The sequence below is a fragment of the Bradyrhizobium sp. Tv2a-2 genome, from assembly GCF_000472425.1.
Lineage (GTDB): Bacteria > Pseudomonadota > Alphaproteobacteria > Rhizobiales > Xanthobacteraceae > Bradyrhizobium.
Window position 1 is genome coordinate 1 of sequence record NZ_AXAI01000037.1, and the last position, 44,960, is coordinate 44,960.

General features: G+C 59.4%; 34 protein-coding genes, 6 pseudogenes and 2 riboswitches. Of the genes and pseudogenes, 8 read left to right on the forward strand and 32 right to left on the reverse strand.

The features are described 5' to 3' along the window. The 3 genes and pseudogenes from A3AI_RS44410 to A3AI_RS0138415 all read right to left on the reverse strand — a co-directional run. Nucleotides 1-426: pseudogene (locus A3AI_RS44410) on the reverse strand (Fe-S cluster assembly protein SufB); the annotation flags it as partial. Nucleotides 427-622: 196 nt separating this feature from the next. Continuing rightward, a pseudogene (locus A3AI_RS49660) lies at nt 623-817 on the reverse strand (4Fe-4S dicluster domain-containing protein). A 1,074-nt stretch (nt 818-1,891) separates the two neighbouring features. Then, on the reverse strand, nt 1,892-2,539 hold the full coding sequence (locus A3AI_RS0138415) for a CoA transferase subunit A (RefSeq protein WP_024520593.1): 648 nt from the start codon (nt 2,537-2,539) through the stop codon (nt 1,892-1,894). A gap of 2,249 nt (nt 2,540-4,788) precedes the next feature. Between A3AI_RS0138415 and A3AI_RS0138420 the strand changes: the two genes are divergently transcribed. The 3 genes from A3AI_RS0138420 to A3AI_RS0138430 all read left to right on the forward strand — a co-directional run bounded on the left by A3AI_RS0138420 (nt 4,789) and on the right by A3AI_RS0138430 (nt 9,574). Next, entirely contained in the window at nt 4,789-5,148 is a 360-nt protein-coding gene (locus tag A3AI_RS0138420; protein WP_036051299.1) for a hypothetical protein, read from the forward strand. A 29-nt stretch (nt 5,149-5,177) separates the two neighbouring features. Continuing rightward, nucleotides 5,178-5,397: riboswitch (cobalamin riboswitch) on the forward strand. A 115-nt stretch (nt 5,398-5,512) separates the two neighbouring features. Then, a complete protein-coding gene (locus A3AI_RS0138425; protein WP_024520595.1) occupies nt 5,513-8,416 on the forward strand; it encodes a ribonucleoside-diphosphate reductase subunit alpha in 2,904 nt (967 codons plus the stop codon). A gap of 12 nt (nt 8,417-8,428) precedes the next feature. After that, on the forward strand, nt 8,429-9,574 hold the full coding sequence (locus tag A3AI_RS0138430) for a ribonucleotide-diphosphate reductase subunit beta (RefSeq protein ID WP_024520596.1): 1,146 nt from the start codon (nt 8,429-8,431) through the stop codon (nt 9,572-9,574). A gap of 252 nt (nt 9,575-9,826) precedes the next feature. On the opposite strand, the gene metE is transcribed toward A3AI_RS0138430, so the two are convergent. Then, nucleotides 9,827-12,160 carry a 5-methyltetrahydropteroyltriglutamate--homocysteine S-methyltransferase gene (gene metE / locus A3AI_RS0138435; protein WP_024520597.1) on the reverse strand — a complete coding sequence of 778 codons (2,334 nt, stop codon included), beginning with the start codon at nt 12,158-12,160 and terminating at the stop codon, nt 9,827-9,829. Between the two features lie 100 nt (nt 12,161-12,260). Continuing rightward, nucleotides 12,261-12,462: riboswitch (cobalamin riboswitch) on the reverse strand. Nucleotides 12,463-12,844: 382 nt separating this feature from the next. Between metE and A3AI_RS46850 the strand changes: the two are divergent. Continuing rightward, nucleotides 12,845-13,058: pseudogene (locus A3AI_RS46850) on the forward strand (hypothetical protein). Between the two features lie 1,113 nt (nt 13,059-14,171). Here A3AI_RS46850 and A3AI_RS0138450 read toward each other — a convergent pair. Next, a complete protein-coding gene (locus A3AI_RS0138450) occupies nt 14,172-14,372 on the reverse strand; it encodes a hypothetical protein (RefSeq protein ID WP_024520599.1) in 201 nt (66 codons plus the stop codon). Nucleotides 14,373-15,378: 1,006 nt separating this feature from the next. Between A3AI_RS0138450 and cysD the strand changes: the two genes are divergently transcribed. From cysD to A3AI_RS0138465, 3 genes are all read left to right on the forward strand, one after another. Then, nucleotides 15,379-16,314, forward strand: coding sequence for a sulfate adenylyltransferase subunit CysD (gene cysD / locus A3AI_RS0138455; RefSeq protein ID WP_051382721.1), 936 nt, complete (start codon nt 15,379-15,381; stop codon nt 16,312-16,314). Further along, nucleotides 16,314-18,203 (forward strand): sulfate adenylyltransferase subunit CysN, encoded by a 1,890-nt coding sequence (gene cysN / locus A3AI_RS0138460; protein ID WP_024520601.1) that lies wholly within the window; start codon nt 16,314-16,316, stop codon nt 18,201-18,203. Before cysD ends, cysN begins: the two co-directional genes overlap by 1 nt. A 967-nt stretch (nt 18,204-19,170) precedes the next feature. After that, nucleotides 19,171-20,109: a LysR family transcriptional regulator gene (locus A3AI_RS0138465; RefSeq protein WP_036051303.1), complete on the forward strand. Its 939-nt coding sequence runs from the start codon at nt 19,171-19,173 to the stop codon at nt 20,107-20,109. Here the strand turns inward: A3AI_RS0138465 and A3AI_RS44420 are convergent. From A3AI_RS44420 to A3AI_RS49670, 21 genes and pseudogenes are all read right to left on the reverse strand, one after another. Next, complete coding sequence (locus A3AI_RS44420; protein ID WP_036051306.1) at nt 20,091-20,324, reverse strand: DUF2274 domain-containing protein; 234 nt, start codon at nt 20,322-20,324, stop codon at nt 20,091-20,093. The two genes, A3AI_RS0138465 and A3AI_RS44420, sit on opposite strands and share 19 nt — an antisense overlap. Nucleotides 20,325-20,333: 9 nt before the next feature. After that, nucleotides 20,334-21,518 carry a TraB/TrbI/VirB10 family type IV secretion system protein gene (locus tag A3AI_RS44425; protein ID WP_036051316.1) on the reverse strand — a complete coding sequence of 395 codons (1,185 nt, stop codon included), beginning with the start codon at nt 21,516-21,518 and terminating at the stop codon, nt 20,334-20,336. Between the two features lie 20 nt (nt 21,519-21,538). Next, nucleotides 21,539-22,522: a P-type conjugative transfer protein TrbG gene (gene trbG / locus A3AI_RS0138475; protein ID WP_051382723.1), complete on the reverse strand. Its 984-nt coding sequence runs from the start codon at nt 22,520-22,522 to the stop codon at nt 21,539-21,541. Continuing rightward, a complete protein-coding gene (trbF, locus tag A3AI_RS0138480; protein WP_024520605.1) occupies nt 22,522-23,202 on the reverse strand; it encodes a conjugal transfer protein TrbF in 681 nt (226 codons plus the stop codon). The genes trbG and trbF overlap by 1 nt, the downstream gene beginning before the upstream one ends. Then, nucleotides 23,202-24,395: a P-type conjugative transfer protein TrbL gene (trbL, locus tag A3AI_RS0138485; protein WP_024520606.1), complete on the reverse strand. Its 1,194-nt coding sequence runs from the start codon at nt 24,393-24,395 to the stop codon at nt 23,202-23,204. The genes trbF and trbL overlap by 1 nt, the downstream gene beginning before the upstream one ends. A gap of 15 nt (nt 24,396-24,410) precedes the next feature. Next, nucleotides 24,411-24,755, reverse strand: a complete 345-nt coding sequence (gene trbK-alt / locus A3AI_RS0138490; protein WP_024520607.1) for a putative entry exclusion protein TrbK-alt — start codon at nt 24,753-24,755, stop codon at nt 24,411-24,413. Beyond that, on the reverse strand, nt 24,755-25,489 hold the full coding sequence (gene trbJ / locus A3AI_RS0138495) for a P-type conjugative transfer protein TrbJ (RefSeq protein WP_024520608.1): 735 nt from the start codon (nt 25,487-25,489) through the stop codon (nt 24,755-24,757). The genes trbK-alt and trbJ overlap by 1 nt, the downstream gene beginning before the upstream one ends. Further along, nucleotides 25,486-27,927 (reverse strand): conjugal transfer protein TrbE, encoded by a 2,442-nt coding sequence (gene trbE, locus A3AI_RS0138500; RefSeq protein WP_024520609.1) that lies wholly within the window; start codon nt 27,925-27,927, stop codon nt 25,486-25,488. The genes trbJ and trbE overlap by 4 nt, the downstream gene beginning before the upstream one ends. A gap of 7 nt (nt 27,928-27,934) precedes the next feature. Continuing rightward, on the reverse strand, nt 27,935-28,198 hold the full coding sequence (locus A3AI_RS0138505; RefSeq protein ID WP_024520610.1) for a VirB3 family type IV secretion system protein: 264 nt from the start codon (nt 28,196-28,198) through the stop codon (nt 27,935-27,937). Further along, complete coding sequence (locus A3AI_RS0138510) at nt 28,198-28,521, reverse strand: TrbC/VirB2 family type IV secretion system protein (protein ID WP_024520611.1); 324 nt, start codon at nt 28,519-28,521, stop codon at nt 28,198-28,200. Before A3AI_RS0138510 ends, A3AI_RS0138505 begins: the two co-directional genes overlap by 1 nt. After that, nucleotides 28,518-29,439, reverse strand: a pseudogene (gene trbB, locus A3AI_RS44430) (P-type conjugative transfer ATPase TrbB). The gene A3AI_RS0138510 and the pseudogene trbB (A3AI_RS44430) overlap by 4 nt, the downstream one beginning before the upstream one ends. A gap of 442 nt (nt 29,440-29,881) precedes the next feature. After that, nucleotides 29,882-31,969, reverse strand: coding sequence for an MFS transporter (locus A3AI_RS45640; protein ID WP_024520612.1), 2,088 nt, complete (start codon nt 31,967-31,969; stop codon nt 29,882-29,884). A 184-nt stretch (nt 31,970-32,153) separates the two neighbouring features. Beyond that, nucleotides 32,154-32,630 (reverse strand): CopG family transcriptional regulator, encoded by a 477-nt coding sequence (locus tag A3AI_RS0138525; protein WP_245287049.1) that lies wholly within the window; start codon nt 32,628-32,630, stop codon nt 32,154-32,156. After that, nucleotides 32,614-34,590 carry a conjugal transfer protein TraG gene (locus A3AI_RS0138530; RefSeq protein ID WP_024520614.1) on the reverse strand — a complete coding sequence of 659 codons (1,977 nt, stop codon included), beginning with the start codon at nt 34,588-34,590 and terminating at the stop codon, nt 32,614-32,616. Before A3AI_RS0138530 ends, A3AI_RS0138525 begins: the two co-directional genes overlap by 17 nt. Nucleotides 34,591-34,679: 89 nt before the next feature. Then, nucleotides 34,680-36,407, reverse strand: coding sequence for a relaxase/mobilization nuclease domain-containing protein (locus A3AI_RS0138535; RefSeq protein WP_024520615.1), 1,728 nt, complete (start codon nt 36,405-36,407; stop codon nt 34,680-34,682). A 268-nt stretch (nt 36,408-36,675) separates the two neighbouring features. Beyond that, nucleotides 36,676-37,356 (reverse strand): lytic transglycosylase domain-containing protein, encoded by a 681-nt coding sequence (locus A3AI_RS0138540; RefSeq protein ID WP_024520616.1) that lies wholly within the window; start codon nt 37,354-37,356, stop codon nt 36,676-36,678. Between the two features lie 183 nt (nt 37,357-37,539). After that, nucleotides 37,540-38,049: a S26 family signal peptidase gene (locus A3AI_RS0138550; protein WP_024520617.1), complete on the reverse strand. Its 510-nt coding sequence runs from the start codon at nt 38,047-38,049 to the stop codon at nt 37,540-37,542. Further along, on the reverse strand, nt 38,046-38,510 hold the full coding sequence (locus A3AI_RS0138555) for a DUF2840 domain-containing protein (RefSeq protein ID WP_024520618.1): 465 nt from the start codon (nt 38,508-38,510) through the stop codon (nt 38,046-38,048). The genes A3AI_RS0138550 and A3AI_RS0138555 overlap by 4 nt, the downstream gene beginning before the upstream one ends. A 159-nt stretch (nt 38,511-38,669) precedes the next feature. Further along, complete coding sequence (locus tag A3AI_RS0138560) at nt 38,670-38,948, reverse strand: helix-turn-helix transcriptional regulator (protein ID WP_024520619.1); 279 nt, start codon at nt 38,946-38,948, stop codon at nt 38,670-38,672. Nucleotides 38,949-39,071: 123 nt separating this feature from the next. After that, nucleotides 39,072-39,593 (reverse strand): DUF2285 domain-containing protein, encoded by a 522-nt coding sequence (locus tag A3AI_RS0138565; RefSeq protein WP_024520620.1) that lies wholly within the window; start codon nt 39,591-39,593, stop codon nt 39,072-39,074. A gap of 105 nt (nt 39,594-39,698) precedes the next feature. Beyond that, nucleotides 39,699-39,874 (reverse strand): annotated as a pseudogene (locus tag A3AI_RS49670) (IS256 family transposase); the annotation flags it as partial. Between the two features lie 102 nt (nt 39,875-39,976). On the opposite strand from A3AI_RS49670, the pseudogene A3AI_RS44440 reads away from it, so the two are divergent. After that, nucleotides 39,977-40,438: pseudogene (locus A3AI_RS44440) on the forward strand (LysR family substrate-binding domain-containing protein); the annotation flags it as partial. Between the two features lie 28 nt (nt 40,439-40,466). On the opposite strand, the gene A3AI_RS44445 reads toward A3AI_RS44440, so the two are convergent. The 6 genes from A3AI_RS44445 to A3AI_RS0138600 form a co-directional block, all read right to left on the reverse strand. Further along, nucleotides 40,467-40,664, reverse strand: a complete 198-nt coding sequence (locus A3AI_RS44445; RefSeq protein WP_502685789.1) for a DUF2274 domain-containing protein — start codon at nt 40,662-40,664, stop codon at nt 40,467-40,469. Between the two features lie 221 nt (nt 40,665-40,885). Continuing rightward, nucleotides 40,886-41,812, reverse strand: a complete 927-nt coding sequence (trbB, locus tag A3AI_RS0138580; protein WP_051382727.1) for a P-type conjugative transfer ATPase TrbB — start codon at nt 41,810-41,812, stop codon at nt 40,886-40,888. A 1,381-nt stretch (nt 41,813-43,193) separates the two neighbouring features. Next, nucleotides 43,194-43,472 carry a helix-turn-helix transcriptional regulator gene (locus tag A3AI_RS0138590; protein WP_024520619.1) on the reverse strand — a complete coding sequence of 93 codons (279 nt, stop codon included), beginning with the start codon at nt 43,470-43,472 and terminating at the stop codon, nt 43,194-43,196. A 125-nt stretch (nt 43,473-43,597) separates the two neighbouring features. After that, nucleotides 43,598-44,119 (reverse strand): DUF2285 domain-containing protein, encoded by a 522-nt coding sequence (locus A3AI_RS44450; RefSeq protein ID WP_156928136.1) that lies wholly within the window; start codon nt 44,117-44,119, stop codon nt 43,598-43,600. 58 nt (nt 44,120-44,177) lie between these two features. Then, nucleotides 44,178-44,369, reverse strand: a complete 192-nt coding sequence (locus A3AI_RS49675; protein ID WP_084801189.1) for a transcriptional regulator domain-containing protein — start codon at nt 44,367-44,369, stop codon at nt 44,178-44,180. A 157-nt stretch (nt 44,370-44,526) separates the two neighbouring features. Next, on the reverse strand, nt 44,527-44,805 hold the full coding sequence (locus A3AI_RS0138600) for a hypothetical protein (protein WP_024520624.1): 279 nt from the start codon (nt 44,803-44,805) through the stop codon (nt 44,527-44,529). Nucleotides 44,806-44,960: the final 155 nt, after the last annotated feature.

The window sequence follows — 44,960 nt, forward strand, 5'->3', positions numbered from 1 at the left end:
GATCTTGTGCTTGACCTCGTCGGTCTCGCCGACCTTCGGCTCGACGCCTTCGAGCATCGCGACTTCCCGCAAGGGAATGCCGAGCTTCTCATAGGTCTTGAGGATCTCCGGATCGATCTCGTCGAGCGAGTTGACCTGCTTCTTCGGCTTCGGCGCCGCGTAATAATAGAGGTCCTGGTAGTCGATCTTGGGATAGTCGACACGCGCCCAGGTGGGTTCGGTCATAGTCAGCCAGCGGCGATACGCCTCCAGCCGCCACTGCAGCATCCATTCCGGCTCGTTCTTCTTGGCCGAGATAAAACGGACAATGTCCTCCGAAAGACCCTTCGGGGCCTTCTCGGATTCAATGATTGTCTCGAATCCATATCGATATTGGTCAACGTCGATCCGGCGCACCCGGTCGACCGTCTCTTGTACGGCTGGCATTGCTCACTCACTCGGAAAGGAGGGCTCCGGGAACCTCCGACAACGACCGTGTGTCCGCTTCGCCTTATGGGCTGTCGCGATCGGCGATTGGAGCGGCTCACCGGCGGCGATCAATCCAATCAGGCTACTGATCAGACAGGCGACCGGCAGAGCCTTGATATAGTTGGACGCCATCAAGCCTCTCATCAGCGTTTCTCTATGCCGGGACGCAGGTGCCGAGCACAGGGCAGACAACGGCGCATTGCGGGTGGCAAAATGACCTTCGCATTCAGTGCATTTTTTTGGGCCCATCACATATATATCGTTCCTGAGGCTCTATCGCGGCTTTTTGAACAATCAAATTCTCACGCGCCGCAACGGTGCATTGGGAGGCGATTATCTTGTGAGCAATCACTGCGGCTCCTTGGGCAAGCATGCGGGCCGGCATGTTCCCTTCAAGGCTCGTGCCAAAGTCGATGCTTGATTTATCTTATGTTTTCTGTCTCGCGGCTACCGCAGATCTGGCAGATGCCCCTCGGCCAAAAGGCCGACGCGCAGCGGGAGCATGGCCATACCAGCTTTTCAAGAACGGCCTTTGCGTTGGCGGATCCGACGGTGCCGGCCGCACATTGGCTTGTTCGCAACAAGTCGCGTGTTTGCTTCCGGACAGAGACCGTCTGCGCTGTGCAACCCATCCTCGGAAACAGCCGGGCGCTCCGGCAATTGGCCCCTCTCTTGCTTCAGTCCTCAATGAACCGCACAGCTCAAATACTTTTCTGATCCTGCCGCAGACCGCAGCTACGTGCAATGTCACTCCAATGTCTTCAGGAAGACATCACAGGAAGAACCCCTTTTGGGTTGTCATCCTCGGCACCAACGAGATTGCGCCAGCGATCGCCATATAGCTTGCGCGCGCCGGTTGTTGCGCGCTGCTTTCCCATGACTCCAGTGCATTGGCATCCGCACCAAGATGGCCTTTCACGACGCATTGTTTTCCGGCATCCGCCTAGGAATCCAGTCACCGCTAGCTCCGTTACCACCAGATCGACCCATCGGGATGACGTGAGCGGAAGCATGCATTTTTGCACGGTTTTCGATTTCTCTTTTGTGGGTATGGCATCGCCGCGTAGACAAGCTTGGCGGACTGGGTCCATCCTCCCCCGATGCCTGTTGCAACCATGCCCGCGATCATCTCGTTAGCAGGCGCCCCTCCGGGTCGACCTGCACGCTGCCAAGCACCGTGACGGTCACATGTCCGTCACGATCAATCCAATGACATCGCGCTGTGAAAGATTTATGCGCCGGAACTGTGCTGATCGTGCACGCGCCCGCAATGCCTTATTCGGCGATTGGTCCAGCGCCGTTTTCCGATTGGAAGCACACCTTTAGGCCGGACGGAACATTATCGGTCACAAGGGTTGGGGCGCCAATCCCAGATTGACCAGAACGCCCCGAGCGAAATTCGAGCCTTTTGTGCGTCGATGCTTCACCTATTCACTATGAGGTAGTCAACATGCGGCGCCGGCGTGGCGACATGGTCCGGCGCAATCACGCCAGCCGGAACAATGTGTTCAGCCGTGACAATGACGGTATTGGCCGCCATCGCCATCACAGGATTGAATTTGCGCGTGGTGAGCGCGTAGGAAAGGTTGCCAAGATGGTCGGCTTGAAAGGCGTGAATCAGCGCAAAATCCGAGCGAAGAGCGGTCTCAAGGAGGAAGTTTTTGCCGTCGAGCTGGACTTGTGGCTTCCCATCTTCAACCGCTGTCCCTATGCCGGTAGGCATGAGCACCCCGCCAAGTCCATGTCCACCTGCACGAATGCGTTCAAGGAGCGTGCCCTGCGGGACCAGGTCAACGGCGATCTTCTTCGCTGTCATCTGTTCCTGGACCTTTGGGTTCAGCCCGACGTGGCATGCAATCATGGTTGAGACAAGACCCGCGTCAAACAGCTTGCCGACGCCTCTCCCGGGTACGGCCCCATCGTTGCTAATCAGGGTCAGCGCATCTTTCTTCTGTCGCACCAGCTCGTCGAGGAGACGCTCCGGCGTTCCAATGCCCATAAACCCGCCGACCATGATTGTTGCGCGGTCCGGAATCATTGCAACGGCCTCTTGGGCAGAAACGGGTTTCATTTCGATGCTCCGATCGTCACCTAACGAACGCTGAGCGCGCCGTCTCCGGTCGGTTAACAGCCCGCGAGTTCCGGAAATGCCTCAGTTCGAGCCGAGCCTGAGCGACCGTTGCAGCATGCGGTCCGAGTCGGATGCCCCTTTGCGGCAGAACTTTGGGCTCCATCGATCACCTCAGAATCGATAGCAATATTGGTTGACGTCAGTCCGGTCCCGCCAATCGCCTCCAGAATGATATGTATGCGACGGAGCTGAAGAGTGCATTGGAGGGTTCGAACTCCCGTGCCGGACCTCGGCGCACTGAGATACAATAAGTTTGCAACCCACTGCTTGGATCCGCTGAGCTGCCATTTTGAGCAGATTCTTCCATTCAAGGCTCATGCCAATGCGGCGACCTAATTATCGCGGCCATTTTTTCGCCTCATGCGCGTCCTGGCCAACAGCGTCTCGCCTCCTGCCCAACAAATCAGCCTCAACAGGGTATTGTTGTATTCAGTCTCCGCGCAAATCCTACGCGGCCTGACGAACGTCCAGCGAACGCGGGCGCGGTGGTCGACACAAGGAGCCCGCGTCGTAACATCTCTTGGGGATAGCGATCTGCGACAGGTCGGAGCGCATCTTGGCATCGGTCGGCACTCAACAAGTGGCCGAACGATCACGCCCAACCTAGTCCCGCTGTTCGGTAACGATGCTTAGCTGGCGTTGAGCGTAGTCAGATTGAGCAAGCTCGCCTTCAAGGAAACCGGGAGAGAATGGCTTCGGCTGCACTCGGAGCGGCTCGCCGGCGGCCGTCGAGCGCGAGCCACCGTCCGAGAGCGATGGGGGTCAAAGTCCAAGCCGTTCCCCAGTGGATGGGATTTGGTGCGCGGCACTGAAAACTAAGGCGCCCGCCCATGCCAAGACGATGCAGTTGATCCCGTCCCCTTAAGAGGAGTGCGATGTCTGGAAGCGCGTAATATGAGGTGAGATCTGAAAGGCTTTGTTCACTCCGGGCGGGATCAGTCTTCCGAAGCGGCCTGCTAATTCGCTTACCGTAGGCGATGTTAGATTACGAAACAGAGCACGACAAAAATGCCCGGCCCCTTCTGGGGGCCGGGCAAGTTAGTCGGGAGGAGCGACGCTGCAGTGCATCGCACCGGCTTCCATCGGTAGAGGGAGGTCACTACCGACGGTCCATTTGCGGCAAGGGCATTCGCCGCTAACTTGTAGCCAGTAGCAGGACGACATCCGTCCGGAAGAAACGTGGCCTGGCTTACTTATGTGACATCGAAAATAGAATACAGACGGCTCGATAGTTGCCTACACCAAAGCCCACCAGGTGGACTTCATTTCGCCTTGCGGCGCCGTGGGCGCGTGATCAGAGTCAAATAAATGTCACCTCGCGCAGGAGTCTGCCGGTACGACCGATACCTCATGGGCCCATTGATCGGGATTTACGGCTCATAATCATCGAGTGTCTCGGCCAGCAGAGTTTGATGTCCCTTTCTTCTCCTGATCCTTTGTTAGCAGCCCTGCCGCTCACCAGTACAATCGATTGTTTTTATAGAATACATCCGCCCCATGGATGCCCGCAGGTTGGCCCAAATCGGCCTCGTCAATCATTTCCCCGCGCACCGATAATGGCCCACCGCAGTTTCTAGTGACTGCGAATCAGCAGCACTACAACTTCAAATTGCTGAACAGGAGTCAGTTGTCGGTTGCGATACAAATTGCCATTGGCTCAGCACATTGCAACGCGGTTCCCGCCCGCCGGCTCTCTTTTCTTCTTCATTCGCCTCGATCTGGCCGGAAACCATTCGAAGCAGACTAACCGAAGCCTGACGAACGTACCTATCTCTGGACTGCGCGCAGGGTTCTCTCCCAGAACGGAGACTATGCGCCGCCCGGCAAGACTTTTGCAGGCAGATGATCTCGTCCATTCACGAGGATCGACGTTTCAAAAAATGCGGCGTTTTCCCGCTCATTGGCATGGCCGCAACATGGCGACTGAGCGCAACGTGCCTTTCCATCGTTTGGGCGACCGCTCATGATCGATGAAAAGCCGTCTTTCTTCGCTCCCTGTGCCTCTGCGCGATGAGACATGCGTGCACAAAGGGACACCAGGGTACTCTTATTTGAATCGGTCGAACATTGCGGCCGGCCGGACCGTCGAATTTGTTCCTTCGACGCAGCTGACTTCGGGCAGCAGACAGAGGGCTCATCAAGCCATTCGGCTCTTCAAATCGGTGTTTCGGAGTGAATTGAGATGCATCGTGGTGCAACGCCAGGTCCGCGTTGCCATTACGTGCCCCGACGCAACGGAAGAGGACATTCTGCGAGTTTGCGCTATCGCCGAGCAACGGCTCATGCGGCTCCAGCAAGAACCCCTTACGGCGAAAATGGTCGAGGAAATTCTCGGCATCACAGGGGCCGAGCGACGGCGGTGGTCGAAGGACGGCAGGCTGCCCAATGCCGGCCATGCGCTCTTCAGCCAGGGCAGGAAACAGGTCGGGATTTTTCTCTATCCTCCAGATGCGATTCGTCAGTTGGCGAAGCGCCTCGATACAATCGCTGACTGGCGCTTGCGTGACAAGGATCCCGCATTCAACAGAGAAACCCCGCCGCCATCTTAGATGCTCTTGACATCCTGCCGCAAGTAATTACTACATATAGGCGTCACGGTCCGCCATATCGCAAGATTTGGTGGCTAAGAGGGAAGCCGGTGGATCGCAGCATCCTCGCGAAAATCCGGCGCTGCCCCCGCAACTGTAAGCAGTGAGTCGCTCCCGGCCTTCGAGTCACTGATGCGAAATCGCATTGGGAAGACAAGGGAGTGACGGCGACCTGCGAGCCAGGAGACCTGCCGCGACACCACAACACGTCCACGGGCGGGGTGTCCCGGCGGCTTGCATGCATATCCGGCGTCTCGCTGCCGGCTGGTCTGCAACGTCCTCCTTTGCCCCGTCCAACTGCAACACGCATCCACGGGGCTCATTGATGTCTTTGAACTTGCTCGACGCGGAAAACCTTTCCGCTCCCATCATCCAGTTGCGTCCGGAATCGCTCGCTGCCGTTCCCAGCGAGCCCGCGATGCAGATCATTCGTCGCAACGGCAAGGTATCCCCGTTCGATTCCGCCAAGATCGGCGTTGCGATGACGAAGGCGTTCCTCGCAGTGGAGGGCAACACGGCGGTTTCTTCGCGACGCGTGCATGAGATCGTCGGGCAGTTGACGACCGATGTGGTGGCCGCGCTGATGCGGCGCGCCGGCGAAGGCCGCACGTTCCACATCGAAGACGTGCAGGACCAGGTCGAACTCGCGCTGATGCGTAGCGAGAATCACAAGGTCGCGCGGGCCTATGTGCTGTATCGCGAGGATCGCGCGCACAAGCGCGCGGAGGAAACCGCCGAACAGGCAACAGCCGCCGCGGAATCGACGGTTCACGTCACATTGACCGATGGATCGCGTGTCAGGCTGGACAGCAAGCGGCTCGAACTCATCATCAATGAGGCCTGCGCCGGCCTCGATGGTGTTTCCGCCGCTCCCGTGCTGGCCGAGACCATCCGAAATCTCTACGACGGCATCAGCCAGGATGAGCTCGCGCTTGCCTCCATCATGGCGGCACGAACGCTGGTGGAGCAGGAGCCCAACTACGCCTATGTCAGTGCCCGCCTGCTGCTGGACAAGCTGCGCGGCGAGGTCCTGTCCTATGTCCAGGGCGTGCCGACAAATGCCTCGCAGGCCGACATGGCCACCAGATACGCGGAATATTTTCCGGCCTACGTCAAGACCGGCATTGCCGCGGAGCTGCTCGACCCAGAACTGGCGCGCTTCGATCTCGGCAGGATCGCCGCCGCGCTGAAACCCGAGCGCGATCTGAAATTTCAGTTCCTGGGACTGCAGACCCTCTACGATCGTTATTTCCTGCACGTCCGCGGCAAGCGGATTGAGTTGCCGCAGGCCTTTTTCATGCGGGTCGCCATGGGACTTGCGCTACGCGAGATCGATCGCGAGGCCAAGGCCATCGAGTTCTATGACCTGCTGTCGTCGTTTGATTTCATGGCCTCGACACCGACGCTGTTCAACTCGGGCACGCTCCGCCCGCAGCTTTCCTCGTGCTTCCTCACCACCGTCTCCGACGATCTCGACGGCATCTTCAAGTCGATCAAGGATAATGCGCTGCTTGCCAAATATTCCGGCGGTCTCGGCAACGACTGGACGCCGGTCCGCGGCCTCGGCTCGCACATCAAGGGCACCAATGGCGAGAGCCAGGGCATCATCCCGTTCCTGAAGGTCGCCAACGACACGGCCATCGCCGTGAACCAGGGCGGCAAGCGCAAGGGCGCCGTCTGCGCCTATCTCGAGACATGGCATGTCGATATCGAGGAATTCCTGGACCTGCGCAAGAACACCGGCGACGATCGTCGCCGAACCCACGACATGAATACCGCCAATTGGGTGCCGGATCTGTTCATGCAGCGCGTCGCGCAGGATGCCGAATGGACTCTGTTCTCCCCAGACGAGGCATGCGATCTGCACGATCTGACCGGCAACGCCTTCGCCGACCGTTACGCGTTCTATGAAGAGAAGGCGGCGCGCGGCGAGTTGCGCGTGTTCAAGAAGGTCCGGGCCACCGACCTGTGGCGACGCATGCTGACCATGCTGTTCGAGACCGGCCATCCCTGGATCACTTTCAAGGACCCCTGCAACCTGCGCTCGCCGCAGCAGCATGTCGGCGTGGTGCATTCCTCGAACCTGTGCACCGAGATCACCCTGAACACCTCGGCCGACGAGGTCGCCGTCTGCAACCTCGGCTCGATCAATTTGCTCAGTCACGTCGGCCCGAACGGGCTCGACCTCGACAAATTAAAGCGGACCGTGACGATCGCGGTACGGATGCTCGACAATGTCATCGACATCAATTTCTACACCATCCCCGAGGCGCGCCGCTCAAACCTGCGGCATCGCCCCGTAGGCCTCGGCCTGATGGGTTTCCAGGATGCGCTGCATGCGCAACGGATTCCGATCGCGTCGGATGCGGCCGTTGAATTCGCCGATCGCAGCATGGAAGCCGCGAGCTATCACGCCATCGCTGCCTCGTCCGAACTCGCGGCCGAGCGGGGGCGGTATCCCTCCTTCGACGGTTCGCTCTGGTCGAAGGGCATCCTGCCGATCGATTCGATCCAGATCCTGGCTGACGCTCGGGGCGGCCTCGACATGGATCGCTCGACGACGCTGGATTGGGACGGCCTGCGGAAAAAGGTGATTGCCAGCGGCATACGCAATTCCAACGTCATGGCGATCGCGCCGACCGCGACCATTTCCAACATCTGCGGTGTCGCCCAGTCGATCGAGCCGAACTACCAGAACCTCTACGTCAAATCGAACATGTCGGGCGATTTCACCGTCGTGAACGACTTCCTCGTTCGCGACCTCAAGGCGCGCGGGCTCTGGGACGAGGTCATGGTGTCGGATCTGAAATATTTCGATGGCAGCGTTGGCCAGATCGACCGCGTGCCTGACGACCTCAAGGCGCTCTATGCGACGGCCTTCGAGATCGACAGCGCGTGGCTGATCGAGGCCGCCTCACGCCGCCAGAAATGGATCGACCAGGCACAGTCGCTCAACCTGTACATCGCCAATCCCTCGGGCAAGAAGCTCGACGCGCTCTACCGCCTCGCCTGGAATCGCGGACTCAAGACCACCTATTACCTGCGGTCGCGGTCCGCGACCCATGTCGAGAAATCAACCCTGAAGGGCACCGACGGCAGGCTCAATGCCGTGTCGGCCACGTCGATGGCGTCGCATGCGCCGATCATTGTGCCGGCGGCTGCCGAGCACGAGATGGAGGGCATCAAGGCCTGCCGGATCGATGATCCCGATTGCGAAGCCTGCCAGTAAGGAGAACGAGATATGCTCGACTGGTCAGACACCGAACCCACGGCCGCGCCTGCGATCCCCGTTACGGCATTGCGCCCGGCCGTCCAACTGAAGCTTGAGCCGGTCGACCAGACCGGCCTCGGCTCTATTGATCGCTCCGGCGGCCGCGTCTCGGTCGACGAAAAGCGCATGATCAATTGCCGCGCCGACGTGAACCAGCTCCTTCCGCTCAAGTACAAATGGGCCTGGGAGAAATACCTCTCCGGCTGCAACAATCACTGGATGCCGACCGAAGTTTCGATGCAGGCCGATATCGCGCTGTGGAAATCACGCGATGGCCTCACCGAGGACGAGCGGCGCGCGATCAAGCGCAATCTCGGCTTTTTCGCCGCATCGGAATCGCTGGTCGCCAACAACATCGTGCTGGCGATCTACCGCCATCTCACCAATCCGGAATGTCGGCAATATCTGCTGCGGCAGGCTTTCGAGGAGGCGGTGCACACCCATACCTTCCAGTACATCGTTGAAAGTCTCGGCCTCGACGAGGGCGAACTGTTCAATATGTATCGCGAGGTGCCCTCGATCACCGACAAGGCGGCATGGGCGATCAAGCACACCCAGCATCTCGACGATCCCGATTTCAAGACCGGCACGCCGGCCGCGGACCAGGCTTTCCTCCGTGACCTTGTTGCCTTCTATGTCATCTTCGAGGGCATGTGGTTCTACACCGGCTTTGCGCAGATCCTCTCGCTCGGCCGCCGCAACAAGATGGTCGGGATCGCGGAGCAGTATCAGTACATCCTGCGCGATGAAAGCATTCATCTGAACTTCGGAATCGACGTGATCAATCAGATCAAGATCGAGAACCCGCATCTGTGGACGCCGGTATTCCAGGATCAGGTTCGCGGTATGATCCGCGAGGCGGCAGAGCTCGAGGCGGCCTATGGCCGCGATACGATGCCGCGCGGCTTCCTTGGGCTGAATGCCGCACTTTGCGAGCAGTACATGTGCTTCATTGCCAATCGCCGCTGCGCGCAGATCGGCCTGACGCCTGTCTTCGCGGAGGCGGAGAACCCGTTCCCATGGATGTCTGAAACGATGGATCTCAAGAAGGAAAAGAACTTCTTCGAGACCCGCGTGATCGAGTATCAGAACGGCGGGGCACTGAGATGGGATTAAGCACGATCCCGTGGAGCCCGGCTTGGGGTTTCCGCACCGGCTACGCCAATCGGTCCAGCGCGAAATTCGCGCTGGACCGGAATCCCATCACCACTTCGCCGAGGTCGGGAGTTCGGACCTCTGGGCGGCGAGCCGTGATAGGCCGGATTGGAAGACCGTGCGGAGCACAATTCTTAGCCTCGGGCACGCGGATAATAGCGCTTGCAAGGCGATACCGCTGGTCGGGAACTGCATCCGCGAGCACCATAGGCATCAGGATAGCGCTCGCAACTCGCGCGCGGCTGCAACCATGTTGACGAGGGCGGGGCGAACCTCCTCCCACCTCCTGGTTTTCAAGCCACAATCAGGATTAATCCAGAGCTGCGGATCGGATAGCCGCTGCCGGGCCAGTGTGATGAGGCCCTTCATCTCGGCCGTCTCCGGGACGCGTGGCGAATGGATGTCGTAGACACCGGGCCCGATCTGATTTGGGTATTTGTAGCTGGTGAAGGCATCGAGTAACTCCATCTTCGACCGAGACGTCTCGATCGAGATGACGTCGGCATCCATCGCAGCGATCGCATCGACAATGTCGTTGAACTCGGAATAGCACATGTGAGTGTGGATTTGCGTTGCGTCGCCGACACATGACGAGCAGATGCGGAAGCTGTCTACCGCCCAGTCGAGATAGGTCTTCCACTGCGATTTGCGCAGCGGCAGGCCCTCGCGCAACGCGGCTTCGTCGATCTGGATCATGGTCGCACCGGCTTTCTCGAGATCGAGCACCTCGTCTCGGATCGCGAGCGCTATTTGACGGCACGCCTCGCTTCGCGGAATGTCGTTGCGCACGAAAGACCAGTTCAATATCGTCACCGGCCCGGTTAGCATCGCCTTCATCGGCCTTTCCGTCAGCGATTGCGCGTAGCGCCACCAATCGAGAGTCATCGGCCTTGGTCGGGAGACATCCCCGAACAGAATCGGTGGCCGTACGTAGCGCGAGCCGTACGACTGAACCCAGCCGTGTTTGGTGAAAGCAAAGCCAGAGATTTGCTCGCCGAAATATTGCACCATGTCATTGCGCTCGAACTCGCCGTGCACCAGCACGTCCAGCCCAATGTCCTCCTGCCAGCGCACCGCGCGCGCCGTCTCCTCTTTCAGGAACTGCTCGTACTTCGCATCACTCAGCGTGCCGTTTGTATGGGCAGCGCGAGCGCTACGAACTTCCGCTGTCTGCGGGAACGACCCGATTGTGGTGGTCGGAAATACCGGTAGTGCGAACCGGGCCCTCTGGACTTCTGCTCGCTTGGTGAACGCGTTGTTGCGACGACGCATGCCATCGTCCATCGCTGCCATTCGCCGGGCGACATCCGCATTGTGAATTTTGGGTGAGGTTTCGCGAGCAACCGCTGCTGCCTCCGAAACCGCGAGCGCATCATGCACGCCGGCGTAATCCCCGCCGAGCGCTCGGCCCAGTGTCACCAACTCCTTGATCTTCTGCACCGAGAAAGCCAGCCAGCTCTTAACGTCGGAATCAAGATCGGTCTCGAGCTCAAGATCAATGGGAACATGAAGGAGCGAGCACGATGGCGCAATCTGAACCCGGTCGCTGCCCAGTTTTGCAACCGCGGGAGCCAACCGCTCGAGCAGCGCCGAAAGATTCGAGCGCCATACATTGCGACCATCAACGACGCCGAGGGAGAGTACGAGTTCCTTGGGAGCCCTCATCAGGATCGCGTTCAGCTGATCTGAACCGCAAACCAGGTCAACGTGAAGCCCTGCAACCGGCAGTGCCAGGACGGTCTCCAGATTGTCGCCGATTGCACCAAAATAGGTCGTCAACATGATCTTCAAGGCAGGGATGTCCTTGGACAATCGGGCATAAGTCCGACGAAGCGCATCCCGGGAGGCATGATCGAGGTCCTGAACCAGGCAAGGCTCATCGAGCTGAACCCACTCAGCGCCCAGCGTGGAAAGTTCGCGAAGAATATCGGTATAAACCGGCAACAGCCGATCAAGCAGCGACAGCGGATTGAATGCCGGATCGGCGCTCTTCCCGAGCTTCAGGAATGTGACCGGCCCAACCAGCACCGGCCGCGTGTGGTAACCCAGGCTTTTCGCCTCTTGATATTCGTCGATCGGCTTGCGAGAGGACAGCCGGAACGTCTGATCCTTGTGGAATTCAGGTACCATGTAGTGATAGTTCGTGTCGAACCACTTGGTCATCTCCTGGGCTGGCGCACCAGCTCCCTGTTGGGCGTGACCGCTCCTCCCGTCATGGCACTTGCCTTGCTCGCCACGAGCCATGGCGAAATACGTCTTGAGCGATACCGGACCTGCGGTCCAGTCGTAAGTGTCTGGAACGGCACCAACCATCACACTGGTATCGAGCACTTGGTCGTAGAGCGAGAAATCATTCGACGGAATGATTGTAGCTCCCAGTGATTTTTGCCGCGCCCAGTTCGCGGCGCGAAGCCCGGCCGCCGCCTCAAGAAGCTGGTCTTCGTTGGATTTTCCGGCCCAATAGCTCTCAAGCGCGAATTTGAGCTCGCGGCGGGGACCCATGCGCGGCAAGCCGAGTGTGGCGACGGGAAGTGAGACAAGAGACATAGCTTCAACCCCTTCGTTGGGGCAAAGGCCATGGCGGACGCGTGCAGGGAGGTCGCGGGAGCGACGGCTGCTCGGCGCACCACCGGGACACCCCGCCCGTGGACGATATGTTGTCGGGGCAGGTCTCCTGGCTCGCGGGTCGCTGCTGCTGTCCGGCCTTCCCGAAGCCGCAGTGGCTTCAGTGACTCATGTTGGACAGCAGCTCGCCGCTTACAGTTGCGGGGGCAGCGCCGGCGTCACACCGGCTTCCCTCTTAGCTCCAAGTCAACGGGACTCGGAGAACCTCGACAACGCTTTTTATCGGGATCGAGAGCCGTTCGTCAATGGCTTGAGCACTATCAAAGCCCACGCGGAAGGGCGACCGCACAATAGAAGTGTGAAGCGCGTCATCATCGTGCGCGCAGTTAGCGACGAGATCTTCCTGGCCAACATCGTCGGACATCGGCCTGCAAACTTGCATGAAACGGGCAACCTCCGCTTGGGTGAACGCAGTCTTGGACGCGGACATCCAGCATGGAAGATGTTCAGGTCTGGGGCAGAGCGTGCTTCTTGATAATTGAACAATTCGCATTTCGGAGCACCTATCAGATCTTGGGGTTCGTAAAGAGCGGTTCATCCTTGAAAGGGTGCCGGTTTCACCAGATCGTGGACTTGCAAGTCCCGCGGCAATCGAGGAAGGCGATCATGGCAATCCACATCGTGTTGGATCACACTGGTGACAGTCGCCAACGGTTTGACCCGAATGACGCTGGCGAAGGCGGAGCAGCGCTTCTGCGAGCTGACGAGATCGGGATTCATCGCCGCTGTTCGGACCTCTCCGGGTCAGGTCGCCCGGATCCAAACATTCGACCCGAACGCGGAAGAAACTGTATTTTTTCCCAGGCTGATCGGCGGTTGACCGGCAGGCCTTATGCTGTGGCCAACGCGATCTCGGGCTAGCGAACGCTCGCGCAGAGGAGCTGTAAGAGCTCTCTTCATTGTACACGGCGCGAACCAAACAGCGGAGGGCCGGGCGCTACAGCTATTGCGGCATTGACTGTCCCCGATCCAACGGGCGCAGTTCGTGCGAAAGGGCTATTTCGAGGTCGTCGGCGGTGAAACGGGCAATCGGTACAGGATCCATGTGGGCACAATGTCGAACGTCTTCGAGATCAATCACAAAGGTCGTCCGGTCAAAGTATTATGTTTCCGAACAGCAGGCGACCTGCCGATCGGAGACGTTATGCTCGCCCAGAAGATTGCGCTGGAGAGCTGCGAGAGCAGTGCCCGCTCCGTGGCGGGGAAATTCGAGCCGAGTGCCTCTATGCTACGGCGAGATTGTTTTGGCGGGTTAGTGGACAGAGCAGTTCGACGGCATCGTTGAGGGGTTAACGTGCCCGAAGTATGAATGCTCTGACGTCGCCATGGCGCAAGTTGGACCGCGGGGCTGGTCTCGCGCTCCTGGATGCTGGGGCCGACTGGATTTTGAGAAATCGATGAGTATTTTGAGAAAATGATGAGTAGGGTGTCGGCGACTCGGATCTGTCGGCGGCTGCGCAACAAAGATGGCCCGCGCGCCGAGAGAGCAGGACGCGGCAACACGCCAATCGACCCGCGAGGGAAGAGCCGCCTCGAAACGACGCCAGAACGCGGACAAGACGGTGAGCCTATAGCGGAGGATGGACAACAATTCCTTTTTTCACCTCGGCCATGCCAACGATGGGACCAATTGGATCAAAGGAACCTGAGGATCCTGCCGTTCACGATAACTCGTCTGGCAGCTTCCGCCCCTGGGATTACTTGCAGGTGAGATGCTTGCGAAGCAGGTCATCACAATGCCTGTAGACTGCGCGTGACGCTCTCTCGATGCGGACTTGCCTTGTCCGGCTCGGTGCAACGAATGAGAGCATTATTTGGGAAAGCTGCCGCTCATGTGCCGCAGGATCGTCCATTCTTCTCTGCGTCGAGCGCTCGGGAAGCGCTGTCTCCACCAGGTGCAGGCTGCACCTGATGCTCCACTTTGCAGCTGGCGTCATCGCCACATCGTCGGCGCGGTAGCGAGAGCGGCCTTGCCGATCCGTTTCAAGTTCTCGATTGAGCTTTCGCCGCGAGTGGCGGCCTCGAGGATCTTGGAGGCCACATGCGCACGGACGCCAGTTTCGTACTGAGGGAGATCTTCGCAGACTTCGTTCAGGATTGCACGCAACAGCGCAATCATTTCGGGATCGAACATGGGAGCTCCAAAGATTTGAAACAATTTATGGAGGCCCGAAGTCACCAATGTGAACCTCCTTGAATATTTCGCTCCTTTTGAAAGGAATGAGCTTGCGGACGCGCCCGCTCTATGGAACTCCGTCATTACCGGAAAGGTCTCTGAAGGAGCCTTCACAGAGCGCCAGTAATGTCTAAGTCTGAATTCTTTGAGGGTAAAGCGATTGTTAGCCGTCGTCATCTGGCATGGCGCGCTCGGACGCATGCTCCAAAGCTCCCGGCCAATTAAAAGGCCCTAGCGTTCTGGCAACCGCGCCGAGTTCGGTAAATCGCAAACGATGAAGAGCCGACAAAATTGCAGGCAGCGTGAGATGGGAGGCTTGCAAGACAATGATGTCCGCCCTGCAAGAGCTGCCGCGCGGCTTACGTATGCGTCTCGGCGGCGCGCATGCGCCCCACATCATTTGGATCGATGGACGAGGCCGGGCTTAGAGCTATTCGGAATAGTGGCGAACGCTGCCGATTGAGTAGCGGTCAGCGCGAGCACGCATGAACTTCGGAATCGGCGCTCCCGAATATACTTTGGACGGTTCTCGCTTTCACCGCCTTGCTCATCCCTTGTCGGTGCAAATAACCTTTGCGATTCAGATAATCTGGCGATGGGACTCGTCTCTTAGGGATCGTCTCGGTTCGCCAGCATTCAAGCTACTCGTGTCGTGCCGCTCTCACCTCCTGGTGCTATTCCGGTGCAGTGCGGATAACACCTCACATGTTGGGGGCCCGAGCGAGTAAATAATTCCCCCACGCGAACTCGATGGAAAACGGCAATACTGCTATATGCATTAGCGGAGCACATAACATCTAGCGCTGACGTCCGACTTGCAAATTGCGCGGCGTTGATGCAAATCGCCGTGCGCCTCGTCGCCGGCGAAGCCGTTACCAACCTCGACGGCTATCCCATGCGCTGGGGCAGCCGGAGTATTGCGACGGCGACTTCATCGCCTGGGACACGCCCCAGGGAACTCCAAATGAACGCACAAGACTTCCCCAAGCTAGAAGCCCGCATTTTGCCGCGGCACTTGCGGCGGCTGGAGGCCGAGTCCATTGAAATCATGCGCGACGTCGTCGCTGAGTTCAAAAAGCCGGTCATGCTCTACTCGATCGGCAAGGACTCAAGCGTCATGCTTCACTTGGCGGTCAAGGCATTTTATCCGGCAAAGCTTCCCTTCCCGCTGATGCATGTCGATACGACCTGGAAGTTCCGCGAGATGGTCACCTTCCGCGATGAGACCGCGAAGCGACTCGGCGTCGATCTCATCGTCCATATCAATCAGGATGGCCTCGCGCGCGGCATCAACCCGATCGCCTCGGGCTCTTCGCTGCACACACAAGTCATGAAAACCGATGCGCTGAAGCAGGCGCTCGATCTCCACGGCTTCGATGCGGCCTTCGGCGGTGCGCGGCGCGATGAGGAGAAGAGCCGGGCGAAAGAGCGTATCTTCTCCTTCCGCCAGGCCGGACATGTCTGGGACCCGCGCAACCAGCGCCCCGAGCTGTGGAACCTCTTCAACACGCGCATCCGGCAAGGCGAAACTATGCGCGTCTTCGCCATGTCGAACTGGACCGAGCTCGACGTCTGGGAATACATCATGCTGGAGAAGATTCCGGTCGTTCCGCTCTATTTCGCCAAGCCGCGCCCCGTGGTCGAGCGATCCGGCACGTTGATCATGGTCGATGACGACCGGCTTCCACTACGGCCAAACGAAACGCCCCAACTAAAGACGATCCGCTTCCGTACCCTGGGTTGCTACCCCTTGAGCGGCGCCATCGAATCCGACGCCACGACGATCGAGGAGATCGTCGCGGAAATGCAAGTGGCAAAAGTATCGGAGCGCCAGGGGCGCCTTATCGACAGCGATGAAGCCGCATCGATGGAGAAAAAGAAGCGGGAAGGCTACTTCTGATGGATACGGATGCCATTAAGGGCCTCGGTACAGCCGAGAACAAGGATCAGCTTCGATTCATCACCTGCGGCTCGGTGGACGACGGCAAATCGACGCTGATCGGCCGGCTCCTGCACGACAGCAAGATGATCTATGAAGATCAGATGCAGGCGCTCGCGCGCGACAGCGTCAAGCACGGCACGACCGGTAACGACATCGATTTTGCGCTCCTGGTCGACGGCCTCGAGGCCGAGCGCGAACAGGGCATCACTATCGACGTTGCCTATCGCTTCTTCAATACGCCGCGCCGCTCATTCATGGTCGCAGACACGCCAGGCCACGAGCAATATACGCGCAACATGGCGACCGGCGCCTCCAATGCGCAGCTCGCGATTATTCTGATCGACGCGCGCAAGGGTGTGCTGGAGCAGACCAAGCGCCACTCCTTCATCTGCTCGCTGCTCGGCATCCGCCATGTCGTGGTCGCTGTGAACAAGATCGACCTCGTCGACTACCGCAAGGAGGTGTTCGACCGCATCGTCGGCGACTACGTGGCCTTCGCTTCGGCACTTGGCTTCACCTCGATCGTGCCGATTCCGGTGTCGGCACGCTACGGTGACAACATTATCAACCGGTACGGCAATACCGACTGGTATCATGGCCCGTGCCTGATGGATTATCTGGAGAGCATCGACATCCAATCCGATACGGCGGGTCTCCCCTTCCGCTTTCCGGTGCAGTGGGTCAATCGCCCCAACCTCGATTTCCGCGGCTACGCGGGCACCATCGCTTCGGGACGCATTGCGGTCGGCGATGAAATCATTGCTGCGGCGTCAGGTCGCAACTCGCGGGTTAAGAGGATCGCAACTTACGACGGCGATCTGGCGCAGGCCGATGCCGGCGATGCCGTTACCATCACGCTCCACGACGAGATCGACGTCAGCCGCGGCGACATGCTGGCGCGGCCGACGGAACGGCCCGAGATCGCCGACCAGTTCGCAGCTCACCTCATCTGGATGGACCAGGAAGCCATGGCCCCCGGCCGTTCCTATGCATTGCGGATCGGGACGCAGTCGATCGCCTCCGCCAGCATAACTGCTATCAAGCACAAGATCGACGTCAACACCCGCGAACATTTGGCAGCCACGACTCTTGGTCTGAACGAGATCGGTTTCTGCAACGTCGCAACCGCCCTTCCCGTCAGTTTCGACGCCTATGAGGCGAACCGGCGAACCGGCTCCTTTATCGTAGTCGACCGCTATACCAACCGCACGGTCGGAGCCGGCATGATCGCGTTCCCGCTCCGACGCGCCACCAATATCGCCTGGCAGCCGCTGTCAGTCGGCAAGAGCGAGCGTTCGACGCTTAAGCAGCAGAAGCCGTGCATTCTATGGTTCACCGGGCTTTCCGGCGCCGGCAAGTCGACCATCGCCAATGTCGTGGACCAGAAGCTGTTTGCGATGTCGCACCACACCATGCTGCTCGATGGCGACAATGTCCGGCATGGGCTCAACCGTGACCTCGGCTTTACACAGGCTGACCGCGTCGAGAACGTTCGCCGTGTCGGCGAAGTCGCCAAATTGATGCTCGATAGCGGGTTGATCGTGATCTGCTCGTTCATTTCGCCATACAGGTCGGAGCGCGACATGGTCAGGGGCTTCGTCGAAGACGGCGAGTTTTTCGAAGTATTTGTCGATACACCGATAGACGAATGCGAACGGCGGGACGCCAAGGGTCTCTACGCCAAGGCAAAGGCAGGTAAGATCAAGAACTTCACCGGCATCGACGCGCCGTATGAGGCGCCGACGCGGCCTGAGGTTCATCTAGAGACGGTCGGCCTCGAGGCCGAGCAGCTCGCCGATCGGGTGGTCAATACGCTCATGGCACGCGGGATCATTCCAATGAGCTAGCCAGGTCAAGTTCCACCGCCCCGAGCGGCTTCGCGCATCGCGCGCTTAAGGTTGGTTGAAGCCTCGGAACCATACGTAGCCGTGCCTTCTCAGGCGCAGCGACTTCGCTGGCGCCAAATAGGCCCTCCGCCGATCGATTGTTCGTTCCACCAGCATGGCTCCCGCGGCTCACTATCAGCTCAGCTTCGCCAATCGACTTAATCCTGGAACGAACATTCGAATACCGATCGTGCCCGACCGGGGTCACGCCCGACTTGATCTCTGGACCCAGCAGTCGTCGAGTTGAGGCGATTAAAAAGAGTTTGTAACAATTGGGCCGCTCCGAGGAGCGGGAGGAAACGCCTCCTAAAGGGACATCTGCGGGAAGCACTTTCATACGATCTGCCGTTGCTCGGGTCCATTGCACAGAACGACGGCACGGCTCGCATGAAACCAGCTCCGTCCGAGAGCGGCACCAGGCGCAAAGTGCCGTAGTTCTCGAGGGCACGCTAAATTCCCGCTCGATCACCGAATTGTACGCCTGTTACTATGTCTCCTGCGGCAAAACATCGAATAATGAGATGGCGCGTCTGGATTTGGCGATGGACGGCACAAGAGACAACAGCGGGTTTTGACGGTGCGCGCAAATCGCGTCGCGTCTTTTGCGGATCATCCGTGACGGCGCGCAGGTTGACGCAGATCGCGAGCTTCAGAAGAATTGGCTGTGGCCTCGGCAATTAGGGTTGCCGCGGATTGATCGTATACTTTCAAGTATTTGCTCGGGTCGACTGATCGCGGCTCGCTGCGCTTCTTCCGCCATCGCTCTCTTTATGAGATCTCGGACTAACCAATAGCTACGCATTCAAAAACACATACAGTTCGCAATTTCGCTTGCCATGGAAGCGCATCTGGGGACCAACGCGCACAACTAAAAATGGTCACAATCCTTACGCACAGCTCTACTACCCGCCACTGGTTGGCACATACAATGAACGATGCAAGCTCACGATTTCCTCGCGAGGCGCCTCGACTCCCACACCTTGATCTTCGACAACTTCGCTATGCCGTAATGGCAGCGGACCTGGGAAGTCTACGACAGGCCGCGAACGCGTCTCTTGTTGAACAATCGACTCTTAGTCGCTCGATACGTCAGCTCGAGCACCTCGTAGGTATCGCTATTTTTGAAAGATCAGGCGCTGGCATTCGTCCAACGGTGGCTGGTCGTGTTTTCCTTCGTACAGCGCGATCCATACTCGAACAATTGGATGTTCTTGTTACGACAACGCGCGCCAGCCGACGTGGCGGCTCGGGTCGGCTCGCGGTTGGTTTCTGTACATCTCTCACCGCCGGCAATCTGCGAGCTTCATTGCTTGAGTTCCGACAACGCTTCCCGCAAGTGAAACTTGCTACAGCTGAGCAGTCTCAGCCAAGTCTGGAGACTGCACTAAGGAATGGTATGCTGGACGTTGTCGTAGCGGCGGGCAATCCACCATCCCTCGGTAATAACAAGGCAATGCTGCTTTGGAGCGAGCGCATTTTGGTGATCTTCCAGGAAAATCATCCGCTGGATCCACGCACGACCATCTATTGGACGGATCTGCGAGACTGCACATTTTTGCTAAGTCAGTATCATCTTGGCCGCGATCTAGAGGATCTTCTCACCGCCAAGCTTGCCGGACCGCTGATCGAATATCACGATGTTGGTCGAGGAGCCATAAAGAGCCTCATCAGCATGGGGCTTGGAATTAGCCTTGTGCTGGAATCCGATCTCGGGGCAAACTTTCCGGGACTGGTTTACAGGGAAGTACGTGATGGAGCCGGGCCTAGTCGCATCGAGTTTTCCGCGAGATGGAGACCAGATAATGAGAACCCCGCTCTAAAGGCATTCATAAATCTCCTGTCGGAGCGCTACCCGCAGCCCTCGTGACGGCGCCTACGAGATTTTGCAAATGCCCGGTCTGTTGCCATGAATCTTGCCAGCATCGGCGCGACGAGATTTTTAGGGTCACTGACCGTTTCTCCGCTCTGACGCGACAATATCTCAGCGTACGCGACAAGATCGCGGTGCACAGCGGCAGGCAGCTCCACAGTGACTCTGACTGGCTTGTCATCATGCAATTTTGTTATCTTTAGCGCAGCCATTTGTATTTCTCACCCTCGGTATGGTTCGAGCACGAGATCGCGATTGACAATCACCTTCACGGGAAAGCCCGGCTTGATCGTCAACGTCGGCTGAATGTTCAAATTGCGTCGAACGACCTGCTGTCCGGTTTGGTTCAATGAATTCGCCGCACTCAGGCGCAGCGCTTGTGCGATATCCGTATTGCTGCCGGTGTCCGCGCCCGAGCCGAGCTCGGCACCGACGCCAAGAATGGTCGAGAGAAAGGCCGCCTTGAACAGCTCAATCCAGTGATTGTCAACTTCATCCTCGAGGCCCGAGTAACCACCTGCATCGACGCCGTGCTGCCGCTCCAATACGATCGAACGACCGTTCGGCATAATCAGCCGCGTCCATACCAACAAAACTCGTGATTGGCCAAATGCGACCTGGCTATCGTAACTGCCTATTAAGCGTGCTCCCTGCGGGATAAGCTTGGCTCGTCCCGTCGGGGAATCATATACGCTTTCGGTTATTTGCGCGGTGATTTGTCCGGGCAGATCCGAGCGGATGCCGGTTATGAGAGCGGCCGGAATGATTGTGCCCGCCTGCACAACAAACGGCGAGGCAGGTCGCGCAAGCCTATCGGGCGCGGTGGTCCGCCTTTCAACAGGCGCATTGACGAAGATAAGTTTTCGATCCTGTCCATTTTGTGCAATGGACTCGTCAGAGGATGGCGCAGCGTTGGTGGGTGTCTCCTGGGCTGCGGGATGCGGCGGCGTCGGGGGCACCGCTGTCGGCGCAAACAATTTGCTTGTACGGGCTGCTTCCGTTTCTTGATTCGCACGCTGCTGCTCTGCGTCTGGACCGATTGCTCCTGATTGGTTTTCTGGCGCAACGATCTGGCGTTCAAGGTCCCCGGGCAATGGTGGGCCGAGCCGGGGGACGTCACGAGGAACGCTCGAATAGTCATGCGGCAGCGTCGCCAGTCCGTCCGCTAGATCGTGATGGTCTGTGCTGTAGAGCTCGTTCGCAGTGGGGTTACGTGGGTAGCTATTGCCCAGCGCCCATAGCACCGCGCCAGAGATGAGCAACGATGCAAATGCGGCGCTCCCCGCAAGGACTTTTCGGGAAAGTCGTGTAATCCTTGGGCGTTCGGCGCGGAGGCGCAAAGCCTCTGCTCTATCTTCCGGTCCTCTATCTTCCGGAGAGCCTGGCTGACCTGTTTCAGTACTAATTTCGTTTGGGCCGCCGATTGTCACTGTCGCCTCCCATCGCCTCTGACAATTCGGACCTTCTGCTGCTTTTCTCCACCCAGGCGCAGCTCGGCGGCGGCGAACAGACGATCGACGATGAGCACATTCCTGTACGCGCGGTAGTTGACGAGCTCGGGCTTCCCGTCTTGGCCAATGACGAATAGCGGCGGCATCTCGCCCTGCTCGATCCCGGGCGAGAACTCGATATAGACCTTGCGGCCGTCATCGTAGGCAGCGAGCGGTCGCCATGGTGGATTATCGCCCTCGATGCTGTAGCGATATCGCCGCCGATCAGCTTCTGGAATGGCCGGCGCCGGGGGAAATATCTTGAAGCGAGCGGACTGGTCTTCCGGATAGAACCAGGCGACCGAAGGCATGTATGGCTTTTCGCGGGAGCGAAGCTCAATCATGTAGGTCCGTCTATCGGTGTGGACAATTAGGTTCGTTTCGATAGCCGGCCGTGTCGGCTTCACCATGATATGGACTCGCCTGGTGTCGCCGTTGCCGCTTTCGGTGTCACCGACGATCCAGCGTACGGTGTCGCCGGCGGCCAGCGGGCCCGAACCCGTTAGCTGTTCGCCGGGCTGGAGCGCGATATCGGTGATCTGCCCGGGTGAAGCGTAGATCTGATACAGGGCGCCGGGACTGTAGGGAAATATCTGGACGGCGTTGAAATAACCGGACCGTCGCGGTTCAACTCGCGCGGAATCGTTGGCTACCGCGATCCGGTCTGTCGGCTCCTTTGCTTCCTGATCGCCCTTCTTGCCGCCGTGCGCTGGTGTCCAGGCTGGCGGCACATGCAATGGATGCACGTGATCGTCCGTCGGCGCGGGCAACTCAGGCAGCGGCGGCACGTCATCATCATAGGTAATCTGAGGAGGTTTAAAGGTCGTGCAGTCAGAAAGCGCGAGTGCAAGAGCCAAGGTCAGAGGCACGCGAACCGGATAAGATTTTGGACTGGCTGATCGCTGTACGAGCTTCCACATTACCCGAGCTCCTTCGACCAGTTGATCGCGTTGATATAGATACCGAGCGGGTTTTTGCGGAGGCGATCTGCGTCGTGCGGAGTTTCGATGACAACGGAAAGAATCCCCGTCCAGCGCTCGGTCGCCGCTAGTTGGCCGTTGTCGTAGTGACGTTCAGTCCAGGCTACCCGAAAACTTTCCTGGGAGGCACGAATGACGCTGGAAATCTCGACCGCGATTTGCTTGTTCCCTAGCTTGCCAAAGGGATCGTTGGTTCGCGCGTAATCGTTAAGCGCCGCCGCTCCTCGATCGGTCGTGAAGTCGTAAGCGCGGAGCCAATCCTGCCGCAACACGATCGCGTCAGTCGGCAGGCCTCGTACGTCCTCGATAAAGCGAGCAAGGTGAAATGCAATTTGCGGATCGGTCGGCTGATAGAAGAGACTTGCTGCTGCCGCGGACTGAGCCTGACCGAGACGGTCAACCTCGACCACCCACGGCGTAATGGTGCCCTGGCTGGAACGCCAGACGAGACTTGCCGCAAGCCCCGCGGACAGCAGCAGGCATCCGAATGCCATAAGGCGCCAATTTCTGGCCTGGACGCGGGCGGACCCGATGCGTTCGTCCCAAACCTGCGCCGCTTTCTGATAAGGCGTCACTGGAATTGGCCTGCGGCCGTAATGCACGGATGGTCGCCTGAACATCAATGCTCTCCCTCGGACAGATCGACAGAGGCTCCGCCGCCGGCACCGTCGCCGCTACGGACAGCCTGGCCAGCGGCGGACAATCCCTGGCTGACGGTCTGGGCCAGTTTCATGCGGCTCGCCCATGTCGGCGGATCATCTTCCGCCGTCAGTCCGTTGCCGCCCCCCGCAGCCATACGGCGCAGCGGACTTAGGGTCGCGGAGCCCCCAGCCTCAGCGACACCACTTAAGCCCCCGGCTCGGAATGCACTTGCAGCTCCGCTTGCGGCGCCCGCGCCGCCCGCGATCGCGCCACTGGCCAAGCCAGCACCGCCGGCGGCGAGACCAGCCCCCGCCACGATCACACCGCTGGCTGCCAGGCCGGTGCCGACAGCAGCTCCCGCGCCGAGTTGTGGTCCGCCGGATACAATGCCGTTGGCAATTCCGGGACCGAAGATGCCAAGGCCGAGGAGGGACAACGCGCCAAGCACGAGCGCCATGGCGCTGTCGATGGTCGGCTGATTTCCGCCAAATCCCGCCGTGAATTGCGCAAAAAGCGTCGAGCCGATACCGACGATAACGGCCAATACCAGCACTTTCACGCCTGATGAGATCACGTTGCCGAGGACGCGTTCAGCGGCGAAAGCAGTCTTTCCGAACAAGCCGAACGGAATCAGCACAAAGCCGGCAAGCGTCGTCAGCTTGAACTCGATAAGGGTAATGAAGAGCTGGATGGCCAGAATAAAGAATGCCAGCAGGACAATGATCCAGGCAAACAGAAGGACCGTTATCTGAATGAAGTTCTCGAAAAAGCTGACATAGCCCATCAACCCCGAGATCGACTCCAGGATCGGCCTGCCAGCATCGAGCCCAACCTGAGCGATCTTGCCGGGCCTCAAAAAATCGGTCGAGGAAAGCCCGGTACCAGACGCCTTCAGCCCCAAGCCCGCAAAGCTCTCGAAAACGATTCGGGCCAGGCTGTTCCAGTTGGTGATCAGGAAAGCAAAGACACCGACGAACAACGTTTTCTTAACCAGGCGGCTTAAGACGTCCTCCTCGCCCCCCCATAACCAGAACAAGCCCGCGAGCGTGATGTCGATTGCCGTGAGCGTGGTAGCGAGATATCCGACTTCACCTCCGAGCAGACCGAATCCGGAATCGATGTAATGGGTGAACGTTTCCAGGAACTGATCGATAATGCCCGTGGTGGCCATCGCTCACTCCTTCTCTCACTGCTGACTCGGAGTGTAACCAGACGGCAGGCGAGCCTCGTCCTTCGGGGCGAGAGACCCGCTATTGTTTGGCAATGTCGCAGGCCGCTTCTGGCCAAGGAATTGGCGCTGTTTTTCGGCCCAAACCTTTCGGCACTCCGTCAGCACGTCTTTCTGTTCATAAGTTACGGAGCGGCACTCGGCGAGCTTTGTTGCAAGCTCACCGGATACCCCGTCGGCAGATCGGACGAACGGGGTTTGGCTTTCGTCACCGCGTAAGCGAATTGCACAAGCGGCAACAACGAGCACGATGAGCGCTCCAGCCACCATCGTCGGGAATCGTTCGGGTCTTTTCATGTTCATCAGTGAAACATTTGCACGGTCGTGGGCTGATAGCGCTGGCCTTGAGTCAGAAAACGACGCAATTGCTCCCTGCCCTGGTCTTGTGCGGCGGCATGCTGAGCAGACTCCAAGTTCTGCGCGCGCCCATGGGCCGCAACGACGGCCGTAAGATCGGCAAGCTGCTGAGCCTGCAGGGCCAAGAGCTGATTGCCGGCCTGACTTGCCTGCAACGAACCGGTCGCCCCTTGGCTCGAGGTGACAAGGGCCGACATCTGTGTACGATTGGTATCGAGGTTACCGACGACCGTCGCCTGTGTCCGCATCGCGTCCTGCAGGCCAGCGATCGCGTTTTGCCAGCGCGTTTGCGCGTTCACGATCAAGGTTTGATCGGAAAGGCCAGGTGATGCCGGCGCATAGGTCGTCGAGAATGCACGATCTATCTGCTGGATATCGTAGGCAATGTGCTGGGCTTGGGCCAGAAGCTGTTGCGTTCGGAGAATTGATTGCTCCAACTGCAACAACGACGAGAACGGCAGTGTGGCCAGATTCTTCGCTTGGTTGATCAACATTTTGGCCTGATTCTGCAGAGACACGATCTGGTTGTTGATCTGCTGCAGCGCTCGAGCGGCGGTCAACACGTTCTGTGCGTAGTTGTTCGGGTCAAAAACAACCAACTGCGCCGAGGCGTCTTGGGACCCGATAAGCAAGGCAAACGCCATTATGCTGGCGGCAGCGATACGATTAAGGCGGCTCATCTTGACGCCTCCAAGTCGACGAAACCCGCGATGAGGTCGGTTGCCCATGCGAGATCGCGGGCCTTCAGCCACCCAGTGACGAACTCGTCGTGGCCGTGGTCGGCAAAGACTTCCTCGATAAGCTTCTGGTCGGCCTTCGAGGATGCGGCGGTGAAGGCAAGCGCGATCTCGCCAAGACCAAGCTCGAATAGCCGATTCCCGCGGCGCGACTGGCAGTAGTAGTCCCGCTTTGGCGTTGCCCGTGCCAATATTTCGATCTGCCGATCGTTAAGCCCAAAGCGCCGATAGATTGCCGTGATCTGCGGCTCAATAGCTCGGTCGTTGGGCAAAAGGATCCGCGTTGGGCTGCTCTCGATGATCGCCGGTGCTATCGCTGAACCGTCAATATCTGCGAGCGACTGAGTAGCGAAGACCACGGAGGCATTCTTCTTGCGCAGCGTCTTCAGCCACTCGCGCAGCCGTCCGGCAAAGTCTGCGTCGTCGAGGGCCAGCCAGCCCTCGTCGATGATGAGGAGGGTCGGCCGCCCGTCAAAGCGGCTCTCAATCCGGTGAAATAGATAGGCAAGAACCGCCGGCGCAACGGCAGTCCCGATCAAGCCGTCCGTCTCGAAGACCTGAACCGCAGATGCCCCCAAGCGTTCATTTTCAGCGTCCAGTAAACGACCATAGGGACCGCCGAGGCAATAGGGCCGCAGGGCACGCTTTAGAACGTTGGACTGAAGCAGAATGGAGAAGCCGGTAAGTGTGCGCTCCTCGACTCGTGCGGAAGCGAGCGAAGTCAACGCCGACCAAATGTGCTCCTTGGCTTCCGGCGTCACCTCGATCCGTTCACGGCTCAGGATCGAGCCGACCCAGTCGGCTGCCCAGCCGCGTTCGGCTGCAATATCAATCTTGGCGAGCGGCTGAAGGGAAACGAGCTCGGATGACTCTCCAGCGACCGCTCCGCCCAGATCGTGCCAATCGCCGCCCATGGCAATTGCAGCCGCCCGGATCGATCCCCCGAAATCGAAAGCAAAGATCTGTGATTGCGGATAGCGGCGGAACTGGAGCGCCATCAGCGCCAACAGCACCGATTTGCCAGCGCCCGTCGGTCCCACCACTAGCGTATGTCCGACATCGCCAACGTGAAGTGAGAAGCGAAACGGAGTGGATCCTTCGGTTTTGGCCAAGAACAACGGCGGAGCCTTGAAATGATGATCTCTCGCTTCCCCGGCCCATACCGCAGACAGCGGAATCATGTGTGCAAGATTTAACGTCGAAACTGGAGGCTGGCGCACATTGGCATAGACGTGTCCTGGCAGGCTGCCGAGCCAGGCTTCGACGGCATTCACCGTCTCGATCATGCAGGTGAAATCGCGGCCCTGTATCACCTTTTCGACCAGGCGGAGCTTTTCGTCGGCTGCCGCTGGGTCATCGTCCCAGACCGCAATTGTCGCAGTGACGAAGGCCTCGCCAATTTGATCGGAGCCAAGCTCCTGGAGCGCCGCGTCGGCGTCCATGGCCTTGTTATGGGCATCCGTATCAACAAGGGCGGTAGCCTCGTTCGTCATCACCTCTTTCAGGATGGCCGCGGCCGATTTTCGTTTTGCGAACCATTGCCGCCTGATTTTCGTCAGGAGCCTTGTTGCATCTGTCTTGTCGAGCATGATCGCCCGCGTCGACCATCGATAGGCGAATGGTAGCCGATTAAGATCGTCGAGAATGCCGGGAGTTGTTGCCGTCGGAAATCCAACGATGGTCAGGACTCGCAGATGCGCATAGCCCAGCATCGGCTCGAGGCCACCGGTCAGCGGTTGGTCCGCCAGCAGTGCGTCGAGATACATCGGGATCTCGGGCACCCGGACGCGGTGCCGTTTGGTCGAAACCGTTGAATGCAGGTACGTGAGGGTCTCCTGATCGTCCAGCCAAGCGCACTCAGGCATAAAGCCTTCGATGAGTTGCAACACGCGGTTGGTCCGATCGACAAAACCACGGAGGACCTCACGGGCGTCAGCCTCAACAGCACGGTTACTTCCTTCGTAGAGCAGGCGTTCTGCTCTCGCCGTTCCTTCAGCCGGTGGGAGATAGAGAAACGTCAGGAAATAGCTCGATTCGTAATGTGTCCCCACCTCCTCGAACTGAGCCCTTCGCTCCGCATCGACCAAGCCAGACGCCGCATCCGGAAACGTATTCGGAGGATAGGTACCCGCCGAATGTCGTTGTGCTTCGACATGGACCGCCCAGCCCGATTCGAGACGACGCAGGGCATTGTTCAGGCGGCTGGCAATCGCAACGAGTTCAGCAGGGACTGCGCTATCGAGGTCTGGTCCGCGAAACTTCGCCGTCCTTTGAAAGGACCCATCCTTGTTCAGAATGATGCCCTCATCCACAAGGGCAGCCCAGGGCAAAAAGTCTGCTAACCGTGTGTTCGAACGGCGATACTCGGCGAGATTCATCATGAAAGACTCATGTGTTCAGGTGGCCGGGGATACGGAGGTGACGACGCACGACCTCGGCGAAGTCGGGATCGCGCTTGGTTGCCCAAACGGCGACCATATGGCCGACAAACCAGAGGAGAAGGCCCGCAATCCAGAGGCGCAGACCAATGCCCAGCGCCGCGGCGAGCGTCGCGTTGACGATGGCAATAGACCGTGGCGCTCCGCCCATCAGAATCGGCTCGGTCAGCGAGCGATGCACGGACACGGTAAAGTTCGGAAGCTGCCCGTCCATCAGATCACCACTCCGCCGCCGAAGGAGAAGAACGACAGAAAGAAGCTCGAGGCCGCAAATGCGATCGACAGGCCGAATACGATCTGGATGAGCCTGCGGAAGCCGCCTGACGTATCTCCGAACGCCAACGATAATCCTGTGACGATGATGATGATGACAGCGATGATCTTTGCGACCGGTCCCTCGACTGATTGCAGGATTTGGTTGAGCGGCTGTTCCCACGGCATGTTGGAGCCGGCGGCCCGAGCTGAAGTAGTGGCGAAAAAGCCCGCAACGAATACAGTTGTCGAAACGACACTTGGCCGAAGTCCGGCGAGATTCATGATGGATCCCCTACTTTTGTCGGGACGCAATCGCCGGAAGGTCCAAGCCCCGTGACTCCGGCCAGTTCGGCAAGGCGGCGACTGGCACCGCGACCAGAGAGAACGGCGACGACGTTGATGGTTCCTGCGATCAGGGCACTGGACGGTGACGACGGCTTCCCGGATAAACTGCTCAAGCTGGCGCGGTGCACCGAGCGCGGTGCCGGCATGGATGGTGCCGATCCCGCCGGGTTGCCCCGTCCCCCAGGCCTTGAGCAGATCGAGTGCCTCGGCGCCGCGCACCTCTCCGATGGAACTCCGGTCAGGGCGCAGACGAAGTGATGACCGCACAAGATCCGATAGCGATACCACGCCGTCCTTGGTTCGCAGCGCGAGCAGATTCTGTGCTTTGCACCGAAGCTCACAAGTCGCTTCGATGAGCACCACTCGATCCGAAGTCTTCGCGGCTCCAGCCAGGAGCGCGTTGGTAAGCGTCGTCTTGCCGCTAGAGGTTCTTCCACCGGCGACCAGGATATTCTTCCGCGCTTCGACTGCGGCCCTCAAAGCGACGGCCTGATCTGAGGTCACGATCGCCTCGGCGATGTCGTCATCCAGCGTGAACACCGCGACCGCGGGTTTGCGGATCGCGAAGGCCCGCGCCGCAACCACCGGCGGCAATAGCCTCTCGAAGCGCTCCCCCGTTTCGGGCAACTCGGCCGAGACACGCGGGGCGCCGGGATGAACTGCGACACCGACATGGTGAGCGACGAATCGGACGATGCGTTCGCCGTCTGACGCCGACAGCACCTCTCCCGTGTCGGTCAAACCGCCCGAGAGGCGGTCGATCCACAACCGTCCATCGAGGCTCAGCATCACCTCAACGATCGCCGGATCGTCCAGGAAGCACGCGCTAGCCGGTCCGAGCGCAGTCCGCAGCATACGCGCTCCGCGCGAGGTCACCTCCAACTGACTTGAATGGATTGCCACCACCGTCCCCAATCATTGAGACCGTGCCCGAGCGGCCTCAGATGGAGATGATTAGAAAAGCGAGGTGCTGCTCAGTTCAATAAGTGATCATCCGATTCGTGGTCTGGCGTAGTAAAAGAAAGAACGCTCAACACGGGAATGGCCCACGGCGAACAAAACTTGCGTCCCTCCTCTCTCCGCGAGACTGGCCGCCCGTAAAGCAGCGGGTTGGTGTTCCGCGCTGCTATAAGTTTTTTCTCCCGACATGCCCGAGGAACGCAGGAAGGCGCGTCGAAGTCTGAAATGATGTCTCAGTGCTTCTGCCTAAGCAAAGCTGGTGGCAGTCGCGATAGGCCAGGTGCTAAAGCCTAACTGAGTGGTGCGGGCGTTACGCGATGCAGCGAGCTGCCGCAGCTCACCATTCCAAGGGCCCCTGTTTCTCCACAACAGCCTTCTCCGGCTCGACGAACCCTTTTTCACCAGCATGCCCCGTGTACTCCGGCGCCGATGAACAGTGCTCGATGACGGCTCGAAACCAAGGGATGGCAAACCACAGGAGCGCAGCTGCCTGGAGCGAGAGGCTGAGACCGAATGCTACCTGGTAGGCAACTATCGGATAATGCCCGTCGTGAGGAACCCACTGTCCGACGATCAATCCGGTGCCATATTGGACAACGAATGCCCAGCCGAAATGAAGAAGGTTCAGAGCACCATTGGCACGCGCAGCAGCTTCCATAGGAAAGTAATCCGCTATAATGGCGTAGCTCAGCACGGTGGCCGCGCCCATGACTGACACCACTGACCAAGGCAGCACGGAGGGCATCGGCACGCGAAGGATCAAGGCGAGTTCGGCCAAAATGAACAATCCACCGACCGCAGCCAATAGAATTTCGGTCGCGATGCCTCGCTTGCGCAGCTGATCCGCCATCGTACCCAATGTCAGAGCGCCAAAGCTTATTCCAATAGCCATTGCGAAGAGTTGATTGACCAGGCTCGACCGATCCAGGCCTTCCACGTCGGCCAACCAGGATGCGGCCCATAGCGAATGCAACGCCCAGGACGATCCGATACAGGTCGCCGAAAGCGGCGCAACTCTTAGGAATCGTGGATCCGAAAAGATGGAACGCAACGTCAGCCGCCTTCCGGGAGACACGGAGTGCTTTGGACTTTTGTCGCGCTCGGGAACGGTAAAATAAATCAACCCGGCGGTCACAAGGGTTGCGACGGTCAGAATTTCGAAGAAGCTTCGCCAGCCGATACAATTCAGCAACCAATCAGTTGGCCCCGTAGCGGTAACCGCTCCCAGCGACCCCAACATGATCATGCAACCATTGAGGAGCGCGATGCGCTCCTTTGGAAACCAGGTCACGACGGCCTTGAGGCCAGCCATCAATGAGGACGCAACTCCAAGCCCAATCATTGCTCGACCGACAAGAAGATCAGCAAATCGCTCTGCGGTACCGAACAGCGTGGCTCCGCCAACCGCGATGATCAGCAGTGCACTTTGGACCCTGCGTGGACCATAACGGTCAAGGAGCGCGCCTATGGGAATCTGGGCACTGGCGCAAATCAGAAAATAGACCGAGGCGAGCAATCCCGTTTCGGCGGCATTGAGCTCGAACTCCGACGCCAATAGCGGCGAAATTGAAGCATTGATGGTCCGAAAGAGAAAAGCAAGATAATAGCCGGCAGCAAACGGCAGAAACACCGAGAAGATCAGCCGCCAATTCGAAGACAGGCGCCCGTGCACGCGACCGTTGTTGTCCGGCGATTGCGGCGCGGAACTGGAGGGCGCCGGTCGCCGCTCTGGTTCGCTGCTTCTGGCGGCACTACGCGAACGGAGGAATGCGTTCGGAAGCTGATGAAAGTACGACTTGTCACCGCCCTCGGCGGCGGCTGCGGACGAGACGTCCTTGACGTTCGCGTCGTCGGCGTCAGGTTTCTCGTTCTTGCGCGCGGGTGCCTGCGATGGCTCCAAATCGCTTGGCTCGTCCTCGACAGTCCCCAAGCCCAAGCCGCCGCGGTCTTCGATTTTGAGACGCTCGATCGTCTCCTGCAGGAGCGATTTCCTCAGCCGAACCCGTCGATCGATTTGTTCGGCCAGAACCTTGAACCGCTCGTCGCCGAGAAGAGCAGCCTCCCGCTGTCGCGATTCCGGAAGTGGCGGCATGACCGCGAGGTGATATCGAGCGTGTAGCGCCAAGGTCTCGGCTATGATCCGCAGATCTCCCTCGAGACGGTCAAACCTGGCGCGAATATCCTCCAAATGCGGCTGCAGCGGATCTTCAGATGGGGCTGGGTTCAGAAAGCGTTCGAGGGCAGACTCGATGACCATACTCTTGCCCACGCCCGGACGATCGGTTGCAACTTCAAGCCGCTCGTATAGTCCTTCGGTCAGACGGACGGTTACCTTTCGAGACGCCGAGGAGCGACGATTGCGAGGTACTGAAATGGTCGCCTCGCGTTCGCCGGCCTGCACATCAACTTCGCCGTGGAGCTGCATGTTTCGCTCTTGTCCCTTTCTCTGGGCGCACCAATCGATGCCGCGGCGATCGCGGAGGGTCGATGACAACGATAAGGTGATTGCCCCTGACGGGATTGACAGAATGACACCGTCAGGATCGCTTCAACTGATCGAGGACAGCAATCGCATTCGTGCGTAGAAACGGAAAGAACCGGCGGTTTGATCAGGCGGAGCCGGCCTCGCCTTTTGTTGGATTGAGACTTGCCGCGTGGTCCGATTCGAGACTCACTTCCTTAAGGATGGTCGATCCACTGGCAAGGCGGCGGCCCAGAGCTTCGACAAAACGATCGTAGCGTTCAGACCCCTTAGCACGAGCTGCAGGACTCGATTGCTCGGGCAATGCAGGGGTTGACGTCAGCCAAAAGCGGATGAACAACGCGATCGTCTCAAGCGTGACATTGTCATTGCGTTCAAGCCGCTCAAGGACGCGCACGATGCGGTCCAGACGCTTGGAGATAGCGGCTTCGCGACGATCGGAATCGTCTGGCGAGAGAAAGGAGGCAATTGCAGCCTCGGCAACCAGTGACTTGGGCTTGCCGTGACGTTTTGCAAATGCCTCGAGCTCACCGAATATCTCTGGATCGAGGTAGATGCTAAGCTGGGTCTTTTTCACGCCGCGCCGCTCAAAGCCCCATTTCATCGTCGGGGTCGAGACTAACCGAACGTGCGAGGCTCTGCATTGATCCGGTCATGGCGGCCGGCTGTACAGCATCGGCATCACCGTCATCTGACAGGCCATCAAATTCGTTTTCGGCGAGCGGCGCCTTCATTGCAATTCCTTCGTGTTGCGACAGTTCTGGCTGCTGGCGAATGCCACCATTCACTTGGCTGCGCCTGCGCTTCTGCGCCGCAAGCAATTCGGTCGAGAGCGGGATTGGAGTGCGATCCGACCAATCGTCTGGCTGCGCGGCGGAGGTGAATTCAGCGGCGCGCGACGGCTTCAATATCCGGTGTTGGAGCTGCGGGTCCTCGTAGTACCGGACCTTACGCGCGCGCACCGGGTGGACCCCCGAGACCATCACAACTGCATCACTGGAGCAGAGCTGCATGACTTCGCCGGGGGTGAGCAGCGGACGCGATGTTTCCTGGCGGCTCACCATTAGATGGCCGAGCCATGGTGAGAGACGATGCCCAGCATAATTTTTCATGGCACGCATCTCGGTCGCGGTTCCTAGTGCGTCCGAAACCCGTTTGGCCGTGCGTTCGTCATTCGTCGAAAACGCGATTCGTATATGGCAATTATCAAGAATTGCGTGGTTCGACCCGTAGGCACGTTCGAGCTGGTTCAGACTCTGGGTGATCAGAAAGCTGCGGATACCGTAGCCTGCCATGAAGGCAAGTTGGCTCTCGAAGAAGTCGAGCCGGCCAAGCGCGGCGAACTCATCGAGCATCAACAGCAGCTTCTGGCGTCGTCGGTCGATATCCAGGGTCTCAGTTAGCCGCCGTCCGATCTGGTTAAGCACCAGCCGCATGAGAGGTTTTGTGCGAGCGATGTCTGAAGGCGGCACGACAAGGTAGAGCGACATGGGCCTCGGCCCGTCAACGAGGTTACGGATGCGCCAGTCGCTTCGTCCCGTCACCTTGGCCACGACAGGATCGCGGTAGAGCCCCAGGAAGCTCATCGTGGTCGACAAAACGCCTGAGCGTTCATTTTCGCTCTTGTTCAGGAGTTCGCGAGCCGCCGATGCGACAACAGGATGAACGCGCTCTCCCAGATGTGGGGTGGCTAACATCGCATTCAGCGTCGCCTCGATCGACCGCGATGGGTCAGATAGAAAGTTGGCGACACCAGCAAGCGTTTTGTCGGCTTCCGCGTAGAGAACATGGAGAATCGCCCCCACAAGTAAGGAATGGCTGGTCTTTTCCCAGTGATTTCGACGCTCAAGCGCGCCTTCGGGATCAACCAGGATATCAGCGATATTTTGAGCGTCGCGGACCTCGTAGTCGCCTTTGCGGATCTCAAGGAGTGGATTGTATGCGGCGCTTGCAGGATTGGTCGGATCAAACAAGAGTACGGCGCCGAAACGGGCGCGCCAACCGGATGTGAGCTGAAAATTCTCGCCCTTGATGTCGTGAACGATCGTGGAGCCCGGCCAGGTCAGCAGAGTTGGAATGACGAGGCCGACCCCCTTGCCGGAGCGCGTCGGAGCAAAGCACAACACATGCTCGGGGCCATCGTGCCGGAGATAGTGGTCGCCAAAGCGGCCGAGCACGACGCCCTCGTTTCCAAGAAGCCCCGCGCGCCGCACCTCCCGCGGATTCGCCCAGCGGGCTGAGCCATACGTTGTCACATGCTGAGCTTCCTTCGCCCGCCAGACCGAGAGCACGATTGCGGCACCTATAGCGGCGATCCCGCCGCTTGCGGCAATGCACCCGCCCTGGACAAAGATTTTCGGCGCGTAGGCATCGAATTTGAACCACCAGACGAAGAACGCAACCGGTTGGTAAATCGGCCAGTTCGCGAGCGTGAACCAGAAAGGCCCAAGCCGCGGCTGGAACGCCAGGCGCCAGGCCGTCCACTCGGTGGCTGCCCAAAGGAAGGCGAGCACGACCATCGAGACGAAGAGCAGTTGTCCCCAGAGGATTCTCGTCGCGGACATCGGCAGATGTGATGCGCGCCTGATGGGCAGGTGCAACGGCAACCTCTTAACGTCGCAGCGTCTCGCATCATAGCGTGGAGATCGGCAGGTCAAAGCGAGAGGTCACGCTTTCGTCGAAAGCTCCAGTCGACGCTGCCCGGACCGGAAATGCCGTCTACCTGTCTACCTAACTCACGCTCCAGCGACGGTGTCCACGGCACGAGCTGAAAGGCTAGGCCATTGTCAATCATGGCAAAGCGGCCAGATGCGAGCGACAGTCTTCGACGGTAGATACCTGCAACGGGCTCCCCTGTTTCAGCAGGCAAATGGGCCAGCCCTGTCTCCGAGGCCAAACGCCGGGCTACCGTATCGAGCTCTCGGCTGCGCAACGTAACTATCAGGTTGCGTCCGATTGTGACCTTATCTCCGTCCCGACGAGCAAGCCCCTGCTCCGACAGCATATCGACTCGCCGATCGAGCGCGGCCCGCACTTCGGCGCCGAAGCCGCCGCGCGCGAGATCGAGGGGTTCACGAGCAACCAGGTGCCGATCGAGCCAGGTTGCCCCATCCGCACTTACTTGCTGATCGAGATTAAGGTCCGAGCGAACTGCGAGCGCAACTCGCCGCCGGCCTCTTGCATCCTCGAAACGCCGAAGCTCTACAATGCCACCGATGGGGCCGTCGCCGGCTGCATGAATGTCAGGAAGCTTGATGTGATGCACACGCCCGTCAATCCCATCGAGAACTGCGAACGCGGAGCCTCTAAGCTCATCGTCGAAGCCGCGTGCAATGAGGCGGCCGATCACAGGTTCGCCATGGCGTTCGCCTTCCAGCGCCCAGGATGACAGCGCGCGAGATGCGCCATCCTTTGCGAGCGTCTTGTGCAGCCGCTTAATGATGTCCCCACGCTCACCAAGGGCGCGCAAGCGCTGCTCTAAATCAGCGGCGAGAGCCCAAAGCCCAGGGCCGGCAGGCTCAGCGAGTCCCAACCGCTCAAGCGTTCGCATCCGGCCAATTCGGAGCTCACGCAACGGGTCGATCCTTCCGTCACGTTCCGGCCGCAGATCAATGATCCCCTCCTCTTTTCCCGCTTCCCGGAAAAGCGCCCTATCAAGCCGTGTCCAGCGTTCGGCCGTAACCTCCGCATCAAGAGCACGCAGCACCTCAATCTCCGATCTGGGGCCAAGCTCGCGCGTGACTAGATCACCCGCACGAGCGCGCAGGCCTTTTCCGATATAATCGCGGCTGATGATAAGGTCTGAACCGTCGTCGGCGCGCCCGCGCACCAGGATGTGAATATGTGGATGCTCGGTATTCCAGTGATCGATCGCGACCCAGTCGAGGCGTGTCCTGAGGTCGTGTGAGGCCTGATCCATCAACTCGCGGGTATAGCCGCGTAAGCTTTCGAGGTCGCCCGCATCATCCGGCGAGACGATGAACCGGAAATGATGCCGATCGTCCTCGCAACGTTCTATGAACGCTCGGCCGTCTGCATCATCTCGGGCAGCATCGAATAGTTTCCCAGACGACCCGTCGCGGGTTACGCCTTCTCGCTGCAAGTAGCCGATATGAGCGCGTAGGCCGCCCGGCGAACGCATTCGTCGCACAACACGCGCTTTAACCATGGCGCTGCGGCTACGGTTTTGCAGGAGCCGAGTGGCAGCAAGGCTCGCCGCCCGCCCGCGACCGAACTTTCCGCCAGCACGACTTGCGCCCCGGGACAGACCGCCGGCCTTCTGCGCAGCTTGGAGCGCCTGCGCCAGGAACGGCTTTGTCCGTGGCCCGCGTGTCGAGCGAATTTGGCCTGGACGAACGCGCAGATCGTCTTCGCGGTTCATGGAAACCGCCGCAGGGTGTCGAAAGCTGTATCAGAACAACCACTTGGCGAAAGTGAGAAGTTGTGCTGGATCTCCGCAATGTTCCGAGAATGCTTGAATTTGCTCACAATCAGCAACCGACCGACGAGCCGCACCTTGCGGCTTTTATCCTGCCCTCGCCCTCGTCGGTTGCTCTTCCGCCGGGCCCAACTTCTCAATTTTCCGGGTTCAATGACTCGCGTCAGGTTGGCACGAAATGCACTTCCGATCATTGCGATGAACCCTCGTTTCACGGGCGGACGAACAGGCCGACCGGCGGCGGTCCCAGTGTTGAAGAACCTGCTGCAAACTGAGCGGTGGAATGGGACGCCCGCTGCGCTTCAGCTGCAGATCGAGCGTCAATCGACATGATGCCGGCACGTTCAACAAAGAGGGGGGCCTGCCGCCAAGCAGCGGCGCCTCCAACGCGGCGAGCGTCGGGCTCGTGCTTATCGGAGACCAGCAACCCTGTGACCGCAGCGACGTAGGCGACTGTTTCGGGCGGGAGGGGTCGACCTGTTGCCAGGTGCTGTTCATAGCGCAATGGTCCCGCATGATATGCCGCAAGGAAGCCGGCCGATCCGAAGCGATCGAGCAACTCTTTAAGGTACGCGGTGCCCGCGAAAATGTTGTCGTGCAGATCCAATGGATCCAGACCGAGTCCATAACGGTCGCTGAGTTCGACCCAGGTCCCTGGCAGGATTTGCATCAGTCCCATTGCGCGATGAGCTGATGTCGCGTTCTGGTTCCCTCCGCTCTCGATCTGCATGACGGCGCGTATGCAGCGCGCGGGAACGCCGAAGTGATCCGACGCTTCAGCGATGAACGCTGCGACTCGATCAGCTTGTTCAGCATGGGATACGTTCTGCGTGCACATTGCCCTTTCGAAGCAGGATACCGCCGCGATTGAGAACCCGATGGCGGTGAACATCGCAAGGATGCGTACGATTGCGCGAAGCGAATTCAAGCGAGCGCGAGACCACCCCACGTAGATGACTTCGCCTTCGCAAGTCGGATGGCGGCCAAATGGGCTTCAGAATTCGCCGGGAAGGAAGGATTGAAAGCCGGCCGGAGTGACGCCGAGCGGATGTGGGAGCGCGAGCGGATTGCATGATCACTCCTCGTCCGTCCACACCGGGACTGCCCGGCCGATCACTGAGGAGACGGGCAGCGGCCCGAAGTAGCGACTATCGAGGGAATCGGCCGACTGCCAGTTCATGACAAAGATCTCGCCTTCACCAATGATCCGGCATCCTTGCCAGCTTGGCAGCGGGCGGTTGCGGCCGTCGCGCTCACGGGCCCGTCCGAACTCGAGATCATCCACTGTGATGTCGAGTCCAATCCGGCAAACGGTTTGCCCTGGCAGGGCCAGAACACGCTTGAGCATTGGAACGCCGGTGGACAGGTAGCCATTCAGGTCAAGGAATGCGGCGAGCGGATCAGGCGGCTTCACGGCGACAAGCTCAGTGATGGTCAACTTTCCTGCTGGTTGCACGCGATAGAGCCCGATCGGAACGCTATTGGATGCGTTCCAGATGTAGCGCGGTGACGTTGGCCCGATTGTGGACAGTAGAAGAGAGGTCGCCGCAATAGTCGCGAGAAGCACTGTATATCGGCCGTTCATGAGGCTACCCTCCGACGGTGAAGCCAGGCCCGGTGGCGCGAGCGGGTGTACGTTCGTGGGTTCTCGTTGACCGAGAGACGGTTGTGAACGTGGTGCCAATAATCAGGAGCTACATCGGCCGGTTTGATGGCAAGCGCCTCCACTTGATCGATCAGTTGCAGAACGCGCTCGACCTTTGGCCAGCCGAACAATCGCAACAGGCTTTCGCCACCTGGGGTGACCCAGGGGACAGTCGAGTATCCGTGCCCCGGCACATGCGCGCGCAAGATATCGATGCGAGACAGCACGGTTCCAAAGTCATTTGACGTCCAACGGACGAACGCGAACATGCTGCCGGGCGCGAACGATACAACGCGCCGGTGGGGATCAATGACCTTCTGCGATGCGGGCTCGCCGAACCGAATTCGGTTCTCGATCCTCCTCTCGAGCCATAAGAGCTCGACTGTTGTGAGGTCGTTCATGTTGTTCCTCCGTCGGGTTGAAGAGGTTTGCAGAGGGGACCAGCGGCCGCGGCATCGCCGACGCTTCGAGCGGAGAGCCTTGGCGAGTACAGAACGGTGATGGTGGTTGCGCTCTGAGTGGCGGCGCCGGCCACCGCTGGATTTGTCATCTGACACGAGTCAGCGCCGTTCCTTACCCGCATAGGGAATGGGTGCGTGTCGTTTGGCGGGCAGAACCGTGCCGACGCCGGGATCCCGGGTCGACGTCTTGGCGCCGCGGTCGACCCATGCTTTCAGATCTTCGAGCGCATAAACGACGCGGCCGCCCAGCTTGCGATAGGTCGGGCCCGTACCGTAGGTGCGATGTTTTTCGAGCGTCCGTCCGGACAGCCCGAGAAAGCGGGCAGCTTCAGGTGTGCGCAGGTATCGCTGCAGCGCGCCAGCGTTGAGGTCAGGCATTTTCGGGGCTCCATGGCCGTGTGGAGCGCGAGCGAGTTTGATCGCGTGTCGACGGACACCATGGCGGAGGACAAACCCTTAGGGGGATGCCGAAGATGCCGGGACGACTTTCGGCACCCCAGCCTATTTCTTGCGCGATGGTGGACGGAGCAATGCACGATAGCCGTCGCTTATCAGCGCCAAGCCATCCTGAACCAGGCGAATGATAAGACTGCGCAGTTCGTGAGTCTTCCAGGAGCGCTCGGCAATCCGCTTTCGGTCAAACAGCACCTCGGCGATTTCGCGATAGGAGGCGCCGTCCACATGCCCGTCGAACGCACGCAGCGCCAAGGCCAAGCGCTGGCGCCGCTGTGCCGACAGTTGATAAAAAGAGGGTCCTGGCGGGCGGCCGTTGATGACGCGCCACAGGCGGTGTGCGGCGTGGGCGCGGATCTCATAGTCAGAATCGAGCGGCAATTCCGCGGAATAGAAGGCACTGAGCTCGGGCGCCTGTTTCAGCCAGAGGTGATATTGCACCCCTTCGATGCGCAAGACGACATGCCACCCGTCAGGTGCTTGTCTGATGCTTCCCGATGAAAGCTCGGCAAGGGGCAGCGTCGCCCGAGCAACCCGCGCTGCAGAGGCGCTGACAACGATCGGCACCACCGTGGGCAGGGCCTCGGGCGCCCAGAAGATCGTCTGTTCGTAAAAGGACCCCTGCGGGTCATGAGCGAAAGCAGAGGCCCCATCTCCTGCGAAATTCGGAGGTTNAGCCGGGCCCGGCCGTCGGGCAGTGTCAGCTCGGACGTGCTGGCCAGAAACGTGTCGACCTCGATCTCGACCGCCCTGGCGAGCAGGTCGCGCGCCCCGGCGCGGAGGATATCGGTCAGTGGATCGTCAACCGCGGAGGGCTGACGAAAAGCAAAAACGTTGGTAGTCTCGGTCATGGCGTATCGCTCTCCTTGAGGTTCTGGCAGGCTCGACACCCGCCTCGATACGCCGCCTCTCTCAACCCGTCATCACCCAGTTTCGGCCATAGCTCCATCTTCATCACCACAGGCAGCGTCCCATCATTCGACAGTGAAATTATGCTTTTGTGGAGCGAGCGCGTCCTTGTTGCCTTACCTCAGAATCACCCCCTGTCCGAACGTCAGACTGTCTACTGGACCGACCTGCGTGGAGAGAGCGTGCTGCTAAGCCATTACGATCCCGGGAGGGAGTTGGAGGATCTTTTGGTTTCAAAGCTCGCCGCACCTGAAGATCGTCCCGAAATCAAGCATCACGACGTCAGCCGAGGTATTATCAAGAGCCTGGTCAGTATGAAAGCCGGGATCAGTCTTGTCCTCGAATCGGATATCGGCGCCAATTTCGCTGGATTGGTCTACCGGGAGCTGCGGGATGGCACCGGTCCAAGCCGGCTTGACTATTCCGCCTATTGGCGATCTGAGAACGCGAGCCCAGCGTTGAAAGCCTTCCTTAAGATGCTCTCGGAGCGCTACCCGTCACCCTGACTCCTAGGATGACGCGCTCGGCGAGCCTTTAAAAGCTCCGATCTGTCGTCATAAACGGCGCCAACATGGGTGCAATGAGTTTGGCTGGATCCTTGATCGGCTGACCGATCTCGCGGGCGACAATTTCGGCATAGACGACAAGGTCGTGATGGACGCTAGCTGGCAATTCATGCATCGGCTTGTCGTCCTCGATTGCCTTGAGTTTGAGCTTAAGAATCGTCGTCACTCCTCTATAGGTATTCCGCGTCGGGCGGCGAGGGATCGGTCTCTGCGCGAATCGGAGGGACCGGCGGCCTTGGCGGAAGCCGAGATTGGGTCGAAACGGCTGCTTCGCTGAGTGAGTCCCCTGCCCGACGCCCTAACGCGAGGATGGAAGATGAAAGCAGCCCACGGCGAAATACTCGGCGAGCAGCACGCTACAATCACCGTGCCCCGCGGACGGATAGGTTATGAGCTTTGATTGATCTGCAATGCTGTCAGGCTGTAGTCGCCGGATGCTCCAAGCCCAACCACACAAACGAGTTCAGTGAGGCGCCGCTCGGCGCCGCGGCCCGTAAGAACGGCGATCACGTTGATCGTTTCGGCAATTAGCACGCGTGGTACAGTGATGACGGTTTCCTGGATCAACTGCTCGAGCCGCCATAGCGCGCCAAGCGCGCTGCCGGCGTGGATGGTGCCGACACCTCCGGGATGGCCTGTACCCCACGCCTTGAGCAAATCGAGAGCTTCGGCCCCGCGCACTTCCCCAATCGGAATACGATCGGGCCGCAGGCGGAGCGACGAGCGGACGAGATCGGAGAGCGAAACGACGCGGTCTTTTGTGCGCAATGATACGAGGTTCGGGGCTTGGCACTGAAGCTCCCGCGTGTCTTCGATAAGAACGACGCGATCGTTGGTCTTCGCGACCTCCGCGAGAAGCGCGTTGGTCAGCGTCGTCTTGCCCGTCGAGGTGCCGCCCGCGACCAAGATGTTCTTGCGCGAGTTGACAGCCTCTCTTAATGCGCAGGCTTGGCTTGACGTCATGATCCGAGCCGCGACATAGTCATCAAGGCTGAATACAGCAACCGCCGGCTTTCGGATCGCGAAGGCTGGCGCGGTAACTACTGGAGGCAATAGGCCTTCGAAGCGTTCTCCCGTTTCTGGTAGTTCGGCTGAGATTCGCGGCGAGGCGGGATGAACCTCGGCGCCCACATAGTGCGCGACCAGGCGGACAATTCGTTCCCCATCAGCGGGGGACAAGGTTTCGCCGGTATCTGCAAGACCAGTCGAAAGCCGGTCGATCCACAGTCGGCCATCGGGATTGAGCATCACCTCGACGATGGACGGATCCTCCAGAAAGCCTGCGACGGCAGTTCCCAGCGCGGTGCGCAGCATGCGTGCGCCGCGCAACGCCGTCTCCGAATCAAATGAATGGATTGCCACGATCACCCCCCTTCCTTTCCGAGGCACCTTCGGCGCGCTCACAGAGGCGATCAGAAAAGCCATGAACGCAATTACCGCAATACGGAGGCGATATCGTTCGTAGTCTGGCGTAGAAACAGAAACGGAACGAGTGCCGTTGCGATGACCTCCAAACTGGCAGCACGGCAAAGGACCCAGCGACAGCTCACCCTCAAGTCGGCATCTTCGTTCCCCTCTGGTGGAGCACCCCTGCAGCGGGGTGGCTGCTATTACCTTGTTGCGAGCGGCTTCAAACGTTCCTCGGGTTCACTCAACATTCGGCGTGCTGGCGGTTGGGGCCGCCAGCGCAGAGTTACTGTGTCGAGGCCTATTCTCGGCACCGGGGCTCGGCTCAATTTTTTCGGGAATGTTCGGTAACAAGTTTCGGCAGATCTGCGTCTTAGGCTAGTACCAAATATCGTCTATTGGGCGACATATCGAAAAAGGAGGGTGTGCCCCCAGAGGAAGAAATTGGATCGTCGTCAGCCTCTATATAGGCCATAGTCGCGCTGAGATTCCTATTCGGGTAAAGCGTGATGAAGCCTCACCCGCAACCGTATCACAAACAAGATGACCTCAGGCGTCTCGACCATTGCACGTTCGCATACGCCGCCTCATGGCGCAGCTATATCGCCTTCACCACTTGAGGGCTCTTGGGCGTGGTGGAAGACACCTTCTCACGGTCATGGGTGTGCTTGCCACAACTCACTTTGGTACGAAACGTACATATCCATTCTGCATGCTCGATTGTGACTAGTCAGGAAGCGCGCAACTGCTCCCTACCCTGATCCCGAGCGGGGCGTGCTACGCCGCCTCCAGCGATTTCGATGTCTGCGCGGTGGTATCCCCTCCACTCTTAATCTGCATGATAGAGCATATCCAGCGCGCAAGGACGCCGAAGTGATCAGACCCTTCGGCGGTGAGCGCAGCGAACCGATCGGCTGGTTCAACATGCGACAGAGTCTGCGCGCATCTCGCGGCTTCAATGAAGGATAGCTCAGCGATTGAGGGTAAGAAGAACGTGACGGCCGGAAGAAAGCGGGCGATTTCCCACACCGTATCCAAGCGAACACGCGACCACGAGGGTGCGCGAAGATACCCCCGCTTGCGCAGGCCAAATTGCGGCCAAACGGGCTTCGGATTTAGCCGGGAAGCAAGGATTGCGAGCGCGCCAGAGCGGCGTCGACCGGTTGATAGAGCGCGAGCGCTTGCATGAATACTCCTCGTCCATCAACGCCCCGACTGCCCGGCCGATCACTTGGTTGCGCTCTGAGTGGCGGCGCCAGCCACCGCTGGATTTGTCATCCGACATGAGTCAGCGCCGTTCCTTACCCGCATAGGGAATGGGCGCGTGTCGTTTGGCGGGCAGGACCGTGCCGACGCCGGGATCCCGGGTCGACGTCTTGGCGCCGCGGTCGACCCACGCTTTCAGATCCTCGAGCGCATAAACGACGCGGCCGCCCAGCTTGCGATAGGTCGGGCCCGTACCGTAGGTGCGATGTTTTTCGAGCGTCCGTCCGGACAGGCCGAGAAAGCGGGCAGCTTCAGGTGTGCGCAGATATCGCTGCAGCGCGCCGGCGTTGAGGTCAGGCATTCTGGGAGGCTCCGTGGCCGTGTGGAGCGCGAGCGAGTTTGATCGCGCGTCGACGGACACCATGGCGGAGGACAAACGCTTAGGGGGATGCCGAAGATGCCGGGACGACTTTCGGCACCCCCGGCCTATTTCTTGCGCGAGGGTGGACGGAGCAATGCACGATAGCCGTCGCTTATCAGCGCCAAGCCATCCTGAACCAGGCGGATGATCAGACTGCGCAGCTCGTGAGTCTTCCAGGAGCGCTCGGCAATCCGCTTTCGGCCAAACAGCACCTCGGCGATTTCGCGATAGGAGGCGCCGTCCATGTGCCCGTCGAGCGCACGCAGCGCCAAGGCCAGTCGTTGGCGCCGCTGTGCCGATAGTTGATAAAAAGAGGGTCCTGGCGGGCGGCCGTTGATGGCGCGCCACAAGCGATGTGCGGCGTGGGCGCGGATCTCATAATCCGAATCGAGCGGCAATTCGGCGGAATAGAAGGCACCAAGCTCGGGCGCCTGTTTCAGCCAGAGGTGATGTTGCACCCCTTCGATGCGCAAGACGACATGCCACCCGTCAGGTGCTTGTCTGATGCTTCCAGATGAAAGTTCGGCAAGGGGCAGCGTCGCGCGACCCCCCCGCGCTGCCGAGGCGCTCAGAACGATCGGCACCACCGTCGGCAAGGCCTCGGGCGCCCAGAAGATCGTCTGTTCGTAAAAGGACCCCTGCGGGTCATGAGCGAAAGCAGAGGCCCCATCTCCTGCGAAATTCGGAGGTTACGTGGCCGCCCGCCGTTCGAGCCTGGTGNTANGAGCTTCGATAGACGGCACTCCGCCGGATCGANTCCCAAGCGAAATCTGGCCTCTCGCCCGCTTTGGCGGCGTGTGCATACGCCTCCGGCGAGCGCCAGTCGAACTCAGACATTGCTCCAACTCCNCGCCAAGCGATTGCTGCGCNAGGTCTATGAAGGCNGGGGTCGCAAAGGAAGACAGNAATTACGCATCGCGTGATGCNNGCACGCGATCACTTCTGGTTAGACAGAAATNTNTTCTCNANGGCCGATTTNAGATGGCAAATNTTCCTAGTTTCCGGGGCCGCCNCGAAGCAAGTNGCGGAAGCCGTGGTCGGCCAACCATTTTGCACGAACCAGATGTGTATCGAACGCCTTGCGGGCCCGCGCAGGTTCGCGATCCGGATCAATATGCAGGACGATCCGCGCAACTTCTTNCCAGTCGGCGCCTTCGGCATCGGCNTCCAGAAGCCGCCAATAGGTGACCAGATGCTCTTCGTCATAGGACGTCAGCGACGGATCNGCGGGGGCCTGGTCGGCCACATCCGGGTCAAGCGGTGGTTTTTGCATGAAAGTCCCGCAACTCATGACGACAAACGTTACGATATGCGCGGTTGTCGCTGGCCNNAAGCCGACCTTTAGCCGCAGCCCCGGCTCCGGCCAGAAACCGCAGAATACATACTATAGGAGATAAACCTCCTATTATGTAAGACGCAACTTGCGCA

Coding starts and splice junctions, on each gene's coding strand:
- trbL (WP_024520606.1), bottom strand. CDS start 24,395: ATGGCCACCACGGGCATTATCGATCAGTTCCTGGAAACGTTCACCCAT.
- cysD (WP_051382721.1), top strand. CDS start 15,379: ATGAACGCACAAGACTTCCCCAAGCTAGAAGCCCGCATTTTGCCGCGG.
- A3AI_RS0138560 (WP_024520619.1), bottom strand. CDS start 38,948: ATGCCTGACCTCAACGCTGGCGCGCTGCAGCGATACCTGCGCACACCT.
- A3AI_RS0138530 (WP_024520614.1), bottom strand. CDS start 34,590: ATGTCCGCGACGAGAATCCTCTGGGGACAACTGCTCTTCGTCTCGATG.
- metE (WP_024520597.1), bottom strand. CDS start 12,160: ATGTCTCTTGTCTCACTTCCCGTCGCCACACTCGGCTTGCCGCGCATG.
- trbK-alt (WP_024520607.1), bottom strand. CDS start 24,755: ATGAACATGAAAAGACCCGAACGATTCCCGACGATGGTGGCTGGAGCG.
- A3AI_RS0138425 (WP_024520595.1), top strand. CDS start 5,513: ATGTCTTTGAACTTGCTCGACGCGGAAAACCTTTCCGCTCCCATCATC.
- cysN (WP_024520601.1), top strand. CDS start 16,314: ATGGATACGGATGCCATTAAGGGCCTCGGTACAGCCGAGAACAAGGAT.
- trbG (WP_051382723.1), bottom strand. CDS start 22,522: ATGTGGAAGCTCGTACAGCGATCAGCCAGTCCAAAATCTTATCCGGTT.
- A3AI_RS44420 (WP_036051306.1), bottom strand. CDS start 20,324: ATGGCTGCGCTAAAGATAACAAAATTGCATGATGACAAGCCAGTCAGA.
- A3AI_RS0138430 (WP_024520596.1), top strand. CDS start 8,429: ATGCTCGACTGGTCAGACACCGAACCCACGGCCGCGCCTGCGATCCCC.
- A3AI_RS0138540 (WP_024520616.1), bottom strand. CDS start 37,356: ATGTTCACCGCCATCGGGTTCTCAATCGCGGCGGTATCCTGCTTCGAA.
- trbB (WP_051382727.1), bottom strand. CDS start 41,812: ATGCTGCGCACCGCGCTGGGAACTGCCGTCGCAGGCTTTCTGGAGGAT.
- A3AI_RS0138450 (WP_024520599.1), bottom strand. CDS start 14,372: ATGTTCGATCCCGAAATGATTGCGCTGTTGCGTGCAATCCTGAACGAA.
- A3AI_RS0138555 (WP_024520618.1), bottom strand. CDS start 38,510: ATGAACGACCTCACAACAGTCGAGCTCTTATGGCTCGAGAGGAGGATC.
- A3AI_RS0138415 (WP_024520593.1), bottom strand. CDS start 2,539: ATGAAACCCGTTTCTGCCCAAGAGGCCGTTGCAATGATTCCGGACCGC.
- A3AI_RS0138590 (WP_024520619.1), bottom strand. CDS start 43,472: ATGCCTGACCTCAACGCCGGCGCGCTGCAGCGATATCTGCGCACACCT.
- A3AI_RS0138465 (WP_036051303.1), top strand. CDS start 19,171: ATGAACGATGCAAGCTCACGATTTCCTCGCGAGGCGCCTCGACTCCCA.
- trbJ (WP_024520608.1), bottom strand. CDS start 25,489: ATGAGCCGCCTTAATCGTATCGCTGCCGCCAGCATAATGGCGTTTGCC.
- trbE (WP_024520609.1), bottom strand. CDS start 27,927: ATGATGAATCTCGCCGAGTATCGCCGTTCGAACACACGGTTAGCAGAC.
- A3AI_RS0138550 (WP_024520617.1), bottom strand. CDS start 38,049: ATGAACGGCCGATATACAGTGCTTCTCGCGACTATTGCGGCGACCTCT.
- A3AI_RS0138525 (WP_245287049.1), bottom strand. CDS start 32,630: ATGAAATGGGGCTTTGAGCGGCGCGGCGTGAAAAAGACCCAGCTTAGC.
- A3AI_RS0138535 (WP_024520615.1), bottom strand. CDS start 36,407: ATGAACCGCGAAGACGATCTGCGCGTTCGTCCAGGCCAAATTCGCTCG.
- A3AI_RS0138505 (WP_024520610.1), bottom strand. CDS start 28,198: ATGGACGGGCAGCTTCCGAACTTTACCGTGTCCGTGCATCGCTCGCTG.
- A3AI_RS0138510 (WP_024520611.1), bottom strand. CDS start 28,521: ATGAATCTCGCCGGACTTCGGCCAAGTGTCGTTTCGACAACTGTATTC.
- A3AI_RS45640 (WP_024520612.1), bottom strand. CDS start 31,969: ATGCAGCTCCACGGCGAAGTTGATGTGCAGGCCGGCGAACGCGAGGCG.
- trbF (WP_024520605.1), bottom strand. CDS start 23,202: ATGTTCAGGCGACCATCCGTGCATTACGGCCGCAGGCCAATTCCAGTG.